A 55,726-nucleotide genomic window follows, 5' to 3' on the forward strand; every position below is an offset into this window, starting at 1 on the left:
ACTACTACAACCATGACCGCATCAAGCTGAGGCTCAATGGCCTGAGCCCTGTCGAGTACAGGACCCAGGCGGCAGCATAGAACTGTCCAACTTTTTGGGGGCAGTCCAAACCGCAGGCCGGGCATCAGGCCAGCGCCCGATCCACCAACACCTGCAAGCGCCCCTGCGAGCACTGCTCGACCCTCGCCTCGACCCCATACACCTCGGCCAGCATCGCCGGTTTCAGCACATCCGCAGGCGCCCCACAGGCGACCACCCGGCCCTCGCGCAACACCACCAGGCAATCGGCCTGGCTGGCCGCCAGGTTGATGTCATGCAGCACCGCCACCGCCAGCAGCCGATGCGCCACTACCCGCTCACGCACCGCGCCCATCACCCGCAACTGGTAGTGCAGGTCCAGCGCACTGGTCGGCTCATCCAGCAGCAGTACCTGCGGATTGCGCGCCAGCAACTGCGCCAGCGCCACCAACTGCCGCTGGCCACCCGACAGGCTGTCGAGCGAGCGCTCGGCCAGGCCCTCGATGCCCAACTGCCGCAGCGCCTCAAAGGCATGGCCGAGCAGGTCGTCACTGCCGCCGACACGCAACGCCGCAACGATGCTTTCCAGCACGCCCAAGGCAAGCCCCGGCGGCAGCTGTTGCGGCATGTAGGCCAGGCGCCGGGCGCGCTCGGCAAAGCCCAGCCGCGTCACATCCTGGCCATCCAGGCGCAGTGTGCCCTGCATTCGCTCCAGCCCGGCCAAGGCCCGCAGCAGTGTGGACTTGCCCGCGCCGTTGGGGCCGACCAGCGCCACCAGGCTACCCGCCGGCAACGCAGGCAGCGTCACCCCATGCAGAATCTGCCGTGCGCCGTAGGCAACGCAAAGATGATCGATCGACAGGCTCACAGGCTTCTCCCCCGTCGAAACACCAGCACCACGAACACCGGCACACCCACCAGGGCCGTGACGATGCCCACCGGCACGATCACGCCAGGGAGCAGCAGCTTGCTGGCGAGCGACGACAACGACAGCATCAGTGCGCCCACCAGCGCACTGGCCGGCAACAGAAACCGCTGGTCCTCACCCACCAGCAAACGCGCGATGTGCGGCCCGACCAGGCCGACGAAGCCAATGGTGCCGACAAACGCCACCGCAGTGGCCGACAGCAGGCTGATGCGCAGCAACGAGGCCAGGCGCAGGCGCCGGGTGTCCACACCAAAGCTGCGCGCGCGGTCCTCGCCCATACGCAGCAAGGTCATCGCTGGCGCGGCGCGCAGCGAAAACGGCAGCAGCACCGCCAGCACCAGAGCCAACAGGCCAAGCTTGAGCCAGTCGGCCCGCGCCAGGCTGCCCAAGGTCCAGAACACCAGTTGCTGCAACACGTCTTCGGTGGCCAGCAATTGCAGCAGCGACACCAGCGCGTTGCAACTGAACACCAAGGCGATGCCAAACAGCACCAGGCTCTGCACACCGGCACCGCGCAAGCGCGACATCATCTGCAGCAGCACCACCGACAGGCAGGCGAAGGCAAACGCCATCACTGTCACCTGGGCGCTCGGCGCCAGCCAGGCAACCCCGAGCGGGTAGGCAATCGCCAGCGAAGCGCCCAGCGCAGCAGACGACGACACCCCCAGGGTGAAGGGGCTGGCCAGCGGGTTGTCGAGGATCGCCTGCATCTCGGCACCGGCCAGCGACAGCGCCGCCCCCACCAGTACCGCCATCAACGCGTACGGCAGGCGCACGTTCCAGATGATCACCCGCTCGGTGGCACTGAGCGTGGTCGGCTCGAAAATGCCCTGTAGCAAACGCCCCAGGCTCATGCCCGAGGCGCCACTGGCCAGGTCGCCCAGCACCGACACCAGCAGCACCAGCGCCAGCCCCGCTACCAGCAACCCGCGCCGCCACAGCAGCCGGCGATAGTGCCAGGCGGCCAGTGCGGCGCCATCCTGAGCCAGTGCAGTCACTTGGCGTCGACCCAGTACTGGCCGTCCAGGCCGACCTTGAGCAGCTGGTTGATCTCGGCCAGGGTCGCCTGCGGGTCGAGGCCCTCGAAGCGCTCGGGGTGTACCCAGCGGGCCATGGCTTCGATGGCGAGGATGTTGAACGGCGAATTGTAGAAGTCATGCCACAGGCCATGCGCCTGGCCCGCCTGGATTGGCCGCAGTGGCGCGAATTCCGGCCGTGCGGTGATCTTGGCCAGGCTCTGGCGCGCGGTATCGAGCGACACCCCAGCCCCCATTAGCACGCCGGGTGCGCGGTTGCCGGTGGCGATATACACATCAGGGTCGGCCTGCAGCACGTATTCGACGCTCACATCGCCGAGCGCGCCCGGCACCACATCGGCACCAATATTATGCCCGCCCACGGCCTCGACCACGCTGCCCAGGCCGCTCTTGCCGGTGGTGTGCCCAGGCGCCTGCCAGACCCCGGCCAACAGTTCGAGGAAGACCTTGGGCCGCGCGTTGTCCGGCAGGCCGGCCACGCCCTCGGCCACCCGTTTCAGGTGGCGGTCATACAGGCTGAGGTATTGCTGGGCCCGGGCCTCGCGACCGAGCAGCGTGCCCAGCGCTTGCATGCTGACCCGGGTATTGCGGATGGGGTGTACACGAAAGTCGATGAACAGCACCGGTACGCCGGCTTTGGCCAGCAGGTCTGCCACCGGGCTGTGCTGGGTCGGACCCTCGCCGGCAATGCTGAAGATCGCCAGGTCGGGCTTGAGCGCGAGAATCTGTTCAGCGCTGACGCTTTGCTCGGTGGCCTGGCCGATCAGCGGCAACTGGGTGATCTGCGGGTACTTTTGCGCATACACCGCATAGGTGTGGGGGTCGAGCAGGCGCATGTCGTTCTGCCAACCCACCACGCGTTGGAAGGGGTTGTCGCGGTCGAGCAGTGCCAGGGCGAAGAACAACCGGCCCTCGCCGAGCACGATGCGCTGCGGCGCATGGTCGAGCTCGACTTTGCGCCCCAGCACATCGGTGGCTTGCACGGCACTGGCGGTCTGGACGAAGGCCATCGACAACAGAAAAGGCAGCAAGCGCTGCCAGAGGCGGGGAAGTACGCACATGGGGGCATCCTCTTCAAGAGAATCAGTCGCATCAGAAGCGGGGCATTCTAGCCAGCCGCCTGGTGCTACCCATGTGCGGGAATGTATCGGGTTGTAGGTCGCTCGTTACAAACGCCTTGTCGGCGCAGCAACTACCAGGTCAGGCAGATCTTGCCGAAATGCTTGTTGCTCTCCTGGTAGCGGAAGGCATCGACGATCTGCTCCAGCTCGAAGTGTTTGTCCACCACCGGCCGCAAGCCATTGGCATCGATCGCCCGCACCATTGCCTGCTGCTGAGCCCGGCTGCCGACCAGCACGCCCTGCAAGCGGATCTGCCGCACCAGCGCCTGCACCAGCGGCAACTGCCCTGCCACCCCGGTAAGGATACCGATCAACGACACATGCCCGCCGATACGCGCGGCAATCATCGATTGCTCCAGGGTCGCCGGGCCGCCGACTTCGATCACATGGTCGACACCGCGATTGCCGGTAAGCTCACGCACCTTCTCGCCCCAGGCCGGGGTGCTCTTGTAGTTGATCAGGTGGTCGGCGCCCAGGGCCTTGAGGCGCTCGAGCTTGGCATCGCTGGACGACGTGGCGATCACCGTCGCACCCGCCAGCTTGGCGAACTGCAAGGCGAATATCGACACCCCGCCGGTACCCTGCACCAGCACGGTATCGCCGGGTTTGAGGTGGTCGTCGCTCATCAAGGCACGCCAGGCGGTAAGGCCTGCGGTGGTCAGCGTGGCCGCTTCGGCGTGGCTGTAACCCTTGGGCGCCAGGGTAAAGGACGTGGCACGCGCGGTGACCTGCGCACGGGCGTAGCCATCCAGGCCATCACCGGGCACCCGGGCAAACCCTTCGACATTGGCCTGGCCGTCGAGCCAGTCGGGGAAGAAGGTGCTGACAACGTTGTCACCCACCTGGAATTCGCTGACGCCGGCCCCCACCGCCGTCACTTCACCGGCACCGTCGGCCATGGGAATGCGCCGCTCGCTCGGCCCCCACATGCCGCTGACCACGGCGAAGTCGTGGTAGTTGAGGGAACTGGCGTGCAAACGCACGGTGATTTCGCCGGCCTGTGGCGCAAGCGCCTCGCAGGTGCCGACCTGGACGTTGGCGTAGCCGCCGCCAGGTTGGACGTAGATGGCCTTGCTGCTCATGGCTGGGTCTCCATCAAGGGAAAAATTTCGGTTCAGCATAGCCAGTGCAGGCAGCTTGCCAACACCAACGATCAGCCGAGCATCACCCGCAACGCCCGGCAATCCGCCGCATGCCAATCGGTCAATTGCGGCCACGGGTTGTCCGGCAGGTTGACCAGTATGGTCCGCGCCCCGGCCGCGCGCCCGCAATCCAGGTCGAAGCGGTAGTCACCGACCATCACCAGCTCGCGGGGCGCCACGCCCCACGCCCCGGCAATTTTCAAAAGGCCGTCCGGGCTAGGCTTGGGCGCGGCCTCGTCACGGCCAAGAATATGCTCCACCGCGAAGCAGTCAGCCAGGCCGATGGCCTCTAGCGTGACATGCGCAAGCTCGCGGGCATTGCGGGTCAGGATCGCCAGCCGGCAGCCGCGCTCGGCCAGCTCGCGCACCAGTTCCACCGCGCCCGTCGCTGCCGTCGAGGCCAGCGCCAGGTCGCGTTCATGCTCCAGCAGCCAGGCGTGCTTGGCCGCCGCTTGCGCCGCCGGCAACGCCGCCAGGTGGGTCAGGATGTCGTGCTCGGCCGGTATCTCCAGCGCTTCGCGGATTGCCGCAAAATCGTGCACCGCCACGGTCAGGGTGCCGTCCATGTCGAACACCCAGTTACGCACTTCGCTCAGGTTCATGCCCAGTCCTTGCGATGACGAATGAGGCCTTCCTGGCACGACGATGCCACCAGCTGCCCGGCCTGGTTGAAGATACTGCCCCGGCAGAAGCCGCGGGCATTGCCGGCCCAAGGGCTGTCGGTGGCGTACAGCAACCACTCGTCTGCACGCAGGTTGCCATGGAACCACAGCGAATGATCGAGGCTGGCGATCTGCATGTCGCGCTGCCACACCGATTTGCCATGGGGCAGCAGCGCGGTGGTCAGCAGGCCGAAGTCAGAGGCATAGGCCAGCAGGTACTTGTGCAGCGCTGGCACGTCCGGCAGGTTGCCGTCGGCACGGAACCAGGCGTACTTCACCGGGTCACCCGGCTTGGGGTTGAACGGGTCGCGTTCTGTGACCGGGCGGATTTCGATCGGCTTGGCGCACAACACCTTGTCGCGGATGCGTTCGGGCAGGTGCTCGGCCATGGCACTGGCCAGTTCGACTTCGCTGGGCAGGTTTTCCGGGCCGACCACATCCGGCATCTGCGCCTGGTGCTCAAAGCCCTCTTCGTCGTACTGGAACGACGCGCTGCAGGTGAAGATGGTGTGGCCCTTCTGAATCGCGGTCACCCGCCGGGTGCTGAAGCTGCCACCGTCACGTACCCGGTCTACCGAATAGACCACCGGCAGGCTGGCATCGCCAGGGCGCAGGAAGTAGCCGTGCAACGAATGCACGTGGCGCGCGTCCTCGACCGTCTGGCTGGCCGCCGACAATGACTGGCCCAGCACCTGCCCGCCGTACAGCTGGCGGAAGCCCAGGTCCTGGCTGCGTCCACGGAACAGGTTCTCCTCGATGGACTCGAGGCTCAACAGGTCGACCAGGTCGTCCAACACATGACTCATCCGGGGTTCTCCTAGCAAGGCATCACGGCTCTACAGCACTTTCATGAAGGCAAATGATACAGGGTTTGTCATTCGCACCGCGCATGGCCATCCATTCAGCCACGCAGGGTCTGCTCCCAGTGTGCACGGTCGATGCGGTACAGCACATGCGGGCGCAACGGGTGGCCGGCCGGCAGGCGCGGGTGTTCGAAACTGCCGCTCGGGTCTTGCAGCATGCCAACGGCCTGCATGACCTTTTGCGAGGGCAAGTTGCTCTCGCTAGTGAACGACACCACCTCATCCAGGCGCAATTGGGCAAAGGCACAACGCAGGCACGTCCAGGCGGCCTCGCTGGCAAAGCCCAGGCCCCAGTGGCGCCGCGCCAGGCGCCAGCCGATTTCCACTGCAGGCGCAAAGTCGGCATCGAAGCTGACGTGCAACAGCCCGGTCATGCCGATGAACGCGCCGCTGTCCTTGCGCTCCAGCGCCCACAGGCCGAACCCGTACTCATTGAAGTGGCCACGGATACGCCCGATCAGCGCAGCCGCCTCAAGGCGCGTCAGCGGTGCCGGGAAGTAGCGCATCACCTGAGGGTCGGCGCACAGCGCGGCGAACTCGCGCAGGTCGTCGTCATGCCATTGGCGCAGCACCAGCCGTGCGCTTTCCAGTTGGGGGATGGGGGTCATGGGGTGTGCTCCGGTTTTGCTATCTTGCAGTTTACAGCGTAGGCGCGGGCGAAGGTTTAACCCAGTGAGATCGAGCGCCGCCCGCGCGGCGCTTCGCGGGGCAAGCCCGCTCCCACAGGCAATAGCACCGACCGCCCAAGAACTGGCAAGATCAGCACTGGCCCCGATTGCGAACTCACCATGCCGTTGCCGCTGATCTACCACGATGACTACAGCCCGGCGTTCCCCGCCGACCACCGCTTCCCGATGGACAAGTTTCGCCTGCTGCGCGACCACCTGGTCGACAGCGGCCTGACCCGCGACCAGGACCTGTTGCGCCCGCAGATCTGCCCCAACGACATCCTCGCCCTGGCCCACGACCGCGGTTACATCGAGCGCTACATGAACGGCGACCTGTCCCGCGAGGACCAGCGCCGCCTCGGCCTGCCCTGGAGCGAGGCGCTGGCCCGGCGCACCGTGCGCGCCGTGGGCGGCTCGCTGCTGTGCGCCGAATTAGCCCTAGAGCACGGCATCGCCTGCCACCTGGCCGGCGGCACCCACCACGCCCATTACGATCACCCCGCCGGCTTCTGCATCTTCAACGACCTGGCCGTGATCAGCCGCTACCTGCTGGAGGCCGGGCGGGTGCACCGGGTGCTGATCTTCGACTGCGACGTGCATCAGGGCGACGGCACCGCGCGCATCCTCCAGGACACACCCGACGCGATCACCGTGTCCCTGCACTGTGAACAGAACTTCCCGGCCCGCAAGGCGCAGAGCGACTGGGACATCCCCCTGCCCCGCGGCATGGGCGACGCCGCCTACCTCAAGGTCGTGGACGATGCCCTCAACTACCTGCTGCCGCTGTACCAACCCGACCTGGTGCTGTACGACGCCGGCGTGGATGTACACAAGGACGACGCCCTGGGCTACCTGCAACTGACCGACGAAGGCCTGGCGGCCCGCGACGAAAGGGTCATGCGCCATTGCCTGGGCCGCGATATCCCGGTGGTGGGGGTGATCGGCGGTGGCTACAGCAAGGACCGCGCAGCCTTGGCGCGGCGCCATGGCATCCTCCATCACAGCGCGGCGAAGGTCATCAGTTGTTCACAATGACTGTGGAACCGCCTGTGGATAAGCTGCGCGAAAGCTGCTGCAGCCCTTTGCCTGCGTGCCCTGCAAAGATCTGATCATTTTTTGACCAGTGCTTCCGCAGGGCCGGCTGCGCTAGAATGCGCACTCTTTTCCACAGCCTGCCGCCGCCCATGCCCGATCTACGCCCTTCATCCCCTCCCCTTGTCGCCGTCATCGGTGGCGGCCCCGCCGGCCTGATGGCCGCCGAAGCGCTGGCCCAAGCGGGCTTGGCGGTCGAGGTGTTCGATGCCATGCCCTCGGTAGGCCGCAAGTTCCTGCTGGCCGGTGTCGGCGGCATGAACATCACCCATTCCGAGCCCTACCCCGCTTTCGTCGCGCGCTACGCCGAACGCCAGGGCGAGATCGACGCCCTGCTGCGCAGCTTCGATGCCCAAGCCCTGCGCCAGTGGATTCACGGCCTGGGTATCGAAACCTTCGTCGGCACCTCGGGCAGGGTATTCCCTCGCGACATGAAAGCCGCCCCGCTGCTGCGCGCCTGGCTCAAGCGCCTGCGCGACAGCGGCGTAGTTATCCACACCCGCCATCGCTGGCTGGGCTGGCATGACGATGGCAGCCTGCGGATCGCTTATCCACAGGGTGAACGACGGGTGACAGCGGCAGCCGTGGTGCTTGCGCTGGGTGGGGGCAGTTGGGCGCGCCTGGGTTCAGACGGTGCGTGGCAACCACTGCTGGCTGAGCGGGCTGTGGATATCTCGCCCTTGCAGCCGAGCAACTGTGGGTTTGAAGTCGAAGGCTGGAGCACCTTGCTCAAGGACAAGTTTGCCGGCGCACCGCTGAAGAACATTGCCCTCAGCGTGCCGGGCAGCCTGCCGCGCAAGGGCGAGTTCATTCTCACTGCGCAAGGGGTCGAAGGCAGCCTGGTGTACGCCTGGTCGGCGCCGGTGCGCGAGGCCATCAACCGTGAGGGCCGCGGGGTGCTGCTGCTGGATCTGTTGCCAGACCGGCCTGTGGATAAAATTGCTGAAGCGTTGGCCAGGCCGCGTGGTTCACGCTCGATGGCCAAGCACCTGCACAGCCAGCTGGGTATCGACGGGGTCAAGGCAGGCTTGTTGCGGGAGTTGACGGATCAGGCGACCTTCGCCGATCCGCAAGCGCTGGCTCGGGCGATCAAGGCGTTGCCGATTACCTTGGTGCGCGCCAGGCCGCTGGATGAAGCGATCAGCAGTGCCGGTGGGGTGCGCTTCGAGGGGCTGGATGCGGGGTTGATGGTCAAGGCGCTGCCGGGGGTGTTCTGTGCCGGCGAAATGCTGGACTGGGAGGCGCCGACGGGGGGTTATCTGCTGACGGCGTGCTTTGCCAGTGGGTTGCGGGCCGGGCGGGCAGCGGCGGATTGGGTGGCGGGCTTGTTCCACGAATAGAGGCACGCAGTGCCTGGCACCGGCTTCGCCGGTGTTCGCGGGGCAAGCCCGCGCCCACAGAGCCGCCGCTAGCTCAAGGCTTACGCTTACGCGGTCCGCCATTGAAGCTAGGCACCTTACGCACCGCTTTAACAGCTGGCGCCGGGCTAGCCGCCTCGGCACTGTCCATCCAGCGCCCCAGGCCACGCTTGGCGCTGTTCTCTTTCGGCTTCTTGGCCTTCTTCGGCTTCTTGATCACCTGCCCACTGGCATCGGTCATCGGCACCCGGTGTTCAGGGATGAAGTCCGGCTCTTCGTGCCGCGGCAAAGTCTGGCGAATCAGCGTTTCGATCGACGCCAGCATCTGCACTTCGTCGGCACACACCAGCGAAATGGCCTCACCTTTGTTGCCAGCACGCCCCGTGCGGCCGATACGGTGCACGTAATCCTCGGCGACAATCGGCAGGTCGAGGTTGACCACCAGCGGCAGGTCGTCGATGTCCAGCCCGCGTGCGGCCACATCGGTTGCCACCAATACCTGGATCTCACGCGCCTTGAAGGTATCCAGGGCACGCTGGCGCGTCGCTTGCGGGCGGTCGCCATGGATGCCATCGGCGTTGATACCTTCGCTGAGCAAGCGCTCTACCAACTGGTCGACACCGTTGCGGGTCTTGGCGAACACCAGCACCTGGCTCCAGCGCTGCTTGCGCAGCAAGTGGCAGAACAGGTCGGCCTTGCGCTTCTTGTCCACAGGCACCAGCCACTGCTTGACGGTGGAGGCGGCGGCGTTGCGCGGGCTGACTTCGATGCTCAGCGGGTCGTTCAGGGCCAGGCCGGCGAGCACCCGGATCTGGTCCGAGAAGGTCGCGGAAAACAGCAACGTCTGGCGCTTGCGCGGCAGCGCGGCGTACACCGACTGCAGCTCTTCGGCAAAGCCCAGGTCGAGCATGCGGTCGGCTTCGTCGAGCACCAGGGTCTGCACCTGGTTGAACTTCACGGCGTTCTGGCGGAACAGGTCGAGCAAGCGACCTGGGGTTGCCACCAGCAGGTCGACGCCACGGCGCAGGCGCATCATCTGCGGGTTGATACTGACGCCGCCATACACCGCATAGGTGCTCAGCGGCAGGTTCTCGGCATATTCGCGCACGTTGTTGTGTACCTGCTCGGCCAGCTCGCGGGTGGGTACCAGCACCAGCGCGCGGATCGAGTTGCTGGCAACCTTCTCACCTTCCAGCGCCAGGCGCTGCAGCACCGGCAGGGCGAAGCCTGCGGTCTTGCCGGTGCCGGTCTGGGCTGCGGCCATCAGGTCGCGGCCGGCCAGCACGGCAGGGATGGCCTGGGCCTGGACCGGGGTCGGGGTGGTGTAGTCCAGCTGCTGCAGGGTACGCAGCAAGGGTTCGATCAGGCCGAGTTTGGCGAAATTCATGGCAATACCGTCAGGGGGTTCAGCGAAGGCGGCAAGTTTACCGCAACACCCCCGCTTACTTGCAGATTTCGCCCTTCAGCGGTTGCGCAGGTTGTGGTGCCTTGCGCCACTGCGGCAGGCCAATCAGCACCACTGCGCCAATGATGACTGCCATGGCCACGCATTCCTCGGCGCCGATCTGCTCACCGGCGAAGACGATACCCAACAGCACCGCCACCGCCGGGTTGACGTAGGCATAGCTGGTCGCGGCTGCCGGGCGTACATGCTTGAGCAGGTACATGTAGGCACTGAACGCGAGGATCGAGCCGAAGAACACCAGGTAGGCCAGCGCGCCCCAACCGGCGGCGGTCGGCATCTGGGTCATGCGCTCGCCCGACACCACGCTGCCCAGCAGCAACACTGCCCCGCCCACCAGCATTTCGGCGGCACTGGCCATCGGCCCCTGGGGCAACGGCAAGCTCTTGCTCCACACCGAACCGAATGCCCACGACGCCGCCGCAAACAGAATCAGTGCTGCGCCAATCGGGCTTGCCTGCAAGTTGGAGCCGAGGTTGAGCAGGCCGATACCGACCAGCCCAAGGCCGATGCCCGCCCACTCGAGCCGCGAATTACGGTGACCGAACAGCAAGCCGAACACCAGGGTGAACAGCGGCACCGTCGCCACCGCCAGCGCCGCCACGCCTGAGGCGACACCGGCGTGCTCGGCCACGGTCACACCGCCATTGCCGCAGCTGAGCAGCAGAAAGCCGATTGCCCCCGACGCCCGCCATTGCGGCCAGGTCGGCGCCGGCACACCCCGCCAGCGCAGGAAGCCGTACAGCAAGCCCCCGGCGATCAGAAAGCGCACCCCCGCCATGAGCATCGGTGGCCAGGACTCGACGCCAATGCGGATGAACAGATAGGTGGACCCCCAGACCAGATACAGGGCCATAAAGGCGCCGATAAGCAGCAGCGGGAAGCGACGGGAGGCAGGCATGGCAAGGTTACTCAAAATCCGTTTACGGGTGGCTTAGTTTAGAAAGGCCACCGAGCGATAATAAGTTACAAAACCAGAATAAATGAGCGGCACACTTGGTGGGGGGAGCGAGTTTGACGGTAGGTTTTCAGCGCCTGTGAGATCGAGCGCCGCCCGCGCGGCGCTCGATCTTATGGGCGCTGAAGATGTAATGGCGACCCCCTCAATGACGCAACAACAACCGCCCCTCAATAGGCACATACCGGCTCGCAGCGCGGATCAGTGACATCGCAGTAAGCCCGGGCACGCCATACACCACCGCTTCAGCACCGTGACGCTGGATGACCCGCTCCAGCAACAGGTCGAAGTCACCATCACCCGAGGCCAGCACCACCTGGTCCACGCGGCTGGCCGCATCGATCACATCCAGGGTGATGCCCACATCCCAGTCACCTTTGGCCGAGCCATCGCTGCGCTGGATGAACGGTTTCAGGCGTACCTCGAAACCCAGGTTGCGCAAAATTTGCTGAAACTGCTGCTGCTTGCTGTCACCGCGGTCGATGGCATAGGCCACGGCCTCGACGATCTGCCCTTCACGGCTGACCTCGGCCCACAGCGCGGCGTAGTTGAAATGACAACCGTGCGCCTGGCGCACGGTGTAGTAGAGGTTCTGCACGTCGGCGAACAACGCGATCTTTTTCACCTGGAACCCCTTCATCTGATGGAATTCGGGGCTGCCCTGCAGCCCCAAAATGCCAGCAGTATGCCAGACCCGTCAGACGTAGGAATCGTCGTCGGAGAAGAAGCCCCCATCATCACTGCCATAATCGGTATCGGCGTAACCGCCCTGGTCATTGCTCCAGCCGCCGTTGTCGGCCACTTGCTGCTGCCCGCCCTGGTCATTCCAGCCACCGCTGTCGCTGGCAGGGGTCGGTTCTTCCTTGATCACCTCGGCCACTTCCTCAGGCTGCGAGTTGTGGTTGAACAGGCTGCTGATACCTTGCGCCAGCAACACCCCGCCTGCCACACCGGCAGCAGTCTGCATCGCGCCGCCCAGGAAGCTGCTGGCGCCACCCCGCGCCGGGGCGGCGCCGAAGCCTTGCTGCTGTTGCTGCGCAGGCTGCGGGTTAAAGCCCGGCGCAGACGGTTCACGCCAGCCACCGCCGGCAGGAACAGGCGCCGAAGGCCGCTGCGGTTGCACCGCCGGTGGCGCACTGCGCCCGCCCGAACCAAAGATGCTCGACAGGAAACCACCGCCGCTGTTGCTCGGGGCGTTGCTACCCGCACGGCTGGCTTCGGCTTGAGCGCGGGCCTGCTTGAGCTCCGCTTCCAGTTGCTTGTTCTGCTCGTCCAGGCGCTTGAGCGCAGCTTCCTGAACCAGGATCGCCTGGGCCATGTAATACGGCGCCGCCGGCTGCTGACGCAGGTGTTCCTCGATGCACGCCTGGGCCTGGGCATCGCGGGGCTGGCTTGGGTCTTCAGCTTGCTTGATACGGCCGAACAGGCTATCGATCAGGGTTTGTTCTTCAGTGTTCATGAGGCAACCTCGTGGGGAAGCGGGACAACGGACAGCGTCAAAGATGGGGGGTGCAGGCATGGGATTCAATCACCACGGCGGTGAAACTTTTTTCAGCAAGTGACAGCTGCGCGCCCGCTTTGGGCTAAAGTTAGGCCCCTGCTTTTACTGCCATGCGATGTTGACCGATGAATCCGCTGAGCGTTCTGCGCGACTCCCTGTACTTCTTCCGCCGCCACCTGCCAAACATTCTCCAGCTGTGCCTGCCGCTGGTGGTGCTTGAAGCCTTGCTCACCCAGCTGCTGTACCGGCAGCTGGGCGACCAGGCGTCGCCGGCTTACGGCATGCTGGTCAGCCTGCTGTTCTACCCGTTGTACAGCGCGGCGCTGATCCTTTACCTCGACACCCGCAGCAACGGCCAGGACATCGCCAAGCGCGACCTGTTCGCCCGCGCCCTGCAACTGTGGCCGCAACTGGCCCTGCTGATTCTGATCAGCTCGCTGCTGATCATGGCGGGCCTGGCGCTGTTCATCTTCCCGGGCGTGTGGATCATGATCAACCTGGTGTTCGCCGAATACCTGCTGGTGCTGCGTGGCCTGCCGGTGGTGCAGGCGATGCGCGAAAGCGCGCGGATGACCACCGGCCACTTCATGCGCATCATGATCTGCGTGCTGGGCGTGCTGGCACCGATCTGGCTGATCGACGGGCTGTTGCTGATGGCCTTCCCGGAGCCAGCCCCCGGCATGGAACTGGCCATGGACAGCCTGAGCGGCTTCTTGCAGCTGTTCAGTACTGTGGTGCTGTACCGCCTGTTCACGTTACTGGAAGCGGATAGCGGCGCCTGACGCCAGTGACCTTGCACAAGGCGTGCGCCGTGGAAGACCTGCACGCTGCCAGCATGGTCCCGTATCAGTGAACGTGGCGGCTCGCGACCTTAAGACACGGAGCCGCCATGATCACTTCCACAGCCGATTGCCGTTGGGCAGCAAGCGATAGCCATTGGGCAGAAAGTGCCGAGATATTCCTCGGCACTCTGCAGGCCCTCGATCCGGCAACCACTCTCGAAAGCCTTCCGCGCGAGAAGCCCAAATCCGTCTACCTCAGCCTGTTCAAAGACGCTGATCAGCAGGTGATCAGCGGCCAAAGTGATTGGCTGATTGCAGGCCATCAGAAGCCTGCCAGCGTGTTTCGTTTTCTGTTTCACTCGAAAGAACCCGATCGCCTGCATTTCATGATCACCGGCAGCGGAGCGGACCACGAGAAGAAGATGGGGGTCAGCCGCAACGGCTACCTTGGGCTATACCAGTACGCCAGCGTGTCCGCCCCCTTCAAGTTCGAACCCCTGTACTGGAGCGACGACAGCTTGATATGCCGTTGGCGTGATCATCAAGGGCATACGGTGCGGCTCGACCACGACCAGACCGTGGCCGATCCTTTCTTTTCTTACTTGCGAGTCTTGGAGGGCAAAGAAACCATCTTCCTCCTCACGCGGGTTTGCAACGGACGCCCTGTGCAGGCACCGAGTAATTCCGCCTGAAACCCATCAGGTACCCCGAGGCTTGGCCCGCGCCGTGGCTTCGGCCACCAGTGGGTCATCCGGCCAGTAGTGCTTGGGGTAGCGGCCCTTGAGGTCCTTCTTCACCTCGGCATAGGTCGTGCGCCAGAAGTTGGCCAGGTCCTGGGTCACCTGCACCGGCCGGCGTGCCGGTGACAGCAGGTGCAGCTTGACCTGCTGACGTCCCTGGGCAATGCGTGGGGTGTCTGCCAGGCCGAACAGCTCCTGCAAACGCACGGCGAGAATGGGCGGGTATTCACTGTAGTCCAGGCGGATGTTCGAGCCAGACGGCACGGCCAGATGCGCCGGCGCCCACTCATCCAGACGCTGCGGCAACGGCCATGGCAGCAGGTTGCGCAGGATCGACGACAGGTCCAGCGCGGCAAAATGGCTCAAGCGCGAGACCTTGCCCAGGTAGGGTTGCAGCCAATCTTCCAGGCTGGCCAGCAGCGCTTCGTCGCCCAGATCAGGCCACTCGCTCTGCCCGTTCTTCTCCAGGTCCAGCTGGCGCAGCAAGGCCACCCGCGCCTGCCACTGGCGCAACTCTGGCGTCCAGGTCAGCAGGTTCAGGCCTTTGCGCCGTACCAGGCCGAGCAGCGCCTTGGCGCGGGCTTCATCGTCCAGGCCAGGCAACGGTTCGCGGCTGAGCACCAGCTCGCCGACCTTGGTCTGGCGTTCAGCACGCAGCACCTGTTCGCGTTCGTCCCAGTCGAGCAGGTCGACACGCTCGACCTGCTCGGCCAGCACACCGTCGAGCAGCGCCGGGTCGAACTCGGCGGCCAGGTAGATGCGTTCCTCACGCTGGCCCTGACGGCTGCCCAGGTCGGCAATCACCAGCCACGGGCACTTCATCAAGGCATCGACCTCGGCGAACAATGCCGCGCGGCCATTGGCCAGGCGGTACTCGGCGCCGCCTTCGCGTCGCTGCTGGGCGACCCGGTCGGGGTAGGCCAGCGCCAGCAACGCGCCCAACCAGCGTGGATGGTCGGGGTCGGCGACGCCCGCACCCACCTTGCCGCGCAGCAGCCCACGGTACTGGCGGGCCAGCTGCCGCGCACGCTGCACACCGCCCTGACCGCCTCGGGATGCTTTGCTTTCACCACTGACCAGCGCCAGCCGGCAGTGCAGGTCGGCGCCGCCGCCACGCTGGATATCACGCTCGCCCAGCAAGGCCGCAACATCACAGGCCATGGTGGCCAGCCCCAGGTCCTGGCCGCGCAGCAGCAAGTGAGCGATGCGCGGATGGGCCGGCAATTCGGCCATCGCCTGGCCGTGCTCGCTCAAGTTGTCGCGGCTGCCGGCCTTGAACGCGTTGAGCCGTGCCAGCAGGTCCTGGGCCTGGGAGAACGCCGCCGCTGGCGGCTGGTCCAGCCAGCGCAACTGATCGGGGGTGACGCCCCAGCGGGCCAGTTGCAAGGCCAGCCCCGCAAGGTCGGCCTGGAGTATTTCTGCGCTGCCATGGGCGGCCAGCTGGTCATGCTGGGCCTCGGACCACAGCCGGAAGCACACCCCCGGTACCAGGCGCCCGGCACGGCCGGCGCGTTGGGTGGCACTGGCGCGGGAGATGCGCTGGGTATCGAGCCGCGTCATGCCGCTGCCGGGGTCGAAGCGCGGTACTCGCGCCAGGCCTGCGTCCACCACCACGCGCACGCCGTCGATGGTCAGGCTGGTTTCCGCGATGTTGGTGGCCAACACCACCTTGCGCATACCGCTGGGCGCGGGGTCGATGGCCGCGCGCTGCGCGTTCAGGTCGAGTTCGCCATGCAGCGGGCACAGCAGGATACCCGGGCGGTCAGCCAATGCTTCCTGAAGGTGCTGATGCACCCGGCGAATCTCCGCCTGGCCAGGCAGAAACACCAGTACGCTGCCTGGCTGCTCCGCCAGGGCCTGCAGGACACACTCGACGACCCGTGGCTCGACGAATTCACCAGGCTGGTAGGGCCGCCCCCAGCGGATATCCACCGGGTGCATGCGCCCTTCACTGCTGACCACCGGCGCGTCGTCGAGTAGCCGCGACAGGCGCTCGCCTTCCAGGGTCGCCGACATCAGCAAGATCTTCAGCGGCTCGTCACGCAGCAACTCGCGGCCATTGAGGCTCAGCGCCAGCGCCAGGTCGGCGTCCAGGCTGCGTTCGTGAAACTCATCGAAAATCAGCAACCCCACGCCCTCCAGCCCTGGGTCGGCCTGCAGCCGGCGGGTGAGGATACCCTCGGTGACCACTTCGATACGGGTCTGGGGCCCGACCTTGCTGTCCAGACGGATGCGGTAGCCGACGGTTTCCCCGACCTTTTCCCCCAGCTCGCTGGCCAGCCTTTCGGCGGCCGCGCGAGCCGCCAGGCGGCGCGGTTCGAGCATCACGATGGTCTGCCCGGCCAGCCATGGCGCGTCCAGCAACGCCAGCGGCACGCGGGTGGTCTTGCCGGCGCCGGGCGGCGCTTCGAGCACGGCTTCGTCGCGGTTTTCCAATGCCTGGCGCAAGGCGGGCAACACGGTATCGATCGGTAATGAAATCATGGTGGTCCTCGAACAGTCGGGCGAGTATAACGGCGAACCCAGCCTGCTCTATCATGGTCTTAGCTTCAGGTGCTGGCGCTTCGCTTGCCCCTGCTGAATACCTTTTCGGAGATTTACATGCGTATCCCATCCCGTGTCATCGGCGGCGCCCTCATCGTCACCTTGCTGACCCAGCTGACGGCCTGCGGCACGCTGTTCTACCCAGACCGTCGCGGGCAGATCGACGGCAAGATCGACCCCGTGGTCGCCGCCATGGACGCCATCGGCATCCTGTTCTACGTGATCCCCGGGCTGATCGCCTTCGGCATCGACTTCGCCACCGGCGCCATCTACTACCCCGGCGGCCGCACCGCCCAGGTCGCCCCGGAAAAACTGCGCGATGCGGTAAGCCCCGATGGCAAGGTCGACAACCTCAAGCTGCAGGCCATCCTCGAAAGCGAGCTGGGCCAGCGCCTGCCGCTGAACGACCCGCGCCTGATCCAGCAGCGTGGCAGCGTCGAGCAACTGGCGGCCTACCAGCGGGTACCGGCTGCCTGAACCACACAAGGACATCGCCCACAGCATGATCACCCCGGCTGAACACCAGCGCCTGCTGCGCCTGGCCACCCGCGCCTCACTGGCGGTGGCCAGCATCCTGGTGCTGAGCAAGGCACTGGCCTGGTGGCTGAGCGGCTCGGTCAGCTTGCTGGCCGGGCTGACCGATTCGGCACTGGACGCCGTGGCCTCGTTTCTCAACCTGCTCGCCGTGCATTACGCCTTGCGCCCAGCCGATGACGACCACCGGTTCGGCCACGGCAAGGCCGAGGCCCTGGCCGGCATGGCGCAGGCGCTGTTTATCGGGGTCAGCGCGGTGTTGATCGGGGTGCAGGCGGTCGAACGCCTGCAAACGCCACAACCGTTGGGCGACACCACGGTCGGCATCGCGGTGATGCTGCTTTCGCTGGTGCTGACCATTGCCCTGCTGGCGTTGCAGCACAAGGTCATTCGCCTGACCGGCTCTACGGCGGTGCGCGCCGACTCACTGCACTACCGCTCCGACCTGCTGCTCAATGGCAGCATCTTGCTTGCCCTGTTGCTGACGCAGTTTGGCTGGTCGCAACTGGACGCCCTGTTCGGCCTGGCCATTGCTTTCTACATTCTCTGGAGCGCCCTGCAGATCGCGCGGGAAAGCACCGCCATCCTGATGGACAAGGCGCTGCCCGGCGAGGTTGGCGAGCAGATGGCCGCCCTGGTGCTGGCCATCCCCGGGGTGAAAGGGGTGCATGACCTGCGCACGCGGGTATCGGGCAACCAGTGGTTCGTGCAGTTGCACCTGGAGTTGCCTGGGGAGCTGGCGCTGCATGAGGCGCACGGCTTGTGCGTGGCGGCATCGAAGGTGATCCGCCAGCGTTATCCACAGGCGGATGTGATGGTGCACGCGGACCCGGTGTAGGCGCGTCAGCCTCAGTTGATGCTGTAACCACGCCCACTGAAACAGGCCCCCAGCGCACGCCGGTAGGTGTCTGTGACATTGCCCGGTGGCGCATAAACCGCCGTGGCCGGATCAAACCCAGACTGGCTCACCGCCCAACGATGGCATTGGTAGCGGTCCTGCTCCTGCTGCTCCTGCCCCTGGCCATTCATCGGATAGGCCACCACGTCGTAACCGTTGCCAGCCGGCACAGGCGCCGGCGCCACCCCCGGCGGGTTGACCACCACGTACTCGCGGCTGTCCGCCAGGTACTGGTAATAGGTATCGGCAACCAGGAAGAACAACGCCCCGCCCAACCATACCTCGCGGGCATACGACGGCAAGTATTCCACCCTTACCCCATAGGGCGGCGCCACGACGATGTAACTGCCGCCATGCGGCCGGTACCAGTAGCCGCCCGAGTAGAAGTAGTCCTGCCCGCGGTAGGGCACCTTCCAGTAGCGGTCAGGGAAGCGGTCGATGCTTTGCCCTGGCCGATACTGCGGCCCCGGCCCCCAGCCATTGCCATGCCCGTCCGGGCGCCCCTGCCAGTCACCGCCCGGCCGCTGCCCAGGCCCACCGGCCTGCCAGTGACGGTTATCGCCATTGCGCCGAGGGATGTCCTGGTAATAGCCCTCGCGCGGCGGCTGCGTCTGGCGCACTTCGTCGCGCGAGTTGAGCGGGGAGCGGCCCGCAGGGGCGCCAGTGGGGTCGCCGCCATGCCCACCGTGCGCCTCATCCGGGCCTTGGGCCAAGGCGCCCAGACTGATGCTCAACGCAACCAAACCAACACCTGCCAACTGCCAGATGCGCGACTTCATGGTGTTCCTCTCGGTAAAAAATGACTGCAGCCGCTGCCAGTCTACCGCGCCGGCCACAGCGGCAAGTTAAAATCGCGGACATGAAAAAAGGGAGGCCGTGGGGCCTCCCTTTGGGAATTGTCGTCCGTGCTCGGCACTTGTGGCGCCGGCTCACCTCACATCGTCTTCTGGACGGTGTGTAGCCCGGGGGCCTGGCGGATCCTGTTGGATGGCTGGCCGCGACCGCCCGCCTAGGGCGCGTCGCCGTGGACTGTTGTCCGGGCAGTGATTCTGTTGATAAAGATACCGAACCGGAGGTGACAGAGGATTGCGAAGATTGCTCAGATAAATAGCACTTGCGCAATTTTTCATCGCGGATTGATAATTCACCGCAATCGGAACAGAAAAGGCATATTCCATGAGCAAACTTGACCGCTACGACCTGAGCATCCTTGCCGAATTGCAGCGCGATGCGCGCATTTCCAACCAGGAGCTGGCCGAACGCATCGGCTTGTCACCTTCGCCGTGCTCGCGTCGGGTCAAGCAGCTGGAGGACGACGGCTACATTTCGCGTCAGGTTGCCCTGCTCGACCGCAAGAAGCTCGGCCTGAGCCTGACCGCCTATGTGCTGATCGGCATGGACCGCCACACCCCGGAGCGCTTCGAAACCTTCGAGGCCGCCATCCGCAACTTGCCGCAGGTGCTCGAATGCAGCCTGGTCACCGGTATGGACGCCGACTACCAGCTCAAAGTGGTGGTGCCAGACATGGACCATTACCAGAAATTGCTACTAGGCAGCCTGACCCGCATCGAAGGCGTCACCAGCGTGCGTTCGAGCTTCGTGCTCAACCAGGTGCTGGCCAGTACCGAACTGCCCTTGACGCACCTGCGTTGAATACCCGGGCGCCCGGCGTATGATCGAGCGCTCAGACTGCCTGGAGAACACAGATGGATCCCGCCGTATTCGAAGAATGGATGATGATTATCCTGGTCACCGTGCTGATCGGTTTCATGGGTTTCATCGTCTGGGACCTGGCGAAAAAGTCCAAGGCCGGGCGGTTTGGCACGATGATCCTGTTCTTCGTGCTGGGGCTGGGGGTGCTGGCCTTCATCATCAAGAGCGTGGTGGTGGCATTCCTGGAAGGCGTGTAGGCGCGCGGCGCTTTACCTTGCGTAGCGAATGGGCCGCAAAGCGGCCCCCTGCACCTACCTCGACAGCTTCGCTGCAACTTCCCGCCAGCACCCCTGCTCCAGCCCATCCAGCGCCCAGTCACCAATGCGCACCCGCACCAGGCGCAATGTCGGTAACCCTACCGCCGCCGTCATCCGCCGCACCTGGCGGTTACGCCCCTCGCGAATCACCAGCTCCAGCCAACTGGTCGGCACGCTCTTGCGAAAGCGCACCGGCGGGTTGCGTGGCCACAGCTCGGGCTCATCCAGGCGCCGTGCTTCAGCCGGCAATGTCGGCCCATCATTGAGTGCCACGCCTTCGCGCAGGCGTTGCAGTTGCTCGTCGCTCGCCTCGCCTTCCACCTGCACCCAATAGGTCTTGGCCAGTTTGTGCTTGGGGTCGGCGATGCGCGCCTGCAGGCCACCATCGTTGGTCAGCAGCAACAAGCCTTCGCTGTCACGGTCCAGCCGCCCGGCCGGGTACACTCCGGGGATGTCGATGAAGTCCTTGAGGGTCGCACGCCCTTCGCCATCGCTGAACTGGGTCAGCACGTCGAACGGCTTGTTGAACAGGATCAGGCGTGGCTCGGCCGGCGGCGCCTTGGGCTGGCGACGCTGGTCAGCAGGCCGCGCCTGGGGGCGGCGCGGCTTGGAACGGGGTGGCAGGGGCATGGATCCTCAGCGGAACGGCGGCTCATCGAAGCTACGCAGTTTACGCGAGTGCAGCGAATTGAGCTCGGTACGCAGCAGATCCAGTGCGGCGATGCCGATCTTCAAGTGCTGGCTGACCGCGCGGTTGTAAAACGCGTTGGCCGACCCCGGCAGCTTGATCTCACTGTGCAGAGGTTTGTCGGACACACACAGCAAGGTGCCGTACGGCACACGCAGCCGGTAGCCTTGGGCGGCAATGGTGCCACTCTCCATGTCCACGGCCACCGCACGTGACAGGTTGATCAATGGCCGCTCCTGGGCCCAGCGCAGTTCCCAGTTACGGTCGTCGTAGGTCAGCACGGTGCCGGTGCGCAGGCGTTTCTTCAGCTCTTCGCCACGCTCACCGGTCACCTGTGCAGCCGCTTCCTGCAAGGCCAGTTGCACCTCGGCCAAGGCCGGGATGGGAATGTTCGGCGGCACCACGCGGTCGAGGATACCGTCGCGCCGCATGTAGGCGTGCGCCAGCACATAGTCACCGATGGTCTGCGACTGCCGCAGGCCGCCGCAGTGGCCGATCATCAGCCAGCAGTGCGGGCGCAGCACGGCCAGGTGGTCGGTGATGTTCTTGGCATTGGAAGGGCCGACGCCGATGTTGACCAGGGTGACCCCGTCGCCGTCGCCCGCAATCAGGTGATAGGCCGGCATCTGGTAACGGTGCCAGACCACGCTGGCCACCAGGGCCTGGGTCTCGCCATGGTCCATGCCCTTTTCGATCACCACATTGCCCGGCAACACCATGCGCACGAAGCGCGGGTCTTCACGCAACTGCTCCAGGCCATGGCTGATGAACTGGTCGACATAACGGTGGTAGTTGGTCAGCAAGATCCACGGCTGCACGTGGCGCCAGTCGCTGCCGGTGTAATGCACCAGCCGGCGCAGCGAGAAGTCCACGCGCGCGGCATCGAACAAGGCCAACGGCAGGGTTTCGGTGCTGTCCCAGTCGTACAGGCCATCGGCGATATTGTCGGTGGCTGCCGACAGGTCGGTGCTGGGGAACACCCGCGCCAGCTGCGCCGCGGTGATACCGCTGCCGGCCAGTTCGTCGCCCTGGTCGACCACGTAGGGGTACGGGATGTTCTGCTCGCTGACGCCGACTTCAACCGTCACGGTGTAGTCGTGCATGAGGGGGCGCAACTGCTCCAGCAAATAGCCGCGGAAGGCGGCCGGCTGGGTGACGGTAACGCTATAGGTACCGGCTACCTGCACCTTGGCGTAAGCACGCGTGGTGGCCGCGACTTCACCTTGGCTGTAGTAGGTCAGGCGCAGCGCCGGGTAACGGAACAGCCCGCGTTCCTCGGCGTCTGGTTCGGTTCGGTCCTTGAGGTATTGCTTGAGGGCCTGGCTGAGGGCACCGGTGGCCTGAGCATGCAGGGCCGCCAGACGGTCGACGGCCTGTTCTGGGGTATCAACGACTACAAAAGCGTGGCTCACACTGTGCTTCCTGTCTGGACATGCATGTGGACCATCTTGCCTGCCTTCGAGGGTAAATACACCCCCATTGATCAGTGTTGCCAGGCTGGCGTAGCCCTGGCCACCAGCGCGTGCACATCCACACCCCGCGGCAACGCCCCATAGGCCCGGCCGCCACCGGCCAGGCGGCTACCGATGAAGGCATCGCTGACCACCGCATTGCCCGCTTCCAGCAGCAGTTTGGCCTGCAGTGCCAGGGCAATGTCCTCGGTCAACTGACGGGCGCGATACTGGATGTCGGCGGTGTCGGCGAACGCCCCCTTGAGGTTGCCGATGTGCGCGGCCAGCCGAGGGTCGCCATGGCCGTCCCCCAGTTCTGCGAACAGCGCATCGAGCACCCCGGGTTCCTTGGACAAGGCCCGCAGCACATCCAGGCACTGCACATTGCCCGAGCCTTCCCAGGTCGAGTTGACCGGCGCCTCACGGTACAACCGTGGCAGGATGCTGTCTTCGACATACCCGGCGCCGCCCAGGCATTCGGCGGCTTCATTGATCATGGCCGGCGCACGCTTGCAGATCCAGTACTTGCCCACCGCCGTGACCAGCCGGGCAAAATGCGCCTGCTGCGGGTCATCGAGCTGTTCCAGCGCCTGCCCCATGCGCAGGCTCAGGGCCAGCGCCGCCTCGCTTTCCAGCGCCAGGTCGGCCAGCACGTTCTGCATCAGCGGCTGCTCGTTCAGCACCCGGCCGCCGACCTTGCGATACGCGCAATGATGGGCCGCCTGGGTCAAGGCCTGGCGCATCAAGGCACTGGAGCCGACCATGCAGTCGAAACGGGTCATGGCGACCATTTCGATGATGGTCGGTACCCCGCGCCCTTCTTCGCCGACCATCCACGCCAGGGCGCCACGAAACTCCACTTCGCTGGAGGCATTGGAGCTGTTGCCCAGCTTGTTTTTCAACCGCTGGATATAGAACTGGTTGCGGTTGTCATCCGGGCGATGGCGTGGCAACAGGAAGCAGCTCAGGCCTTTTTCGGTCTGGGCCAGGGTCAGGAAGGCGTCGCACATGGGCGCCGAGCAAAACCACTTGTGGCCGACCAGTTCATAGGCCTGGCCCGGCCCAGGCGCACCCACAGGATAAGCGCGCGTGGTGTTGGCCCGCACATCGGTGCCGCCCTGTTTCTCGGTCATGGCCATGCCAAGGGTGACCCCCGCCTTGTGCCGATCCCCGACATTGCGCGGGTCGTATTCACGCGCCAGGACTTTGGGCAGCCAGTACTCGGCCAGCTCAGGCTGCAGCCTGAGCGCCGGCACCGCGGCAAACGTCATCGTCAGCGGGCAGCCGGTACCGGCTTCGGCCTGGGTGTGCAGGTAGGTCATCGAAGCCCGCGCCACATGGGCACCGGGGCGCGGCTCGGCCCAGGGCAATGAGGGCAGGCCATGTTCGACCGCGGTGCGCATCAGTTCGTGATAGGCCGGGTGAAACTCGACCAGGTCGATACGATGGCCATAGCGGTCGTGGCTGCTGAACTCCGGCTTGTGCGCGTTGGCCAGGAAGCCCGCGCGCATCAGCGGGCCGCCGGCCAAGGCACCGTAGGCATCGACCCGCGACTCGGCCCAGCCGGCGCCAAAGCGCCGCGACCATTCCTGCAATGGCAGGTCGAGGCGGTAGAGGTTGGCGCCATCAAGCGACGGCGGCTGGTTGGTGACTTCGTGGGTTTCAGCGTACTGGTGCAGGTTCATCGGGAGCTCCTGGAGCCGGGCATGCTTGAAAGGACCAGTGAAGCACTCCCTGGGGGTCAGTCAAAGTGACAAAAATGACTAATCGGGATGGCAATTGGTTCTGGCCTTACAGGGGCTCGCCATGTTTCAAAGCGAACGCCGCGTACCCTGCGTATGTACTGATGGCACCTGCACCTGACAAATAGCCACACTCAAACTCAGCTCAAAGCGGCTCCCCAACCCCCGTGTCGAGTCATGCGACAACGTCGCCCCCAACAACTCCCCCATCTGCCGGCAAATCGACAAGCCAATCCCCAGCCCGCCATAACGCCGGGTCATGGAACCATCGAGCTGATAAAAACGCTGATAAAGGGCCGCCTGGTCAAGATCATCAAAGCCGATACCACTGTCGCTGACCGTGAAGGTGAGCGCCAGGTTGTCCGGCCCCAGGTGTCGACCGCGCACTTGCAGCATGACCCCGCCCTGATGGGTGAACTTCAGGCCGTTGTCGAGCAGGCAACCCAGGCAGCGGCTGAGTTTTTGCGCATCACCCAACAGCGCATCCGGCAGCTCGGCGGGGATGTCCAGGCTCAGGTACAACCCTTTGCCCAGCGCCTGGCCGGCATGCGCGGCACGCAGGCCCTGCAGCAGGTTGCGCAAACTGAACGGCGCAGGCTGCGCACGCAGGCGACCACCTTGCAATTCGGAAAGGGTGAGGATGTCGTCGACCATGTCCATCATGCCCTGCGCCGAACCTGCCGCCGTGCGATGGTACTGGGCCATCTCGGCGTCCATCGGCAGCGTGTGCATCAGCTCCAGCGAACCGATCACACCATTCATCGGTGTGCGCAGCTCATGGGTCACGCTGGCCAGGAACTCGTCCTTCATGCGGTTGCTCCGGGCCAGTTCAAGGTTCAGTTGCTCCAGCGTTCGCCCGGTTTCACGCAAGGTTTGCGCCTGCTGCTCGCGCAGGCTGTTGATACGGTCGGCCAGCGCCAGCGACAGCAGTGCCACTTCCAGGGCCGAACCCAACTGGCTGGCATACATGGTGATGAACAGGTTCGGCAGGTAACCCAGCACCATCAAGGTGTTGACCAGCCCGCCCAGCAAAAACGCCGACCAGGCGATGATGAACCAGCGCGCCACCCGCAAGCCGCGCGACCAGGCATACACACCGGCAGTAAAGATGCTGACCGTAAACAGCAGCGCCAGCACCGTGGCCATGCGCAGGGCGATGCCATACGGCATGCTCACGGCCAGCACCATCACCACCGCGCCACCGAGCATCAACAGTTGCAGCAACCGGTCGAAGCCTCGGCTGATCGTGCCCAGTTGCAGAAAATGCCGCGCAAACTGGCAGCCAAACAAGCCGGCGGCGCCAATGAACAGCGGTGTCGAAGCATTCGCCCACCAGGGGCTGTCCGGCCAGAAGTAGGCGACCCCCGCACCGTTCACCGAAACCTGGTAAAGGCCGAACGACGCAATATAGAGGATGTAATAGAGGTAGCTGACATCCCGCACGCTGAGGTAGATGAACAGGTTGTACACCAGCATCACCAGCAGCACGCCGTAGATCATGCCCAACACGTACAGGCGAGTCGGCTGGTCCTCCATATAGGCTTCGGCGGACCATAACGCCAGCGGTGCCTGCACCGACCCCTGGCTGTGCAGGCGCAGGTAGACGGTAAGCGCCTGGCCAGGGCGCAGCGGCAACTCGAACAGGTAGTTGTTCTGCCGGATCTGCCGGCTGGCGTAGGGCAAGGCGTCGCCCGTGCGCTGGGCCAGGCGGTAAGCGCCGGCACTGTCGGGCAGGTACAGCTCAAGGTGGTCCAGGGGTGGGTAGGCCAGTTCCAGCAGCCATTCACGGGGCGAGGCAGTGGCCGATGCCAGGTAGTGCAAGTCGATCTTCAGCCAGAACACCGATGTGGAGTAACCGGCGTTCAACACCGGCTCGTGGTGCGCGCGAAACCGCTTGGCGAACGCAGGCGCACTGACCTCGGCGATGCTGGCGCTGCCATCATGGTCCTCGAAGACCTGCATGGCCTGGCCCAACGGAAGGTGGCGGGTGGCATCGTCGAATTCGACCGCCCCGGCCAGCACAGGCAACAAGCCCAGAAGCACAATCAGCAAATAGCGCATACAGCCCCAGCATGGCCTGTCCGGTCGCGTCGCGGTTGCCTCCCATCCGTTTGAGACGACGTAATCCGGCAGAACCCGTTTGTCGAGTTATCCGAGCACTCTAGCATAGCTTTCCCACCTGGCAATCGACCACCTGCAATCACGATAAAACAGCTCTAAATCAATACTTTCAGAAGATTCCCACAAATAAATCTGACCACTCGATCAACAAAACCCGTTTGTAGGACGATCCCCACAAATAGGTTTGGTGGTAAGCTCGCCGCCCATGAATACCTACAGCTCCCGCCCCGTTGTCCTCTGTCTCTCCGGCCACGACCCCAGTGGCGGCGCCGGCTTGCAGGCAGATATCGAAGCCTTGATCGCCCAAGGCTGTCACGCCGCACCTGCGGTGACCGCCCTGACCGTCCAGGATACCGTCAACGTTTCCGACTTCCGCGTACTCGACCGCGAGTGGGTGCTGGCCCAGGCCAACGCCGTGCTGGCCGACTCCACGGTGGCCGCCGTCAAGCTGGGCATGCTCGGTTCGATCGACATGGTCGACACCGTCGCCGAACTGCTGGCTGCCCACCCGCACCTGCCGTTGGTCTGCGACCCGGTGCTGCGTGCCGGCGGCGGTGGCCGCCTGGGCAAGGACGAGGTCGGCTATGCCGTGCGCGAGCGCCTGCTGCCGCTGGCGACCATCGCCACGCCCAACCTGCCGGAAGCGCGCATTCTGGCCGAACTGCCGGAAGGCACGGCTGACGAGTGTGCCGAGAAACTGTTGCCGTTCTGTAGACACCTGCTGATTACCGGCGGTCACGGCGACGAAGACGAAATCCACAACCGCCTGTACAGCCGCGACGGCCAGTCCCATACCTGGACCTGCCAGCGCCTGCCTGGCAGCTATCATGGCTCGGGCTGCACCCTGGCCAGTGCCCTGGCTGGCCGACTGGCCCTCGGCGAACAGCTGCAAAGCGCTGTACGCAGCGCCCTGGACTACACCTGGCGGACCCTGCGTGACGCCGAGCAACTGGGCCGCGGCCAGTTCGTACCACGCCGTCTGCCCCTGGACTTCTGCTCCTGATACGAGGCTTTCAGATGAAGCTACGCGGTCTGTATGCAATCACCGACAGCCAGCTGCTCGCCGGCCGTTTCCTGTCTCATGTCGAAGCGGCGCTGGAGGGCGGCGTGTGCCTGCTGCAGTACCGCGACAAGAGTGACGACGCGGCCCGCCGCTTGCGTGAAGCCGAAGCATTGATGCGCCTGTGCGAGCGCTACGATACCCAACTGATCATCAACGATGATGCCGAACTGGCCGCCCGCCTGGGCGTGGGTGTACACCTGGGCCAGACCGACGGCCCACTCACCCCGGCCCGCGCCCTGCTCGGTCGCAACGCCATCATCGGCTCGACCTGCCACGCCCAGCTCGACCTGGCCCGGCAGGCCGCCAGCGAAGGCGCCAGCTACGTGGCCTTCGGGCGGTTTTTCAACTCCGTGACCAAGCCGGGCGCGCCGGCCGCCAGCCTCGACCTGCTGGAGCAGGCCCGCGCCCAGGTCAAGCTGCCGATCGCCGTGATCGGCGGCGTCACCCTCGACAACGCTGCCCCGTTGGTCGCCCATGGCGCCGACCTGCTGGCAGTGATCCACGGCTTGTTTGGTACCGATAGCGCGCCGGAAGTCACCCGCCGCGCCCGTGCCTTCAATGCCCTGTTCGCTTCCTGATTTCGAGAGAAGATCCCATGTCCCGTTCCGAATCCCTGTTCGCCCAAGCCCAGAAGCACATCCCGGGCGGCGTCAACTCGCCGGTCCGCGCGTTCAAGAGCGTTGGCGGCACGCCCCTGTTCTTCAAGCATGCCGAAGGCGCTTATGTCGTTGACGAAGATGACAAGCGCTACGTCGACTACGTCGGCTCCTGGGGCCCGATGATCCTCGGCCACGGCCACCCTGAAGTACTCGACGCGGTGCGTAACCAGCTGCAGCACGGCCTGTCCTATGGCGCACCGACGGCCATGGAGACCGAGATGGCCGACCTGGTCTGCTCGCTCGTGCCATCGATGGAGATGGTGCGCATGGTCAGCTCCGGCACCGAAGCCACCATGAGCGCCATCCGCCTGGCCCGTGGCTACACCGGCCGCGACGCCATCATCAAGTTCGAAGGCTGCTACCACGGCCACTCCGACAGCCTGCTGGTCAAGGCAGGCTCGGGCCTGCTGACCCAAGGCGTGCCAAGCTCGGCGGGCGTACCGGCGGACTTCGCCAAACACACCCTGACCCTGCCGTTCAACGACATTGCCGCGGTCGAGAAGACCCTGGCCGACGTCGGCCAGAGCGTGGCCTGCATCATCGTCGAGCCGGTCGCCGGCAACATGAACTGCGTACCGCCCGCGCCAGGCTTCCTCGAAGGCCTGCGTGAGCAGTGCGACAAGCACGGTGTGGTGTTGATCTTCGACGAGGTGATGACCGGCTTCCGCGTCTCGCTGGGCGGCGCCCAAGGCCACTATGGCATCACCCCTGACCTGTCGACCTTCGGCAAGATCGTCGGCGGCGGCATGCCCGTCGGCTGCTTCGGCGGCAAGCGCGAGATCATGGGCTGCATCGCCCCGCTCGGCCCGGTCTACCAGGCCGGCACCCTGTCGGGCAACCCGCTGGCCATGGCCGCCGGCCTGACCACGCTGAAGCTGATCAGCCGCCCTGGGTTCCACGCCGAGCTGACCGACTTCACCAGCCGCATGCTCGACGGCCTGCAGCAACGCGCCGATGCCGCTGGCGTGCCGTTCGTCACCACGCAGGCGGGTGCCATGTTCGGCCTGTACTTCAGTGGCGCCGACGACATCGTCACCTTCGACGACGTGATGGCCAGCGATGCAGACCGCTTCAAGCGCTTCTTCCACCTGATGCTCGAAGGTGGCGTGTACCTGGCGCCGAGTGCGTTCGAGGCCGGCTTCACCTCCATCGCCCACGGTGACAAAGAGCTGCAGATCACCCTGGATGCGGCTGAGCGAGCGTTCGCGAAACTCAAGTAAGTGGCATTGCCTGCACCCACCAGGCGGCGGGTGCAGGCGCAAAAAAGCCCGAGACAATCAGCCAACTCCCCCACCCATGCAGAAATTCGAGTAAAACTTTGTAAGGTTGGCGTTGCTTATCCCATAATGTGCCACCAGAGACATTGGCCGCAGCTTTGCAGAGGTAAGTCGATCCCCATGAACCGCACCGGCCGCGCCCTGACCCTGGGCTGCCTGTTGCTTCTTCAGTCCCTGCTGGCCCTGGCGGAGGGCGGTAACTCGTTGCTGATTCCAGCGACGGGCCGCTGCACCCTGAATGTTCAGCCAGAAGACCTCGCCAATGCCCTAAAGGCTTGCGAGCAGACGGCGACGACGGGGGATGCCCAGGCGCAGTTCGAACTGGGCGAGTACTACTACACCCAGACGCCAAAAGACCTGAACAAGGCGCTGAACTGGTTCCAGAAGGCCTCGCTGCAAGGCCACGCCCAGGCGCAATATCGCCTTGGCGCCATGTTCTACCGGGGCGAAGGGGTCAAGGCCAACAACGTGCAGGCCTACATTCTGCTGAAAATGGCGGCAGTCAACGGTGCCGAGGATGCGCTGGATATGGCCGACGAAGTCACCGAACAGATGCCCCGCGACGAACTGGAGCATGCCACCCAGGTGCTCGGCCAGATCTTCCGCAAGTACCTGCTCGAACTGCAGAACGCCGAAGGCCGCACGCCGTTCTCGCCACTGCCCTGAACCGCCCTACTTCTCCGGCATCGGCATGGGGAACGGCATCACGTTGCCGCCGCCCTTGGCTTCGCTGATCTTCGCCGTGCCCAGGCGCTCGACCTCATCGATGCGCACGATCGAATGCATCGGCACAAAGCTGCGGATCACACCTTCGAACTGGCTCTTGAGTTTTTCCTCGCTGGGGTCGACCACCACCTGAGTGCGCTCGCCGAAGACGAACTCTTCGATTTCCAGAAAGCCCCACAGGTCGCTCTGGAAGATCTGCTTGGCATACATCTCGAAGACCTGCCCCTGGTTGAGGAAGATCACTTTATAGATGGCGGGTTCGCGTTTGCTCATGTTTGGCGGGATAACCCATGTGTAAGAAAAGGCGCGCATCATAGCAGTGCCGGCCGCTTCGCAGGCAAGCCCACGATGGGCCGGCACAGGCCGCAAGACCCTTGATCGTTTCAGTGCTTTCGCCACTGCCATTCAAGGGTTATTCTTGAGCTCACATCCATTGCCGTCGGGCGGCTAAAAACGACCTTGAACGCACCCATAGAACCCCATCGTTTCATCCTCGAACCTTTCGAGGCCCACCGTTTCGCCAACTTGTGCGGCCAGTTCGACGAGCACCTGCGCCTGATCGAACAACGCTTGGCCATCGAGATCCGCAACCGCGGCAATCAGTTCGAACTGATCGGCGAGCCCAAGACCACTTCCGCTGCTGAACAGCTGCTGCGCCGCCTCTATCGCGAGGCCAAGGCCACTGACCTGTCGCCGGAAACCGTCCATCTGTACCTGCAGGAGTCGACCGTCGAGAACATCGACAACCCGGCGGTCAACGAGGTCAGCGTCTCGTTGCGCACGCGCAAGGGCAATATTCGCCCGCGCGGCGTCAACCAGCAGCGCTACGTCAAGGAAATCCTGGCCAACGACATCAACTTCGGCGTTGGCCCGGCCGGTACTGGCAAGACTTACCTGGCCGTGGCCTGCGCCGTGGATGCCCTGGAGCGCGAACAGGTGCGCCGCATCCTGCTGGTGCGCCCGGCGGTCGAGGCGGGCGAGAAGCTCGGCTTCCTGCCCGGCGACCTGGCACAGAAGATCGACCCGTACCTGCGCCCGCTGTATGACGCGCTCTACGAAATGCTGGGCTTCGAGCACGTGGCCAAGCTGATCGAGCGCCAGGTGATCGAGATCGCCCCGCTGGCCTACATGCGTGGCCGCACCCTGAACAACAGCTTCATCATCCTCGACGAGAGCCAGAACACCACGCTTGAGCAGATGAAGATGTTCCTTACCCGCATCGGCTTCGGCTCGACTGCGGTGATCACCGGTGACATCACCCAGGTCGACCTGCCGCGTGGCACCAAGTCGGGCCTGGCGCATGTGATCGACGTGCTCAGGGACGTTCCGGGTATCAGCTTTACCCATTTCCAACCCAAAGATGTGGTTCGTCACCCACTGGTGCAACGCATCGTCGAGGCCTACGACCGCTTCGAAGGCCGTCAGGCCCAGCTAGAGGCACCCGGCAAAGATGCTTGAACTCGACCTGCAACGGGCCACGGACGCCGCCGCCCCTGATGATGCCGCCTTCCGTCGCTGGTGCGAGCTGGCCCTTCGCCAGCGCACAGCCGACTCGGAAATGACCATTCGCCTGGTCGATGAAACCGAAGGCCGCGAGCTGAACCACACCTACCGGCACAAGGACTACGCGACCAACGTGTTGTCGTTTCCCGCCGACGTGCCCGATGACCTGCTCGATATCCCATTGCTGGGCGACCTGGTGATCTGCGTGGCGGTGGTCGAGCGCGAAGCCGCCGAACAGGGCAAGGCCCTGGAGGCGCATTGGGCGCACTTGGTAATACACGGCTGCCTGCATCTGCTCGGTTACGACCACATCGACGATGAAGAAGCCGAGGAAATGGAAGCCCTGGAACGAGAATTGCTGGCAGAACTGGGCCACCCGGACCCCTATGCCGACGACGAAACCGATTCAATCACACACTGACACTGCAAGGATCACGAGTAACCGCCATGAGCGAAGATCGATCGAGCAACGGGCAAAAGTCCTGGTTGGGTAAACTGACCCAGGCTTTTGCCCATGAGCCGAAAAACCGCCAGGAGCTCCTTGAGCTGCTGCGCGAAGCCCATCAGAACAAGCTGCTCGACAGCGAAGCGCTGACCATCGTCGAAGGCGCCATCCAGGTCGCTGACCTGCAAGTGCGCGACATCATGGTGCCGCGCTCGCAAATGATCAGCATCAAGGCCAGCCAGTCGCCTCGCGAGTTCCTGCCGGCGGTGATCGACGCCGCGCACTCGCGCTACCCGGTGATCGGCGAAAGCCACGACGATGTGCTGGGCATCCTGCTCGCCAAGGACCTGCTGCCGCTGATCCTCAAGGAGAACGGCGACAGTTTCAACATCAAGGACCTGCTGCGCCCGGCTACCTTCGTGCCCGAGTCCAAGCGCCTGAACGTGCTGCTGCGCGAGTTCCGTGCCAACCATAACCACATGGCCGTGGTCATCGACGAATACGGCGGTGTGGCGGGCCTGGTGACCATCGAAGACGTACTGGAACAGATCGTCGGCGACATCGAAGACGAGCATGACGTCGAGGAAGACAGCTACATCAAGCCGCTGCCCAGCGGCGACTTCCTGGTCAAGGCACTGACGCCGATCGAGAACTTCAACGAGTTCTTCGACAGCAGCTTCTCCGATGACGAATTCGACACCGTTGGCGGCCTGGTGATGAGCGCATTCGGGCACCTGCCCAAGCGCAACGAAACCACCGAGATCGGCGCCTACAAGTTCCGCATTCTCAATGCCGACAGCCGGCGGGTACACTTGCTGCGCCTGACACCGATCACCCGCTAAGGACAATCATGCGTTGGATCACCCGCCCCGGCTGGCCCGGTAACCTGCTGGCCATGGCGGCCGGCGCTTCCACCCTCCTGGCCCTGGCGCCATTCGACATCTGGCCGCTGGCCCTTTTGTCCATCGCCCTGCTCTACCTTGGCCTGCGCGAGCTCAGCCCGCGCCAGGCCATGGGCCGTGGCTGGTGCTTCGGTTTCGGCCTGTACGGCGCCGGCACCTGGTGGATCTACGTCAGCATGACCACCTACGGCGGCGCCTCGCCGCTGCTGGCGATCCTGCTGCTGTTGGCGTTCTTCGCCGCCCTGGCCTGGTTCTTCGCCCTGCCCGCGTGGCTGTGGGCGCGCTGGCTGCGGCGCAATGAGGCGCCACTGGCTGATGCCTTGTGCTTCGCGGCCCTGTGGCTGCTGCAGGAGGCCTTCCGCGGCTGGTTCCTCACCGGCTTCCCTTGGCTTTATGCCGGCTACAGCCAGCTCGACGGCCCGCTGGCGGGCCTTGCCCCGCTGGGGGGTGTATGGCTGATCTCGTTCACCCTGGCGCTTAGCGCCGCGTTGCTGTGCAACTTGCCCCGCCTGCGTGCCCGGCCCTCGTTCCTGGCCGTCGCCGGCGTGCTGCTGCTGGCCCCCTGGCTACTGGGCATGGCACTCAAGGGCCACGCCTGGACCAAGCCTGCCGGCGAGCCGCTGAAGGTGGCCGCCATCCAAGGCAACGTCGCGCAGGACCTGAAGTGGGACCCGGCCCACATCGACGCCCAGCTGGCGCTGTACCGTGACATGAGCTTCACCTCAAAGCCGGTAGACCTGCTGATCTGGCCCGAAACTGCGGTACCGGTGCTCAAGGACCAGGCCCAGGGCTACATCGACGTGATGGGGCGCTTTGCCGCCGAGCGCCATTCGGCGCTGATCACCGGCGTGCCGGTGCGTGAGGTGGTGCACCACCAGCGCCGCTACTACAACGGCATTACCGTAACCGGCGAAGGTGACGGCACCTACCTCAAGCAGAAGCTGGTGCCCTTCGGCGAGTACGTGCCCTTGCAGGACATGCTGCGCGGCGTGATCGAGTTCTTCAACCTGCCCATGTCGGACTTCGCCCGGGGCCCGGAAGACCAGCCGTTGCTGCAGGCCAAGGGTTATCAGGTCGCACCGTACATCTGCTATGAAGTGGTCTACCCCGAGTTTGCCGCCAGCCTGGCAGCGCGCAGCGACCTGCTGCTGACGATCAGCAACGACACCTGGTTCGGCACCTCGATCGGCCCGCTGCAGCACCTGCAGATGGCACAGATGCGCGCACTGGAAGCCGGCCGCTGGATGATCCGCGCCACCAACAACGGTGTGACCGCGCTGATCGACCCGTTTGGGCGCATTACCACACAGATCCCGCAGTTCCAGCCGGCGGTGCTGTATGGCGAGGTGGTGCCGATGCAGCAGCTGACGCCTTATCTGCAGTGGCGTTCGTGGCCGCTGGCGATTGTCTGTGTGCTGTTGCTCGGGTGGGCGTTGCTGGCAGGGCGGATTGCCAAGACTGTTTGACTGCGCCCTCCTTAATGACCGGCGCAGTCTTGTAGGAGCGGCCTTGCGTCGCGAAAGGGCTGCGTAGCGGCCCCAGGTTCTGTGGCGCAAAGAAGATCGCTGGGGCTGCTGCGCACCCCTTCCGCGACGCAAGGCCGCTCCTACAAAGACCAAGCACCTCCGAGATCAGTAGAACAACCGATACCCCACCAACCCCACCGCTTCATTAAGCAACTGCCCGCTCTGCCACATCGCCCGGCTTTCCGGCAGCAACCCGGCAAACGGGCGGGCATGCTCGCGCCCGAGGAAGCCCATCGGCGCCGGCACCACGTCGAACCCTGCCTGCTCGAAGCTCCAGCGCGAACGCTGCATATGCCAGGCCTGCGTCACCACGACCACCCGGCGAATACCCAGCGGCTGCAGCATGTCCGCCGTGAACCGGGCATTTTCCCAGGTGGTGCGGCTGGCCTGCTCTTGCCATTTCACCTCAACCGCAAAATCCTCACGCAAGCGATCGGCCATCAACCGCGCTTCACTGGGCGGCGTGCCATAGTGCAAGCCACCACTGGTCAGCACCGGCAAACCCGAGGCCTTGGCCAACCGTGCGGCAAAGCGCATGCGCTCAAGGGCCGTTGCAGTGGGCTGGTCATCGCCACCCCAGGCCGGGTCACCGCGCTCGCGCCCTGCGCCCAGCACGACAATGGCATCCGCCCTGCCCGCAAGGCCCGCCCATTCGCTGACCGCCAGCGGCGGCTCGGTCTCCAGCAGGCGCGCCGATTCCTGCACGGCAAGCGGCAAGCTCATCAGCCACAAACTGCCAAGGCCCACGGCGAAGCACAGCCCGGCCAGCCGTGGGCGCCGCTTGCGCAGCCACCACGCCGCCAACAGCAGCAGCAAGAGGACGCCAGGCGGCATCAGCCATTGTTTGATGAAGAATCGGATCGGCATCGGCCACACCTCCATGGAAGGTGTGCAGCCTAAGAGGATCGACGCCGGGCAACAAGTGTGCGGCCGGCGACGATCGTGAGAAGTGTATTGAAGAACCGGCGCGCGATGGCCTGCGGCTGGCGTCCTGAACGGCTAACGATGTGGCAGCGTCCTGGATCTCGCCGTGCTGGCGGGGCGTTTCTTGTCCTTGAGCCAGATGATCTTGGCCGATGTCGGCTCCGCTTGCGGGTAACTGCCGGCACAGGCATTTTGGCGCTCCGGGAGGGTGTCCAGGTACGCCTTGATCACTTCGAACTCTGCGTGGCTAAGGCCACGCAACTCCAGCTCGGCTGGCATCTCGTCGCGCAATCTTACCGATGTCCTGGCAACTTCCAGCGCCAGGCCAAGGCGGTCGATCAGGCGTTCGTAAAGCTCCGGTTTGATTGCGGGTAGCTGCGTCTCTCCCATCCGTTCACCTCATTGAAGGTCAGAATATCTCCCCCCACACCTGAGCTTAGCGTCACTCTAAAAAGCAGCCGTTTGCCGCGACCAGCGGCCATTAGCAATCAAGGTTTCCCACGATGCGCGGCGCTGCTGTATGCTACGGCGTTCACTCTAAACGACACCGGAGTACCGGTTGCAGCGAGGTTCCGCTGCCTGGAACAAGGTCTCTTCTCTCTCAGCCAAAAGTAGCCATGCACGAACAATACACGCCCCGTGATATCGAAGCCGCCGCCCAGAACTTCTGGGACGAGCAACAATCGTTCGCTGTTACCGAACAGCCAGGCAAAGACACTTACTATTGCCTATCGATGTTCCCGTACCCGAGCGGCAAGCTACACATGGGCCACGTGCGCAACTACACCATCGGTGACGTGATTGCCCGCTACCAGCGCATGCTGGGCAAAAACGTCCTGCAGCCGATGGGCTGGGACGCCTTCGGCATGCCCGCGGAAAACGCGGCGATGAAAAACAACGTCGCCCCGGCCAAGTGGACCTACGAAAACATCGACTACATGAAGACCCAGCTCAAGAGCCTGGGCCTGGCCATCGACTGGGCACGTGAAGTCACCACCTGCAAGCCGGACTACTACCGCTGGGAACAGTGGCTGTTCACCCGCCTGTTCGAAAAGGGCGTCATCTACCGCAAGAACGGTACCGTCAACTGGGACCCGGCCGACCAGACCGTGCTCGCCAACGAGCAGGTCATCGACGGCCGCGGCTGGCGTTCGGGCGCGCTGATCGAAAAGCGCGAAATCCCGATGTACTACTTCCGCATCACCGACTATGCAGACGAGCTGCTGGAAAGCCTCGACGAGTTGCCGGGCTGGCCTGAACAGGTCAAGACCATGCAGCGCAACTGGATCGGCAAGTCGCGCGGCATGGAAGTGCAGTTCCCGTTCGACCAGGCCAGCATCGGCCACGAAGGCACCCTCAAGGTCTTCACCACCCGCCCCGACACACTGATGGGCGCCACCTACGTCGCAGTCGCCGCCGAACACCCGCTGGCCACCCAGGCCGCCCAGGGCAACCCGGCGCTGCAGGCGTTCATCGACGCGTGCAAGAGCGGTAGCGTCGCCGAGGCCGACATGGCCACCCAGGAGAAGAAGGGCATGCCCACTTCCCTGTTCGTCGACCACCCGCTGACCGGCGAGAAGCTGCCGGTGTGGGTCGCCAACTACGTATTGATGCATTACGGCGATGGCGCGGTGATGGCCGTGCCGGCCCACGACGAGCGCGACTTCGAGTTCGCCCACAAGTACAACCTGCCGGTCAAGGCCGTGGTGCGCACCAGCGCTGGCGATGACGTCGGCAACGAGTGGCTGGCCGCCTATGGCGAGCATGGCCAGCTGATCAACTCCGGCGAGTTCGACGGCCTGGACTTCGCCGGCGCCTTCGACGCCATCGAGGCCGCCCTGATCCGCAAGGACCTCGGCAAGTCGCGTACCCAGTTCCGCCTGCGCGACTGGGGCATCAGCCGTCAGCGCTACTGGGGCTGCCCGATCCCGATCATCCACTGCCCGTCCTGCGGCGACGTGCCGGTACCGGAAGACCAGCTGCCGGTCACCCTGCCGGAGAACGTGGTACCGGACGGCGCCGGCTCGCCACTGGCGCGCCTGCCAGAATTCTACGAATGCACCTGCCCGAAATGCGGCACTGCGGCCAAGCGCGAAACCGACACCATGGACACCTTCGTCGAGTCGTCCTGGTACTTCGCCCGCTACGCCTCGCCAAACTACGATCAGGGCCTGGTCGACCCGAAAGCGGCCAACCACTGGCTGCCGGTCGACCAGTACATCGGCGGCATCGAGCACGCGATCCTGCACCTGCTGTACGCGCGCTTCTTCCACAAGCTGATGCGTGACGAAGGCCTGGTCACGTCGAACGAGCCGTTCAAGAACCTGCTGACCCAAGGCATGGTGGTCGCCGAGACTTACTACCGCGTCGCCAGCAACGGTGGCAAGGACTGGTTCAACCCGGCCGACGTCGAAATCGAGCGTGACGCCAAGGCCAAGATCATTGGTGCGCGCCTGAAGACCGACGGCCTGCCGGTGGAAATCGGCGGCACCGAGAAGATGTCGAAGTCGAAGAACAACGGCGTCGACCCGCAATCAATGATCGAAGCCTACGGCGCCGACACTTGCCGCCTGTTCATGATGTTCGCCTCGCCACCTGACATGAGCCTGGAGTGGTCCGACTCCGGCGTCGAAGGTGCAAGCCGCTTCCTGCGCCGTGTCTGGCGCCTGGCCCAGGGCCACGTCAACCAGGGCCTGCCGGGCACGCTGGATGTCGCCGCGCTGGACGACGCGCAAAAAACCATCCGTCGCGCCATCCATGCCGCCATCAAGCAGGCCAGCACCGACGTGGGCCAGTACCACAAGTTCAACACCGCCATCGCCCAGGTGATGACCGTGATGAACGTGCTGGAAAAGGCCCCGCAAGCCACCGAACAGGACCGCGCCCTGCTGCAGGAAGGCCTGGAAGCCGTGACGCTGCTGCTGGCACCGATCACCCCGCACATCTCCCACGAGCTGTGGAAGGCGCTGGGCCACGACCAGGCGGTCATCGATGCTGGCTGGCCAGCGGTCGACGAGAGCGCGCTGGTGCAGGACAGCATCGTCCTGGTGGTACAGGTCAACGGCAAGCTGCGTGGCCAGGTCGAAATGCCGGCCGCCGCCAGCCGCGAGGAAATCGAAGCCGCCGCCCGCAGCAACGAGAATGTCCTGCGCTTCATCGATGGCCTGACCATCCGCAAGGTCATCGTGGTGCCGGGCAAGCTGGTCAACATCGTCGCCAATTGATGGCACGCCCGCCCGCAGCCACTGCGGGCGGGCGGTACAGGCCCAAGAGGGAGCAACAACATGATCAAACGCAATCTGCTGGTAATCGGCCTGGCCGTTTTGCTCAGCGCCTGCGGTTTCCAGCTGCGCGGCACTGGCTCTACCGAGCTGAGTGTCAAGGAGATGGACGTCAGTGCACGTAATGCCTATGGCGAAACCGTGACCGAACTGCGCCAGGTGCTGGAGCGCAGCGGCGTCAACGTGCACGCCGGCGCACCGTACCGCCTGGTCCTGACCAACGAGCAGGAAAACCAGCGCGCCGCGACCTACAGCGGTGGCAGCCGCTCGGCCGAGTACGAGCTGACCACGGTGCTGAACTACAGCATCCAGGGCCTGAACAACCTGGAACTGCTCAGCGACAAGCTGGAAGTGCGCAAGATCTACGTGCGTGACGCCTCCAACATCACCGGTTCCGAGCAGGAAGCCAATCGGGCACGTGAAGAAATGCGCCGCGACCTGGTCAACGCCATGGTTGTACGCCTGCAAATGCTGACCCCGGCCCAACTGGACGAGCTGCAGGTCAAAGCCGACGAACGCGCCAAGGCCGAAGCCGACGCGCTGGAAGCGGCCCGCAGCCAGCAGGCTGAAACGCCGCAGCAGTCGCCACTGGAAGTTCCGGGCAACTGAGCCCGCGCGGGGCACCCCGGTGCCCCGCCTGTTTCCAATGAAACTCGCCCCCGCCCAACTCAACAAGCACCTGCAAGGCGCCCTGGCACCGGTCTACGTGGTCAGTGGCGACGACCCGTTGCTGTGCCAGGAAGCCGCCGACGCCATCCGTGGCGCCGCACGCCAGCAGGGTTTCGACGAACGCCAGGTGTTCAGCGCCGACGCCAATTTCGACTGGGGCACCCTGCTTCAGGCCGGTGCCAGCCTTTCCCTGTTCGCCCAGCGCCGCCTGCTGGAGCTGCGCCTGCCCTCTGGCAAACCCGGGGACAAGGGCGCCGCCGCGTTGATGGAATACTGCGCCAACCCGGCCGAGGACACGCTGCTGCTGATCAGCCTGCCCAAGCTCGACGGCAGCGCGCAGAAGACCAAATGGGGCAAGGCCCTGATCGAAGGCGCCCACTGCCAGTTCATCCAGGTCTGGCCGGTAGATGCCCACCAGCTACCCCAGTGGATCAACCAGCGGCTGTCACAGGCGGGCCTTTCGGCGCAGCGTGATGCGGTCGACCTGATTGCCGCACGCGTCGAAGGCAACCTGCTGGCCGCCGCCCAGGAAATCGAAAAGCTCAAGCTGCTGGCCGAGGGTAACCAGATCACCGTGGAGACCGTGCAGTCGGCAGTCGCCGACAGCGCCCGCTTCGATGTCTTCGGGCTGGTCGATGCCATTCTCAATGGCGAAGCCGCGCATGCCCTGCGCATGCTCGAAGGGCTGCGCGGTGAAGGCGTGGAGCCACCGGTGATTCTGTGGGCACTGGCCCGCGAGCTGCGGCAACTGGCCGGGCTGGCTCAGCAGTTCAGCCAGGGCGTACCGCTGGACAAAGCCTTCAGCCAAGCACGACCACCGGTGTGGGATAAACGCCGCCCGCTGGTCAGCAAAGCACTGCAGCGCCTTTCCGCGCAGCGTTGGGCCCAGCTGTTGCAGGATGCCCAACGTATCGATGCGCAGATCAAGGGGCAGGCCGAGGGGTCGCCTTGGACCGGGCTGGCGCGGCTTTCGTTGTTGATGGCGGGGCAGCGATTGGCGCTTCCTTCGCAATAGCCGGGCGCGCTGCGCGCGCCTTTCGCGACGCAAGGCCGCTCCTACGAGCGTCGCGTACTGCCACCCATAAACACAATCAATTGGCCCGTAGTAGCCCTGGGGCCTACAGTGCGCCCCGAAAGCCACCCATCGGGAACCTGCACCATGAGCAAAAAGCCGAAAAAGCACGGCCCCAACAAGGCCAAGTCGATCGTCGCCCAGCCCTTGTTCCGCTGCCGCCAGGAACAACCAGACAAGGGCAAAGGCAGCTACCGCCGCGAAGCCTTCCAATCGAGAGATTGGGAGGCTTCTTACTTTTTGGCCGCATGAAAGCATCGAAAGCGCAGGCATGGTATGGTCGGCACCTGACCTGAAATTCTGGATCTGTGCATGCTCTTCAGTCTTCTCCCCCGTTGGAAATCCCGCCAGCTGATCGCGGCCTCCAGCTTCATCCTGCTCGTCGCCTGCGCGGAAAAACCCACCGCCGCCGATGCCTTGCCGCTGGCCCCTGCCCAGCCCGCTCCAGTGGTGAACCTGCCCGGTGCAACGCCCGACGCCAGCACTGAGATCCAACCCCTGCAAACCTTCGCGCAATGGCAGGCTGGCTTCCGCCAACAAGCGCTGCAGGCCGGTATTTCGCCGAACACCTTCGACCGTGCATTCATCGGTGTTACCCCCGACCTGGACGTGATCAAGGCCGACCGCAGCCAGCCTGAGTTCAGCCGGCCGGTGTGGGAGTACCTTGAAGGCGCCCTGTCGCCACTGCGTGTGCGCAACGGCAAGAAACTGCTGGAGCAGAATGCAGAGCTGCTGACCCGCCTCGAACAGCGCTATGGCGTGGATCGCCAGGTGCTGGTTTCGGTCTGGGGCATGGAAAGCAACTTCGGCCAGTTCCAGGGCAGCAAGTCGGTCATTCGCTCGCTGGCGACCCTGGCCTACGAAGGCCGCCGCCCGCAGTTCGCCCAGGATCAACTGATTGCCGCCCTGCAGATCCTGCAGAACGGTGACATCCAGCCGGAGGCCATGCGCGGTTCGTGGGCCGGTGCAATGGGCCAGACCCAGTTCATTCCGACTACCTACAACACCCATGCGGTGGATTTCGACGGCGATGGCCGCCGGGACATCTGGAACAGCACCCCGGACGCCCTGGCCTCGACCGCGCACTACCTGCAAAGCTCCGGCTGGAAGCGTGGCCAACCCTGGGGCTTTGAAGTGCAGGTGCCGGCAGGTTTCGACTTCTGGCTGGCCGATGGTTCGCTGCGCAAGCCGGTGAGCGAGTGGCTGCAACTGGGCGTGACACTGCCAGCCGGCACCCAACTGCCCGCCAACAGCAATCAGCTGTCCGCCGCCCTGCTGCTGCCTGCGGGCGCTCGCGGTCCGGCGTTCCTGGTACTGGACAACTTCCGCGCGATCCTCAAGTACAACAACTCATCGTCCTATGCCCTGGCAGTGAGCCTGTTGGGTGATCGGTTCTCAGGCTGGGGGTTCATTGCCGGCAGCTGGCCGAAAGAGGACCTGCCCCTGAGCCGCAGCGAACGCATGGAGCTGCAGCACCTGCTCAATGCCAGCGGGCATGACGCGGGCAATGCCGACGGCATCATTGGCGCCAATACCCGCAAGGCCATTCGCACCGCCCAGCAGGGGTTGGGTTGGCCGGCGGATGGGTATCCGACGCACAAGCTGCTTGAGAGCTTGCGTCAGCGTTGAGGCAGTTGGGGCTGCGGCGCAGCCCCATCAAGCCCTGAACAGATCCTGCTGCAACACCAGGCTCATCTTCTCGCTGTCCAGCACCACCTCGGCTCCCAGCGGCAAGCACACATTCGGGTCACAGTGCCCACTGCGCCACCCGGCCAGCACCGGCACACCCAGCGGCCCGAAAATGTCCTGCAGCAACGGCGTCATAGCCGCCACGGTAATACCGGCGAAATCCCCCACCAGCACCCCCTTCACCCCCGCAAGCTTGCCCGCCAGGCGTAACTGGGTCAGCAAACGGTCGACGCGAAACAGCGGCTCGTTGACGTCTTCGATGAACAAGATGCAGCCCTGGGTATCGATCTGGGCCACAGTGCCCAGGGTCGCACCCAGCATCGACAGGTTGCCGCCCAACAAACGCCCGCTGGCAACACCCGGCACCACGCAGCTCAGGGCAAAGTCTGCCGGATGAGCGATCGCATCCCCCGCCCCTACCCGCCCCATCAACTGGGCCACCAGCGACGACTCGGTCGGTTGCTGCTTGGCGCCTAGCAGGTCGGCATTGAGCATCGCCCCATGGAAGGTAATCAACCCGGTCTTGCGGTAGATGGCCGTGTGCAGCGCGGTGATGTCGCTGTAGCCGATCAGCGGCTTGGGATTACGCCGAATGAGCTCAAAATCGAGCCTATCGAGCAAACGCATGCTGCCGTAACCCCCGCGCATGCACACAATCGCATCGATGGCTGGATCGGCGAAGGCATCGTGAAGGTCCTGCAGCCTTTGCTGATCAGTACCTGCAAGGTAACCCTGGGCCTCTTCCACACCCGGGTAGATACGGCAACGGTAGCCACGCCCGGCAAACCATTGGCTGGCCTTTTGCGCATCCAGCCGTGCCGGACCGGCCGGGGCGACGATGGCAAAGCAGGCATTGCCTGGCAGTGCAACAGGCAGGCGTGACTCGGTGCGTTCAGTGCAGTACATCGTGCAACTCCTTGCAGGTATAGGGCCGCCCAAATCTAAATACGCAAGGCTTTCCAACACAGTAGGAAAAAAGCCTAAACAAAAATGCCGATGCCGCCTTTCGGCGCGCATCGGCATGTGTGGCTCAGACCAGGCTCAGAGCTTGATCTTGGCTTCGTGAGCCTGCTGGTCGGCATGGTACGAAGAACGCACCAGCGGGCCGGAGGCGACGTTCTTGAAGCCCATCTTGTAGCCTTCCTCGGCGAACCAGGCGAAGGTGTCGGGGTGCACGAAACGCTGCACCGGCAAGTGGCTGCGCGAGGGCTGCAGGTACTGGCCGAGGGTCAGCATGTCGATCTCATGCTCGCGCATGCGCTGCATCACTTCGATGACTTCTTCGTCGGTCTCGCCCAGGCCAAGCATCAGGCCCGATTTGGTCGGCACGTGCGGCACCATCTGCTTGAACTTCTGCAGCAGGTCCAGCGACCAGTCGTAGTCCGAACCGGGACGCGCTGCCTTGTATAGGCGCGGTACGGTTTCCAGGTTGTGGTTGAACACATCCGGCGGCTCTTGCGCGGTGATCTGCAGGGCGACATCCATACGGCCACGGTAGTCCGGGACCAACGTTTCCAGCTGCACGCCCGGCGACAAGGCGCGGATCTCGCGAATGCAGTCGGCGAAGTGTTGGGCACCACCGTCACGCAGGTCGTCGCGGTCCACCGAGGTGATCACCACGTACTTCAGGCGCAGGTCGGCGATGGCGACCGCGAGGTTTTTCGGCTCATCGACGTCCAGTGCCTTCGGTCGGCCGTGGCCAACGTCGCAGAATGGGCAACGACGGGTGCAGATGTCACCCATGATCATGAAGGTCGCGGTACCGCCAGAGAAGCACTCGCCCAGGTTCGGGCAGGAGGCCTCTTCGCAGACGCTGTGCAGCTTGTGCTTGCGCAGCAGTTGCTTGATGCGGTCTACCTCGGGCGAAACCGGGATGCGCACACGGATCCAGTCAGGCTTCTTCGGCAGCTCATCGGTGGGGATGATCTTCACCGGGATGCGCGCCACCTTGTCGGCGCCACGCAGTTTGACCCCAGCTTCCACCTTCTTCGGCGCAGTGCGCGGGGTGGCATCCAGGGTAGGTATCAGGTTCGGCACGGCTTCTTGCACAGTTGTCATATTCAGTCGATTCCGCCCGTGAGGGTCGTCTGCTCAGCGTAGTCGAGGTGCTTGACCAGCTGTCCGCGCAGCCTTGTCCTGACCTCGTTGAGTTCGATCGGGCCTGCCTGATCGCGTAGCTGGGTCATGGCCAGCCCCGCATAGCCGCAGGGGTTGATTCGGCGGAATGGCGCAAGGTCCATGTCCACGTTCAGGGCAAGGCCGTGGAAAGAACGGCCGTTGCGGATTCGCAGGCCGAGGGAGGCGATCTTCGCTCCATCGACATAGACACCCGGGGCGTCGGGCTTGGCCGCGGCCTGGACATCGTAACTGGCAAGCAGGTCGATCAGCGCCTGCTCGATGCGGCTGACCAGCTCACGTACACCAAACCCCAGCCGCCGTACATCCAGCAGCAGGTAAGCCACCAACTGCCCGGGGCCGTGATAGGTCACCTGGCCACCGCGGTCGGTCTGTACCACCGGGATATCGCCCGGGATCAGCAGGTGCTCGGCCTTGCCAGCCTGGCCCTGGGTAAAGACCGAAGGGTGTTCGACCAGCCAGATTTCGTCCTGGCTGTCGGGCCCACGCTGCTCGGTAAAGCGACGCATGGCTTCCAGCACCGGTTCATAGGGCTGCAGGCCGAGATCGCGAAAACCGAGACAGGCGGACATCAGAGCACCATTTTCACGATGCCGGTAGCACGCAGGGCGCTATTGATATCGTGCAACTGATCCTCGCTGGTGGCAACGATGTGCAGTTGCACCGTGGTGTACTTGCCTTCCTTGCTCTGGCGCTCGGCCAAGGTCTGCATGTCGACCTCAGCATATTTCTTCAAGATCTCGATGACCGTGTCCTTGAAATTGACCACGGTGTCACCGATCACCTTGATCGGGTAATCGGCGCAGGGGAATTCGATCTTGTGCGACTTGACGTCAGGTTCGCTCATGGCGGAAACGGCCTCGTAAGCCGTGGCAACAACAACGCTCCCGCATGAACAGCGGGAGCGTGGCAGGTCACGTTATCAGTTGAACAACCCGTAGAAGAATAGACGGATGCTATCCCACATACGGCGGAAGAAACCACCTTCCTCGACGCCATCGAGGGCGATCAGGTCGGCGCTGTGAACCACGTTCTCGTCCAGTTTGACTTCCACTTTGCCGATCACGTCACCTTTGGCGATCGGCGCGGTGAGCTGCGGGTTCATGGTCATCGAAGCTTGCAAGCGCTTCAATTGGCCTTTAGGCATAGTCATGGTCAGGTCGTTGGCCAGGCCCGCCTTGACTTGGCTGGTGGCGCCCTTCCAGACCGGGGCCTGGGTCAGCTCGGTGCCCTTCTGGTAGAAGGTCTGGGTTTCGAAGAAGCGGAAGCCGTAGGTCAGCAGCTTCTGGGTTTCGGCGGCACGGGACTGCTCGCTGTTGGTGCCGAACACCACGGCGATCAGGCGCTGGCCGTCACGTACGGCCGAAGCCACCATGCAGTAACCGGCTTCGTCGGTGTGGCCGGTCTTCAGGCCATCGACGGTCTTGTCGCGCCACAGCAGCAGGTTGCGGTTGGGCTGCTTGATGTTGTTCCAGAAGAACTCTTTCTGCGAGTAGATCGCATAGTGGGCAGGGTCGACGTCGATGATCGCACGCGCCAGCAGGGCCATGTCATGCGCCGAGGAGTAGTGCTCCGTGTTCGGCAGGCCGGTCGGGTTCATGAAGTGGCTGTTGGACATGCCGAGGTCGGCGGCTGTCTTGTTCATCATGTCGGCGAAGGCGTCTTCGCTGCCGGCGATGTGCTCGGCCAGGGCGACCGAAGCATCGTTACCCGACTGGATGATGATGCCGTGCAGCAGGTCGCTGACCGTGACCTGGCTGCCGACCTTGATGAACATGCGCGAACCGCCGGTACGCCAGGCGTTTTCGCTGACGGTAACCGGATCGTTTTCACCGATCTGGCCACGGCGAATGTCCAGGGTGGCGATGTAGGCGGTCATCAGCTTGGTCAGGCTGGCCGGTGGCAGGCGTTCGTCACCGTTGTTCTCGACCAGCACGTTGCCGCTGGACGCGTCCATGAGTACGTAGGACTTGGCTGCCAGTTGCGGTGGTGCCGGCATCATTTGCTCTGCCGCGAAAGCAGCAGGCGTGATCATCAGCAGTACGGGCAGGCAAAGTCGTTTGGCAAGGTTGGTGATGTTCATCCGTCTCTCGAAAATCGCTAATGGTCTGAGATGTTCCCTGGGCCACGTCGTGTACCCAGCGCCAGTCAGTCTAGTTTTAAGGCCTTGGGCCGTGCCCACGAAGTGCGGCTTTATGTCGCTGCGGGCAAAAACGGCCATTGTACATGCGCGCGCCCGGCAATTCATGACAAAACCGACAGTTTGGTGTAGCCCGCTTCGCGGGTAAACCGCTTGGGTTTACCCGCGAAGAAGCCGACTCGGTCAGTCAGCTGTGACCAGCTTGGCCTGCCCCAAGTTCGCCAGGCGAATGCTGTCTTGCGCCTGCTGGATCTCACCTTGGCTGCCGATCGGCCCCAGACGCACGCGGTGCAGCGTCTGCTGGTTACGCACGATGGAGCTGATGAACACCGGTGCGCTGACCATGGTGCTCAGCTTAGAACGCAGCAACTCGGCGGCGTCCGGGTTGGCGAAGGCGCCCACCTGCAGGAAGCTGCCGCCGTTGCCCGCCGGCACATTGTTGCCGCCGACTTGCACGGGCACGACAGGCGCCGCGTGCTGCTGCGGTGGCGGGGTCCACTGCTCGACGCGGCCGGTGCTGGCCGGGATCGACTGGGTCTGCGCGACCTGAGGCTCCTTCAGCACCAACGGTGGCTGTTGGCCACGCTGGGCCCACCATTGTTGCGGGTCGATGCCTTCGACGCGCACATGCGCGGTGCCGATTTCGGCGTAGCCGAGCTTTTTCGCCGCTGCGTACGACAAGTCGATGATGCGGTCGGAATAGAACGGGCCACGGTCGTTGACCCGCAGGACCACGCTGCGGCCGTTGGCCAGGTTGGTCACCCGCACATAGGCCGGCAGCGGCAAGGTCTTGTGCGCGGCGCTCATGCCGTACAGGTCATAGAGCTCGCCGTTGGCGGTGTTCTGCCCGTGGAACTTGGTGCCATACCACGACGCGGTACCCTCGGCGCGGTAGTTGCGCGATTCCTGCATCGGGTAGTAGGTCTTGCCCAGCACCGTGTACGGGTTGGCCTTGTAGTTGCCGGTGTGCACCGTCGGCGTGGCGTCGGGGATCTTGTTCACATCCACGTCCCACCACGGCGCACCGTCCTTGTGGGCACGGTTGATGTCCAGCCCGGGCTGCGTGCGCACGGTGTTACCGCTGCTTTGCGGGGTCGGGCGGCTGGAAGAACAGCTGGCCAGGGCCACGCCGACGGCGAGGCAGGTCAGCAGCTTGAAAGCGTTGGTAGAGATCATTGCGCGCATTACTTGACGCCCCGTGCTTGGACCAGCTGTTCCGAAAGCTGATGCACCGCCATGGCATACATCACGCTGCGGTTGTAGCGAGTGATCGCGTAGAAGTTCTTCAGGCCCATCCAGTACTCGGGGCCGTTTTCGCCCTCCAGGCGGAAGGCGGTAACCGGCAGATCATCGCGCAGCGCATCATGACTTGACCAGCCCAGCGCCCGCAACTCCCCGACCGTCTTCACCGGCTCGATACCGGTGGTCAGGCCTTCGTCGGCACGCTCGCCCTGCACCATGGCACGACTGACCACGCCCTCGCCGGCCACCCAGCCATGGCGCTTGAAGTAGCTGGCGACACTGCCGATGGCATCGTCCGGGTTGTTCCAGATATTGATGTGACCATCGCCGTCGAAGTCCACGGCATAGTTGCGGAAACTGCTCGGCATGAACTGCGGCAGGCCCATGGCACCGGCGTAGGAACCCTTGAGCGTGAGCGGGTCAAGCTGCTCTTCGCGGGCCAGCAGCAGGAACTCGCGCAACTCCTTGCGGAAGAATTCGGCCCGCGGCGGGTAGTCGAAGCCCAGCGTCGACAGGGCGTCGATCACCCGGTAATTGCCGGTATTGCGGCCAAAGAAGGTCTCTACGCCGATGATCGAGACGATGACTTGCGCCGGCACCCCGTATTCCTGCTCGGCACGGGCCAGCACCGCTTCGTGCTGGCGCCAGAAGTCCACACCGCGGGCGATGCGCGCGTCGGTGATGAACATCGGCCGGTAGTCCTTCCACGGTTTGACCCGTTCGGCCGGCCGCGAGATGGCATCGAGGATCGACTGCTTACGCTGCACTTCGCGGAACACGCCGGTCAACTGCTCACTGGCAAAGCCATAGTCACGGGCCATTTCGCCAACGAACTCGGCCACCTGGGGCGAGCCATCGTAGTCGCCCGCATGGGCCAGCTGGACAGCGCCGAACAGGCCCACCGCACCGATCCACGGCGTACAACGGGCAGCCCAGTTACGCACTGCTTGCATTAAATTCTTCACCTTATTCAAACCTGTGCGATCCATTTGCGGTGCGTATGGATCGACATCAGAACGCCAAACGCTGACAGCAGCGTCACCAACGAAGTTCCGCCATAGCTGATGAAGGGCAGCGGCACGCCCACCACGGGCAGAAGGCCGCTGACCATACCGATATTGACGAACACGTATACAAAGAAAGTCATCGTCAGGCTGCCCGCCAGCAGCTTGCCGAACAGGGTCTGCGCCTGGGCCGTGATCATCAGCCCGCGGCCGATCAGCAGCAGGTAGACGATCAGCAGCAGGCAGATGCCGACCAGGCCGAACTCCTCACCCAGCACCGCAATGATGAAGTCGGTGTGGCTCTCGGGCAAAAAGTCCAAGTGCGACTGGGTGCCCAGCAGCCAGCCCTTGCCAAAGACGCCGCCCGAGCCGATCGCGGCCTTGGACTGGATGATGTTCCAGCCGGTGCCCAGCGGGTCGCTTTCCGGGTCGAGGAAGGTCAGCACGCGCTGCTTCTGGTAGTCGTGCATGACGAAGAACCACATGGCCACCGCCACTGGCACCGCGGCGGCCACCACGCTGACGATCCAGCGCCAGCGCAGCCCCCCCATGAACAGCACGAAGGCACCGGAGGCGAGAATCAGCAGCGCCGTGCCCAGGTCAGGCTGGCGAACGATCAGAATGAACGGCACGCCGATCAGCACCAGGCTGATCGCCACATGCTTGAGGTGCGGCGGCAAGGTGCGCTTGGACAGGTACCAGGCGATGGTCGCCGGCATGATGATCTTCATGAACTCCGAGGGCTGGAAGCGGATCACCCCCGGGATGTTGATCCAGCGCGTCGCGCCCATTGCGTTGTGGCCCATGACGTCCACGACCACCAGCAACAGCACCCCCGTCAGGTACGCCAACGGCACCCAGCGCGCCATGAAACGCGGCTCCAGCTGGGCGATGACGAACATCGACACCAGGCCGATGCCGAACGAGGTGGCCTGCTTGAGCAGCAGGTCCCAGTTCTTGCCACTGGCCGAATAGAGCACGAACAGGCTGCCGGCCGCGAGGGCCAGCAAAATGACCAGTAACGGTCCGTCGATATGAATGCGCTGCAGAAAACTGGCGCGCCGACGCATCACATCCTCGCTGGAGAGCATGCGATCGAAATTGTTCATCACAGGGCCGATTCCTGAGTAACGGTGGCGGGAGCGAACTCGGTCTTGAGCCGACCGTGCTCGTCGAGCAACCAGGCGTCCATGATCTGGCGCACCACCGGTGCGGCGACGCCAGAGCCTGACTCACCGTTCTCGACCATCACCGAAATCACGATCTTCGGGTCATCGGCCGGTGCAAAGGCGACGAACAGGGCGTGGTCGCGGTGGCGTTCCTGAAGTTTGTTGCGGTCGTATTTTTCGCCTTGCTTGATCGCCACCACCTGGGCGGTACCGCTCTTGCCGGCGATACGGTACTGGGCGCCGACCGCAGCCTTGCGCGCGGTCCCCCGTGCGCCATGCATCACCTGCTCCATGCCATGGGTAACCTTGGCCCAGTCGGACTTGTCCCGCAGGATGATGTTTTCCATGGGGTTGTCGTCCACCGGTGGCTGGCCTTCGATGGTCTTGGCCAGGTGCGGGCGGTTCCACACGCCTTTGTTGGCGATCAACGCGGTGGCCTGGGCAAGCTGCAGCGGCGTGGCCTGCATGTAGCCCTGGCCGATACCGAGAATCAGGGTTTCGCCGGGGAACCAGGCCTGGCGGCGGGTGGCGCGTTTCCATTCACGCGACGGCATGAGCCCGGAGGACTCTTCGAACATGTCGAGGGACACTTTCTGGCCAATGCCGAACTTGTTCATGTAGGTGGACAGGCGGTCGATGCCCATCTTGTGGGCAAGGTCGTAGAAGTAGGTGTCGTTGGAGCGCATGATCGCGGTATCCAGGTCGACCCAGCCATCGCCAGAACGGTTCCAGTTACGGTACTTGTGATCGTAGTTGGGCAGTTGGTAATAGCCTGGGTCGAACACCCGACTGCCGGCATTGACAACGCCACTGTCCAGGCCGGCGATGGCCACCGCCGGCTTGATGGTCGAGCCGGGCGGGTACAGCCCGCGCAACACGCGGTTGAACAGCGGCCGGTCGATCGAATCACGCAGTTCGGCATAGGCCTTGAAGCTGATGCCGGTGACAAACAGGTTGGGGTCGAAGCTCGGCTGGCTGACCATTGCCAGCACCTCACCCGTGCGCGGATCGAGCGCAACTACTGCGCCGCGCCGGCCACCCAGGGCCGCCTCGGCGGCTTCCTGCAGCTTGATGTCCAGGCTCAGGACGATGTCCTTGCCCGGCTTCGGGTCGGTACGCTTGAGCACCCGGAGTACCCGGCCGCGGGCATTGGTCTCGACCTCTTCGTAACCGACCTGGCCGTGCAGGGCATCTTCGTAGAAGCGCTCGATACCGGTCTTGCCGATATGGTGCGTGCCGCTGTAATTCACCGGGTCCAGGGTTTTCAGCTCTTTCTCGTTGATGCGCCCGACATACCCCACCGAGTGCGCGAAGTGCGCACCCTGCGGATAGTGCCGCACCAACTGCGCGACCACTTCCACGCCCGGCAGGCGGAACTGGTTCACTGCCACACGGGCAATCTGCTCTTCGTTGAGCTCGAACAGGATGGGCACCGGCTCGAACGGCCGGCGGCCTTGGCGCATGCGTTTTTCGAAGAGGGCGCGGTCGTCCGCTGTCAGCTCCAGCACTTCGACGATGTTGTCCAGCACCACCTGCCAGTCCCCTGCGCGTTCACGGGTCATGGACAGGCTGAAGCTGGGCCGGTTATCGGCGATGATCACCCCGTTACGGTCGAAGATCAGCCCGCGGGTCGGCGGGATCGGCTGCACATGCACCCGGTTGTTCTCCGACAGCGTCGAGTGGTAGTCGTACTGGATGATCTGCAGGTAATACAGCCGCGCGATCAAGACGCAGATAAGCAGCATGATCGCCACCGCGCCGACCACGACGCGGTTACGCACCAGGCGGGCGTCTTTCTCGTGGTCCTTGAGACGGATCGGCTGCGACATCGGACTGCTTACAGGCTCATTTGTGGTAAGGGTGCCCGGACAACACGGTCCAGGCGCGGTAGATCTGCTCGCCGATGAGTATCCTTACCAACGGGTGCGGCAACGTCAGCGGCGACAGCGACCAGCGTTGCTCGGCGCGCGCGCAGACCTCAGGCGCCAGCCCTTCGGGGCCGCCAACCATCAAATTCACCGTGCGCGCATCCAGGCGCCAGCGGTCCAGCTCGGTCGCCAGTTGCTCGGTGCTCCAAGGCTTGCCATGGACCTCCAGGGTAACGATGCGTTCCCCAGGCTGCACCTTGCTCAGCATGGCCTCGCCCTCCTGACGGATCAGGCGAGCGACGTCGGCATTCTTGCCACGGGTATTCAGCGGGATTTCCACCAGCTCGAGCGACAGCTCCGGGGGCAGGCGCTTGGCATATTCATGCCAACCGTCCTCGACCCACTTGGGCATGCGCGAGCCGACCGCGATCAGGCGCAGACGCACGACGCTTCCTTATTCCCGGTCTTTGAGCTTGTCGGAGTACTCGTGGGCGTGCTCCGGGTTGTGGTGCTTGCCATCGGCAGCACGGCTCAGCTCAGCACCCTTCCACAGGCGCTCCAGGTCGTAGAACTGGCGGGCAGCGGCAGTCATCATGTGCACAATGACATCGTTCAGGTCGAGCAGCACCCAGTCGCTGTCGCCCTTGCCTTCTTCGCCCAGCGGCTGAACGCCCTTACTCTTGACCGCTTCGCGGACCTTTTCCAGCATCGCACTGATCTGGCGGTTGGAGGTACCGGTGGCAATGATCATGTAATCGGTCAGGCTGTGTTTTTCGCTGACGTCGATGACCTGGATGTCCTGGGCCTTGACGTCTTCCAGCGCGGTAATGGTCAGCTGGACCAGTGCTTCGCCGTGAATTTTCTGCTTGTTCATATAAAACTCGTTCAACTTGTTGGATGAGGTGCCGGAGCACCGTCAGTTAGGCACACGATACAGTTCGTGCGCCTCGATGTAGGCCAGTACGGCGTCCGGCACCAGGAACCTCACCGACTTGCCGCTGGCCAGCAACTGTCGGATCTGTGTAGCCGACACCGCAAGCGGGGTCTGCCAGACGAACGAAATATTTCCCGCCGGGCCGGACATGGCGGTGGGATCGCTCTCGGAGCGCGCAGCCAGCAGGTTGCGCAGCTCGTCAGGGGGTTCTACGTCGGCATCCGGGCGTTGCAGCACCAGGATGTGACAGTGTTGCAGCAGTTCTTCCCAGCGGTGCCAGCCTGGCAAGCCACAAAAGGCATCCCAGCCCAGCACCAGGAACAACTGGTCGTGCATGCCCAGTTCGGCGCGGATCGACTCCAGTGTGTCGATGGTGTACGACGGCTTGTCGCGCGCGAGCTCGCGGGCGTCGACACTCAGGCGCTCGACACCCTGCACGGCACTTTGCACCATCGCCAGGCGATCCTGCGCGGCCACTTGCGGCGTGTCGCGGTGCGGCGGCCGGGCGTTGGGCAGCAGGCGCAACTCGTCCAACGCCATGAGCTCGGCCACTTCCAGCGCGCTGCGCAAGTGGCCGATGTGCACGGGGTCGAAGGTGCCGCCTAGAATGCCGATGCGCCGGACTGCCTGGGCCTTGCTCAACTCAGCAGGACTCCTGGCCGCGCAGCTGGCCGTCGCCGATCACCACGTACTTCTCGCAGGTCAGCCCTTCCAGGCCGACCGGGCCGCGGGCATGCAGCTTGTCGGTGGAAATACCGATCTCCGCACCCAGGCCGTACTCGAAACCGTCGGCAAAGCAGGTCGGGGTATTGAGCATCACCGACGCCGAGTCGACCTCGGCCATGAACTGGCGGGCCTGGCCCTGGTGCTCGGTGATGATCGAATCGGTGTGGTGCGAACCATAGTGGTTGATGTGCTCGATGGCCTGGTCCAGGTCATCGACCACACGAATCGACAGGATCGCATCCAGGTACTCGGTGTGCCAGTCGTCTTCGCCGGCCGGCTTGGCGTCGATGAACGCACGCGTGCGCTCGCAGCCACGCAGTTCGACACCCTTTTCCTGGAAACGGCGGGCCATTTCCGGCAGGAACCGTTCGGCTACGCGCTGGTCGACCAGCAGGGTTTCCATGGCGCCACAGATGCCGTAGCGGTAGGTCTTGGCGTTGAAGGCGACGCGCCAGGCCTTGTCCAGGTCGGCGTGCTCGCTGACGTAGACATGGCAGATGCCGTCCAGGTGCTTGATCACCGGCACCCGCGCATCGCGGCTGATACGCTCGATCAGGCCACGGCCGCCGCGCGGCACGATGACATCGACGAACTCGGGCATGCTGATCAGCGCGCCCACGGCTTCGCGGTCGGTGGTCTCGACCACCTGCACCACTGCCGCCGGCAGGCCGGCCTCGGCCAGGCCACGCTGAATGCAGGTGGCGATGGCACGGTTGGAGTGGATTGCTTCGGAGCCGCCACGCAGGATGGTCGCGTTGCCGGATTTAAGGCACAGGCTGGCAGCGTCGATGGTCACGTTCGGGCGTGATTCGTAGATGATCCCGATCACCCCCAGCGGAGCGCGCATCTTGCCGACCTGAATACCCGATGGGCGGTAGCTCATGTCGCGGATGGCACCGACCGGGTCCGGCAGGCTGGCCACCTGGCGCAGGCCGGTGATCATGCCGTCGATACGCGCCGGGGTCAGCGCCAGGCGGTCGAGCAGCGCTGGCTCCAGGCCATTGCCGCGGCCGGCGGCCAGGTCCAGCTCGTTGGCGGCGGTCAGCTCGGCGCGTGCGGCGTCCAAAGCGTCGGCGGCCGCTTGCAAGGCGCGGTTCTTCTGCGCGGTGCTGGCGCGGCCGATCACCCGGGAAGCCTGGCGAGCAGCGCGACCCAAACGGGTCATGTAGTCAAGAACGGACTCAGTCATGGGTTCGGTGTCTTGGCGAAGGGGAAATCGGCTGATTATAACTGGCGCGCAGGTATACGCCCAGCGGCGGCTGGCGGATGGTAGAAAATGGCTGTTCACGACTTGGGTTTTTCGGTGCCTGTGAGGTCGAGCGCCACCCCTCCCAAGGCAAACATCACCCTGGCGCGAAACATATCGATACCAATGAATCAGGGCACTGGTTCAGCCTCGATTAAGCCATTCATTGCTATTATCCCCGCCTTTCCACCGACGAACTGCCAGCATGCCAGCCCTGCCCGACAGCTTTTTCGACCGTGACGCCCAAATTCTGGCCAAGGCCCTGCTGGGCAAGGTCATCCGCCATCGCCAAGGCGACCTGTGGCTGGCGGCACGCATCATCGAGACCGAGGCGTACTACCTTACCGACAAAGGCAGCCATGCTTCGCTCGGCTACACCGAAAAACGCAAGGCGCTGTTCCTCGACGGCGGGCACATCTATATGTACTACGCCCGCGGTGGCGACTCACTGAACTTCAGCGCCCAAGGCCCGGGCAACGCCGTGCTGATCAAATCCGCCTACCCTTGGCAGGATGCGACCTCAGGCCCCAACAGCCTGGCACAGATGCAGTTGAACAACCCCGATGCCAGCGGCAACCTGCGCCCGGCCGAGCGCCTTTGCGCCGGCCAGACCCTGCTGTGCCGCGCACTGGGCTTGAAAGTGCCGCACTGGGACGCCCAACGGTTCGACCCCGAGCGGTTCTACGTCGACGATTGCGGCATCGCCGTACCGCGAGTGATCCAGGCCGCCCGCCTGGGCATCCCACACGGGCGCGACGAACACCTGCCGTACCGCTTCGTCGACGCCGAATACGCCCGCGTCTGTACGCGGAACCCGTTGCGTCGTGGCCAAGTCGAAGGCCAAGACTTCTTCATACTCGAACAAGGAAGCTGACACATGGGCCAATGGCTCGACAGCCTGACCGGCTGGCTAAGCGCCAACCCACAGTGGCTTGGCCTGGCGATTTTCCTGGTGGCCTGCATCGAATGCCTGGCCATTGCCGGCATCATCGTGCCTGGCACGGTGCTGCTGTTCGCGGTCGCCGTGCTGGCCGGCAGCGGTACCTTCAGCCTGGGCGAAACCCTGCTGCTGGGTTTTCTCGGCGGTTTGCTGGGCGATGCGCTGTCATACACCGTGGGCAAGTATTTCCATCAGAACATCCGGCGTCTGCCGCTGCTGCGCCATCACCCGGAATGGATCGGCAGCGCCGAGGCCTACTTCCAGCGCTATGGCATCGCCAGCCTGCTGGTGGGGCGCTTCATCGG

General features: G+C 64.3%; 57 protein-coding genes (1 of these 57 cut by a window edge). 24 read left to right on the forward strand and 33 right to left on the reverse strand.

Features of this window, described 5'->3' with window-relative positions:
* A partial coding sequence (locus tag HU770_RS24725; protein ID WP_186666127.1) for an IS3 family transposase occupies window positions 1–80 on the forward strand: 80 nt, incomplete at its 5' end.
* Between the two features lie 44 nt (window positions 81–124).
* On the opposite strand, the gene HU770_RS24730 is transcribed toward HU770_RS24725, so the two are convergent.
* The 7 genes from HU770_RS24730 to HU770_RS24760 form a co-directional block, all read right to left on the reverse strand.
* On the reverse strand, window positions 125–886 hold the full coding sequence (locus HU770_RS24730) for an ATP-binding cassette domain-containing protein (protein WP_186666101.1): 762 nt from the start codon (window positions 884–886) through the stop codon (window positions 125–127).
* Window positions 883–1,944, reverse strand: coding sequence for an iron ABC transporter permease (locus HU770_RS24735; RefSeq protein ID WP_346014128.1), 1,062 nt, complete (start codon window positions 1,942–1,944; stop codon window positions 883–885). Before HU770_RS24735 ends, HU770_RS24730 begins: the two co-directional genes overlap by 4 nt.
* Window positions 1,941–2,993, reverse strand: a complete 1,053-nt coding sequence (locus tag HU770_RS24740; protein WP_238347553.1) for an ABC transporter substrate-binding protein — start codon at window positions 2,991–2,993, stop codon at window positions 1,941–1,943. Before HU770_RS24740 ends, HU770_RS24735 begins: the two co-directional genes overlap by 4 nt.
* A gap of 182 nt (window positions 2,994–3,175) precedes the next feature.
* Entirely contained in the window at window positions 3,176–4,186 is a 1,011-nt protein-coding gene (locus HU770_RS24745; RefSeq protein ID WP_033701674.1) for an NAD(P)-dependent alcohol dehydrogenase, read from the reverse strand.
* 71 nt (window positions 4,187–4,257) lie between these two features.
* Complete coding sequence (locus HU770_RS24750) at window positions 4,258–4,848, reverse strand: HAD family hydrolase (protein WP_033701675.1); 591 nt, start codon at window positions 4,846–4,848, stop codon at window positions 4,258–4,260.
* A complete protein-coding gene (gene tesB, locus HU770_RS24755; RefSeq protein ID WP_033701677.1) occupies window positions 4,845–5,714 on the reverse strand; it encodes an acyl-CoA thioesterase II in 870 nt (289 codons plus the stop codon). Before tesB ends, HU770_RS24750 begins: the two co-directional genes overlap by 4 nt.
* A gap of 95 nt (window positions 5,715–5,809) precedes the next feature.
* Window positions 5,810–6,379, reverse strand: a complete 570-nt coding sequence (locus HU770_RS24760) for a GNAT family N-acetyltransferase (RefSeq protein ID WP_033701678.1) — start codon at window positions 6,377–6,379, stop codon at window positions 5,810–5,812.
* 180 nt (window positions 6,380–6,559) lie between these two features.
* Between HU770_RS24760 and HU770_RS24765 the strand changes: the two genes are divergently transcribed.
* Window positions 6,560–7,474 carry a histone deacetylase gene (locus HU770_RS24765; protein ID WP_033701679.1) on the forward strand — a complete coding sequence of 305 codons (915 nt, stop codon included), beginning with the start codon at window positions 6,560–6,562 and terminating at the stop codon, window positions 7,472–7,474.
* 149 nt (window positions 7,475–7,623) lie between these two features.
* Complete coding sequence (locus tag HU770_RS24770) at window positions 7,624–8,871, forward strand: TIGR03862 family flavoprotein (protein WP_186666130.1); 1,248 nt, start codon at window positions 7,624–7,626, stop codon at window positions 8,869–8,871.
* Window positions 8,872–8,944: 73 nt separating this feature from the next.
* On the opposite strand, the gene HU770_RS24775 is transcribed toward HU770_RS24770, so the two are convergent.
* The 4 genes from HU770_RS24775 to HU770_RS24790 form a co-directional block, all read right to left on the reverse strand.
* Entirely contained in the window at window positions 8,945–10,276 is a 1,332-nt protein-coding gene (locus HU770_RS24775) for a DEAD/DEAH box helicase (RefSeq protein WP_033701681.1), read from the reverse strand.
* Between the two features lie 55 nt (window positions 10,277–10,331).
* Complete coding sequence (yedA, locus tag HU770_RS24780; RefSeq protein WP_186666105.1) at window positions 10,332–11,252, reverse strand: drug/metabolite exporter YedA; 921 nt, start codon at window positions 11,250–11,252, stop codon at window positions 10,332–10,334.
* A gap of 202 nt (window positions 11,253–11,454) precedes the next feature.
* Entirely contained in the window at window positions 11,455–11,949 is a 495-nt protein-coding gene (locus HU770_RS24785) for an NYN domain-containing protein (RefSeq protein ID WP_156311438.1), read from the reverse strand.
* Window positions 11,950–12,006: 57 nt separating this feature from the next.
* On the reverse strand, window positions 12,007–12,768 hold the full coding sequence (locus HU770_RS24790; RefSeq protein ID WP_186652642.1) for a DUF2076 domain-containing protein: 762 nt from the start codon (window positions 12,766–12,768) through the stop codon (window positions 12,007–12,009).
* Between the two features lie 167 nt (window positions 12,769–12,935).
* Between HU770_RS24790 and HU770_RS24795 the strand changes: the two genes are divergently transcribed.
* Window positions 12,936–13,592 carry a YciC family protein gene (locus HU770_RS24795; protein WP_047582415.1) on the forward strand — a complete coding sequence of 219 codons (657 nt, stop codon included), beginning with the start codon at window positions 12,936–12,938 and terminating at the stop codon, window positions 13,590–13,592.
* A 107-nt stretch (window positions 13,593–13,699) separates the two neighbouring features.
* Window positions 13,700–14,284: a hypothetical protein gene (locus HU770_RS24800; RefSeq protein WP_095063851.1), complete on the forward strand. Its 585-nt coding sequence runs from the start codon at window positions 13,700–13,702 to the stop codon at window positions 14,282–14,284.
* 6 nt (window positions 14,285–14,290) lie between these two features.
* Here HU770_RS24800 and hrpB read toward each other — a convergent pair whose 3' ends face one another.
* Window positions 14,291–16,816, reverse strand: a complete 2,526-nt coding sequence (gene hrpB / locus HU770_RS24805) for an ATP-dependent helicase HrpB (RefSeq protein WP_186666107.1) — start codon at window positions 16,814–16,816, stop codon at window positions 14,291–14,293.
* 117 nt (window positions 16,817–16,933) lie between these two features.
* Between hrpB and HU770_RS24810 the strand changes: the two genes are divergently transcribed.
* Window positions 16,934–17,353 (forward strand): polyribonucleotide nucleotidyltransferase, encoded by a 420-nt coding sequence (locus HU770_RS24810; protein WP_186652648.1) that lies wholly within the window; start codon window positions 16,934–16,936, stop codon window positions 17,351–17,353.
* Window positions 17,354–17,378: 25 nt separating this feature from the next.
* Complete coding sequence (locus HU770_RS24815) at window positions 17,379–18,248, forward strand: cation diffusion facilitator family transporter (protein WP_186652650.1); 870 nt, start codon at window positions 17,379–17,381, stop codon at window positions 18,246–18,248.
* A gap of 11 nt (window positions 18,249–18,259) precedes the next feature.
* Here HU770_RS24815 and HU770_RS24820 read toward each other — a convergent pair whose 3' ends face one another.
* Window positions 18,260–19,087, reverse strand: a complete 828-nt coding sequence (locus HU770_RS24820) for a DUF6515 family protein (protein WP_186666109.1) — start codon at window positions 19,085–19,087, stop codon at window positions 18,260–18,262.
* Between the two features lie 397 nt (window positions 19,088–19,484).
* Between HU770_RS24820 and HU770_RS24825 the strand changes: the two genes are divergently transcribed.
* The gene (locus HU770_RS24825) at window positions 19,485–19,961 is read left to right on the forward strand and encodes an Lrp/AsnC family transcriptional regulator (RefSeq protein ID WP_003249795.1); all 477 of its coding nucleotides are present in this window, start codon (window positions 19,485–19,487) and stop codon (window positions 19,959–19,961) included.
* Between the two features lie 53 nt (window positions 19,962–20,014).
* The gene (locus HU770_RS24830; protein WP_033701689.1) at window positions 20,015–20,218 is read left to right on the forward strand and encodes a DUF2788 domain-containing protein; all 204 of its coding nucleotides are present in this window, start codon (window positions 20,015–20,017) and stop codon (window positions 20,216–20,218) included.
* A gap of 54 nt (window positions 20,219–20,272) precedes the next feature.
* On the opposite strand, the gene HU770_RS24835 is transcribed toward HU770_RS24830, so the two are convergent.
* From HU770_RS24835 to HU770_RS24850, 4 genes are all read right to left on the reverse strand, one after another.
* Complete coding sequence (locus tag HU770_RS24835) at window positions 20,273–20,908, reverse strand: pseudouridine synthase (protein ID WP_047582401.1); 636 nt, start codon at window positions 20,906–20,908, stop codon at window positions 20,273–20,275.
* Between the two features lie 6 nt (window positions 20,909–20,914).
* On the reverse strand, window positions 20,915–22,378 hold the full coding sequence (amn, locus tag HU770_RS24840) for an AMP nucleosidase (RefSeq protein WP_033701693.1): 1,464 nt from the start codon (window positions 22,376–22,378) through the stop codon (window positions 20,915–20,917).
* 71 nt (window positions 22,379–22,449) lie between these two features.
* Complete coding sequence (locus HU770_RS24845; protein WP_186652652.1) at window positions 22,450–24,102, reverse strand: acyl-CoA dehydrogenase family protein; 1,653 nt, start codon at window positions 24,100–24,102, stop codon at window positions 22,450–22,452.
* Window positions 24,103–24,228: 126 nt separating this feature from the next.
* The gene (locus HU770_RS24850) at window positions 24,229–26,220 is read right to left on the reverse strand and encodes a 7TM diverse intracellular signaling domain-containing protein (RefSeq protein ID WP_186666111.1); all 1,992 of its coding nucleotides are present in this window, start codon (window positions 26,218–26,220) and stop codon (window positions 24,229–24,231) included.
* 265 nt (window positions 26,221–26,485) lie between these two features.
* Here HU770_RS24850 and HU770_RS24855 point away from each other — a divergent pair, with 265 nt between their 5' ends.
* The 4 genes from HU770_RS24855 to HU770_RS24870 all read left to right on the forward strand — a co-directional run bounded on the left by HU770_RS24855 (window position 26,486) and on the right by HU770_RS24870 (window position 29,945).
* Window positions 26,486–27,283 (forward strand): hydroxymethylpyrimidine/phosphomethylpyrimidine kinase, encoded by a 798-nt coding sequence (locus HU770_RS24855; RefSeq protein ID WP_186666113.1) that lies wholly within the window; start codon window positions 26,486–26,488, stop codon window positions 27,281–27,283.
* 14 nt (window positions 27,284–27,297) lie between these two features.
* Window positions 27,298–27,921, forward strand: coding sequence for a thiamine phosphate synthase (thiE, locus tag HU770_RS24860; RefSeq protein ID WP_186652656.1), 624 nt, complete (start codon window positions 27,298–27,300; stop codon window positions 27,919–27,921).
* Window positions 27,922–27,938: 17 nt separating this feature from the next.
* Window positions 27,939–29,222: a glutamate-1-semialdehyde 2,1-aminomutase gene (gene hemL, locus HU770_RS24865; RefSeq protein WP_186652658.1), complete on the forward strand. Its 1,284-nt coding sequence runs from the start codon at window positions 27,939–27,941 to the stop codon at window positions 29,220–29,222.
* Window positions 29,223–29,399: 177 nt separating this feature from the next.
* Complete coding sequence (locus HU770_RS24870) at window positions 29,400–29,945, forward strand: tetratricopeptide repeat protein (protein WP_186666115.1); 546 nt, start codon at window positions 29,400–29,402, stop codon at window positions 29,943–29,945.
* 6 nt (window positions 29,946–29,951) lie between these two features.
* Here the strand turns inward: HU770_RS24870 and HU770_RS24875 are convergent, their stop codons facing one another.
* A complete protein-coding gene (locus HU770_RS24875) occupies window positions 29,952–30,278 on the reverse strand; it encodes a DUF1820 family protein (RefSeq protein ID WP_033702578.1) in 327 nt (108 codons plus the stop codon).
* 186 nt (window positions 30,279–30,464) lie between these two features.
* Here HU770_RS24875 and HU770_RS24880 point away from each other — a divergent pair, with 186 nt between their 5' ends.
* From HU770_RS24880 to lnt, 4 genes are read left to right on the forward strand one after another with little or no spacing between them, the layout of a single operon-like run.
* Window positions 30,465–31,463, forward strand: coding sequence for a PhoH family protein (locus tag HU770_RS24880; RefSeq protein WP_033701701.1), 999 nt, complete (start codon window positions 30,465–30,467; stop codon window positions 31,461–31,463).
* Window positions 31,456–31,929 (forward strand): rRNA maturation RNase YbeY, encoded by a 474-nt coding sequence (ybeY, locus tag HU770_RS24885; RefSeq protein ID WP_047582393.1) that lies wholly within the window; start codon window positions 31,456–31,458, stop codon window positions 31,927–31,929. Before HU770_RS24880 ends, ybeY begins: the two co-directional genes overlap by 8 nt.
* Window positions 31,930–31,955: 26 nt before the next feature.
* Complete coding sequence (locus HU770_RS24890) at window positions 31,956–32,795, forward strand: HlyC/CorC family transporter (protein ID WP_033701704.1); 840 nt, start codon at window positions 31,956–31,958, stop codon at window positions 32,793–32,795.
* Between the two features lie 8 nt (window positions 32,796–32,803).
* Window positions 32,804–34,321 (forward strand): apolipoprotein N-acyltransferase, encoded by a 1,518-nt coding sequence (gene lnt, locus HU770_RS24895; protein ID WP_186652660.1) that lies wholly within the window; start codon window positions 32,804–32,806, stop codon window positions 34,319–34,321.
* 165 nt (window positions 34,322–34,486) lie between these two features.
* Here lnt and HU770_RS24900 read toward each other — a convergent pair whose 3' ends face one another.
* Window positions 34,487–35,248: a YdcF family protein gene (locus HU770_RS24900; protein WP_186652662.1), complete on the reverse strand. Its 762-nt coding sequence runs from the start codon at window positions 35,246–35,248 to the stop codon at window positions 34,487–34,489.
* Window positions 35,249–35,380: 132 nt separating this feature from the next.
* Complete coding sequence (locus HU770_RS24905; protein ID WP_047582388.1) at window positions 35,381–35,695, reverse strand: hypothetical protein; 315 nt, start codon at window positions 35,693–35,695, stop codon at window positions 35,381–35,383.
* Window positions 35,696–35,922: 227 nt separating this feature from the next.
* On the opposite strand from HU770_RS24905, the gene leuS reads away from it, so the two are divergent.
* The 5 genes from leuS to HU770_RS24930 all read left to right on the forward strand — a co-directional run bounded on the left by leuS (window position 35,923) and on the right by HU770_RS24930 (window position 41,956).
* Window positions 35,923–38,529 (forward strand): leucine--tRNA ligase, encoded by a 2,607-nt coding sequence (gene leuS / locus HU770_RS24910; protein WP_033701708.1) that lies wholly within the window; start codon window positions 35,923–35,925, stop codon window positions 38,527–38,529.
* A 60-nt stretch (window positions 38,530–38,589) separates the two neighbouring features.
* On the forward strand, window positions 38,590–39,195 hold the full coding sequence (gene lptE, locus HU770_RS24915) for an LPS assembly lipoprotein LptE (RefSeq protein ID WP_033701709.1): 606 nt from the start codon (window positions 38,590–38,592) through the stop codon (window positions 39,193–39,195).
* Between the two features lie 37 nt (window positions 39,196–39,232).
* A complete protein-coding gene (gene holA / locus HU770_RS24920; RefSeq protein WP_186666117.1) occupies window positions 39,233–40,270 on the forward strand; it encodes a DNA polymerase III subunit delta in 1,038 nt (345 codons plus the stop codon).
* A 144-nt stretch (window positions 40,271–40,414) separates the two neighbouring features.
* Complete coding sequence (gene arfA, locus HU770_RS24925; protein ID WP_016501800.1) at window positions 40,415–40,579, forward strand: alternative ribosome rescue factor ArfA; 165 nt, start codon at window positions 40,415–40,417, stop codon at window positions 40,577–40,579.
* Window positions 40,580–40,639: 60 nt separating this feature from the next.
* Entirely contained in the window at window positions 40,640–41,956 is a 1,317-nt protein-coding gene (locus tag HU770_RS24930; protein ID WP_186666119.1) for a lytic murein transglycosylase, read from the forward strand.
* Between the two features lie 27 nt (window positions 41,957–41,983).
* On the opposite strand, the gene HU770_RS24935 is transcribed toward HU770_RS24930, so the two are convergent.
* The 13 genes from HU770_RS24935 to HU770_RS24995 all read right to left on the reverse strand — a co-directional run bounded on the left by HU770_RS24935 (window position 41,984) and on the right by HU770_RS24995 (window position 54,424).
* Window positions 41,984–42,922 carry an LD-carboxypeptidase gene (locus HU770_RS24935; protein ID WP_186666121.1) on the reverse strand — a complete coding sequence of 313 codons (939 nt, stop codon included), beginning with the start codon at window positions 42,920–42,922 and terminating at the stop codon, window positions 41,984–41,986.
* Between the two features lie 135 nt (window positions 42,923–43,057).
* Window positions 43,058–44,074: a lipoyl synthase gene (lipA, locus tag HU770_RS24940; protein WP_033701714.1), complete on the reverse strand. Its 1,017-nt coding sequence runs from the start codon at window positions 44,072–44,074 to the stop codon at window positions 43,058–43,060.
* 2 nt (window positions 44,075–44,076) lie between these two features.
* Complete coding sequence (gene lipB, locus HU770_RS24945) at window positions 44,077–44,724, reverse strand: lipoyl(octanoyl) transferase LipB (protein WP_033701715.1); 648 nt, start codon at window positions 44,722–44,724, stop codon at window positions 44,077–44,079.
* Window positions 44,724–44,999, reverse strand: coding sequence for a DUF493 domain-containing protein (locus HU770_RS24950; RefSeq protein ID WP_033701716.1), 276 nt, complete (start codon window positions 44,997–44,999; stop codon window positions 44,724–44,726). The genes lipB and HU770_RS24950 overlap by 1 nt, the downstream gene beginning before the upstream one ends.
* A 75-nt stretch (window positions 45,000–45,074) precedes the next feature.
* The gene (locus HU770_RS24955) at window positions 45,075–46,235 is read right to left on the reverse strand and encodes a D-alanyl-D-alanine carboxypeptidase family protein (protein ID WP_033701717.1); all 1,161 of its coding nucleotides are present in this window, start codon (window positions 46,233–46,235) and stop codon (window positions 45,075–45,077) included.
* A gap of 240 nt (window positions 46,236–46,475) precedes the next feature.
* Entirely contained in the window at window positions 46,476–47,477 is a 1,002-nt protein-coding gene (locus tag HU770_RS24960; RefSeq protein WP_186652668.1) for a septal ring lytic transglycosylase RlpA family protein, read from the reverse strand.
* Window positions 47,477–48,487 (reverse strand): lytic murein transglycosylase B, encoded by a 1,011-nt coding sequence (gene mltB, locus HU770_RS24965; RefSeq protein WP_033701719.1) that lies wholly within the window; start codon window positions 48,485–48,487, stop codon window positions 47,477–47,479. Before mltB ends, HU770_RS24960 begins: the two co-directional genes overlap by 1 nt.
* 17 nt (window positions 48,488–48,504) lie before the next feature.
* Window positions 48,505–49,608 carry a rod shape-determining protein RodA gene (gene rodA / locus HU770_RS24970; protein ID WP_050506153.1) on the reverse strand — a complete coding sequence of 368 codons (1,104 nt, stop codon included), beginning with the start codon at window positions 49,606–49,608 and terminating at the stop codon, window positions 48,505–48,507.
* A gap of 38 nt (window positions 49,609–49,646) precedes the next feature.
* Window positions 49,647–51,536 carry a penicillin-binding protein 2 gene (gene mrdA, locus HU770_RS24975; RefSeq protein ID WP_033701721.1) on the reverse strand — a complete coding sequence of 630 codons (1,890 nt, stop codon included), beginning with the start codon at window positions 51,534–51,536 and terminating at the stop codon, window positions 49,647–49,649.
* 16 nt (window positions 51,537–51,552) lie between these two features.
* On the reverse strand, window positions 51,553–52,020 hold the full coding sequence (gene rlmH / locus HU770_RS24980) for a 23S rRNA (pseudouridine(1915)-N(3))-methyltransferase RlmH (RefSeq protein ID WP_023382530.1): 468 nt from the start codon (window positions 52,018–52,020) through the stop codon (window positions 51,553–51,555).
* A 9-nt stretch (window positions 52,021–52,029) separates the two neighbouring features.
* On the reverse strand, window positions 52,030–52,449 hold the full coding sequence (gene rsfS / locus HU770_RS24985) for a ribosome silencing factor (RefSeq protein ID WP_186652677.1): 420 nt from the start codon (window positions 52,447–52,449) through the stop codon (window positions 52,030–52,032).
* A gap of 42 nt (window positions 52,450–52,491) precedes the next feature.
* Complete coding sequence (nadD, locus tag HU770_RS24990; RefSeq protein WP_186666123.1) at window positions 52,492–53,151, reverse strand: nicotinate-nucleotide adenylyltransferase; 660 nt, start codon at window positions 53,149–53,151, stop codon at window positions 52,492–52,494.
* 1 nt (window position 53,152) lies between these two features.
* Window positions 53,153–54,424 carry a glutamate-5-semialdehyde dehydrogenase gene (locus HU770_RS24995; RefSeq protein WP_186652682.1) on the reverse strand — a complete coding sequence of 424 codons (1,272 nt, stop codon included), beginning with the start codon at window positions 54,422–54,424 and terminating at the stop codon, window positions 53,153–53,155.
* 262 nt (window positions 54,425–54,686) lie between these two features.
* Here HU770_RS24995 and HU770_RS25000 point away from each other — a divergent pair, with 262 nt between their 5' ends.
* Complete coding sequence (locus HU770_RS25000) at window positions 54,687–55,355, forward strand: DNA-3-methyladenine glycosylase (RefSeq protein WP_047582379.1); 669 nt, start codon at window positions 54,687–54,689, stop codon at window positions 55,353–55,355.
* 3 nt (window positions 55,356–55,358) lie between these two features.
* Window positions 55,359–55,726, forward strand: partial view of a bifunctional DedA family/phosphatase PAP2 family protein gene (locus tag HU770_RS25005; RefSeq protein WP_095063862.1) — the start only. The gene runs 949 nt beyond the window's last position; only the first 368 of its 1,317 coding nucleotides appear in the window; it begins with the start codon at window positions 55,359–55,361; its stop codon lies beyond the right edge, outside the window.

Source organism: Pseudomonas sp. SWRI68 (assembly GCF_014269165.1).
In the GTDB taxonomy this organism is placed as follows: Bacteria; Pseudomonadota; Gammaproteobacteria; order Pseudomonadales; family Pseudomonadaceae; genus Aquipseudomonas; species Aquipseudomonas capeferrum.

What these genes read in the sequence shown, in the direction of transcription:
- tesB (WP_033701677.1), bottom strand. Translation starts at nt 5,714, where the DNA reads ATGAGTCATGTGTTGGACGACCTGGTCGACCTGTTGAGCCTCGAGTCC.
- rodA (WP_050506153.1), bottom strand. Translation starts at nt 49,608, where the DNA reads ATGCGTCGGCGCGCCAGTTTTCTGCAGCGCATTCATATCGACGGACCG.
- rsfS (WP_186652677.1), bottom strand. Translation starts at nt 52,449, where the DNA reads ATGAACAAGCAGAAAATTCACGGCGAAGCACTGGTCCAGCTGACCATT.
- HU770_RS24825 (WP_003249795.1), top strand. Translation starts at nt 19,485, where the DNA reads ATGAGCAAACTTGACCGCTACGACCTGAGCATCCTTGCCGAATTGCAG.
- HU770_RS25000 (WP_047582379.1), top strand. Translation starts at nt 54,687, where the DNA reads ATGCCAGCCCTGCCCGACAGCTTTTTCGACCGTGACGCCCAAATTCTG.
- HU770_RS24870 (WP_186666115.1), top strand. Translation starts at nt 29,400, where the DNA reads ATGAACCGCACCGGCCGCGCCCTGACCCTGGGCTGCCTGTTGCTTCTT.
- thiE (WP_186652656.1), top strand. Translation starts at nt 27,298, where the DNA reads ATGAAGCTACGCGGTCTGTATGCAATCACCGACAGCCAGCTGCTCGCC.
- HU770_RS24850 (WP_186666111.1), bottom strand. Translation starts at nt 26,220, where the DNA reads ATGCGCTATTTGCTGATTGTGCTTCTGGGCTTGTTGCCTGTGCTGGCC.
- lnt (WP_186652660.1), top strand. Translation starts at nt 32,804, where the DNA reads ATGCGTTGGATCACCCGCCCCGGCTGGCCCGGTAACCTGCTGGCCATG.
- HU770_RS24745 (WP_033701674.1), bottom strand. Translation starts at nt 4,186, where the DNA reads ATGAGCAGCAAGGCCATCTACGTCCAACCTGGCGGCGGCTACGCCAAC.
- HU770_RS24760 (WP_033701678.1), bottom strand. Translation starts at nt 6,379, where the DNA reads ATGACCCCCATCCCCCAACTGGAAAGCGCACGGCTGGTGCTGCGCCAA.
- HU770_RS24795 (WP_047582415.1), top strand. Translation starts at nt 12,936, where the DNA reads ATGAATCCGCTGAGCGTTCTGCGCGACTCCCTGTACTTCTTCCGCCGC.
- HU770_RS24960 (WP_186652668.1), bottom strand. Translation starts at nt 47,477, where the DNA reads ATGCGCGCAATGATCTCTACCAACGCTTTCAAGCTGCTGACCTGCCTC.
- HU770_RS24740 (WP_238347553.1), bottom strand. Translation starts at nt 2,993, where the DNA reads ATGGCCTTCGTCCAGACCGCCAGTGCCGTGCAAGCCACCGATGTGCTG.
- mrdA (WP_033701721.1), bottom strand. Translation starts at nt 51,536, where the DNA reads ATGTCGCAGCCGATCCGTCTCAAGGACCACGAGAAAGACGCCCGCCTG.
- holA (WP_186666117.1), top strand. Translation starts at nt 39,233, where the DNA reads ATGAAACTCGCCCCCGCCCAACTCAACAAGCACCTGCAAGGCGCCCTG.
- lipA (WP_033701714.1), bottom strand. Translation starts at nt 44,074, where the DNA reads ATGACAACTGTGCAAGAAGCCGTGCCGAACCTGATACCTACCCTGGAT.
- lptE (WP_033701709.1), top strand. Translation starts at nt 38,590, where the DNA reads ATGATCAAACGCAATCTGCTGGTAATCGGCCTGGCCGTTTTGCTCAGC.
- HU770_RS24810 (WP_186652648.1), top strand. Translation starts at nt 16,934, where the DNA reads ATGCGTATCCCATCCCGTGTCATCGGCGGCGCCCTCATCGTCACCTTG.
- leuS (WP_033701708.1), top strand. Translation starts at nt 35,923, where the DNA reads ATGCACGAACAATACACGCCCCGTGATATCGAAGCCGCCGCCCAGAAC.
- arfA (WP_016501800.1), top strand. Translation starts at nt 40,415, where the DNA reads ATGAGCAAAAAGCCGAAAAAGCACGGCCCCAACAAGGCCAAGTCGATC.
- HU770_RS24820 (WP_186666109.1), bottom strand. Translation starts at nt 19,087, where the DNA reads ATGAAGTCGCGCATCTGGCAGTTGGCAGGTGTTGGTTTGGTTGCGTTG.
- HU770_RS24830 (WP_033701689.1), top strand. Translation starts at nt 20,015, where the DNA reads ATGGATCCCGCCGTATTCGAAGAATGGATGATGATTATCCTGGTCACC.
- HU770_RS24835 (WP_047582401.1), bottom strand. Translation starts at nt 20,908, where the DNA reads ATGCCCCTGCCACCCCGTTCCAAGCCGCGCCGCCCCCAGGCGCGGCCT.
- HU770_RS24785 (WP_156311438.1), bottom strand. Translation starts at nt 11,949, where the DNA reads ATGAAGGGGTTCCAGGTGAAAAAGATCGCGTTGTTCGCCGACGTGCAG.
- hrpB (WP_186666107.1), bottom strand. Translation starts at nt 16,816, where the DNA reads ATGATTTCATTACCGATCGATACCGTGTTGCCCGCCTTGCGCCAGGCA.
- HU770_RS24790 (WP_186652642.1), bottom strand. Translation starts at nt 12,768, where the DNA reads ATGAACACTGAAGAACAAACCCTGATCGATAGCCTGTTCGGCCGTATC.
- HU770_RS24775 (WP_033701681.1), bottom strand. Translation starts at nt 10,276, where the DNA reads ATGAATTTCGCCAAACTCGGCCTGATCGAACCCTTGCTGCGTACCCTG.
- HU770_RS24955 (WP_033701717.1), bottom strand. Translation starts at nt 46,235, where the DNA reads ATGAACATCACCAACCTTGCCAAACGACTTTGCCTGCCCGTACTGCTG.
- HU770_RS24815 (WP_186652650.1), top strand. Translation starts at nt 17,379, where the DNA reads ATGATCACCCCGGCTGAACACCAGCGCCTGCTGCGCCTGGCCACCCGC.
- HU770_RS24900 (WP_186652662.1), bottom strand. Translation starts at nt 35,248, where the DNA reads ATGCCGATCCGATTCTTCATCAAACAATGGCTGATGCCGCCTGGCGTC.
- HU770_RS24875 (WP_033702578.1), bottom strand. Translation starts at nt 30,278, where the DNA reads ATGAGCAAACGCGAACCCGCCATCTATAAAGTGATCTTCCTCAACCAG.
- HU770_RS24930 (WP_186666119.1), top strand. Translation starts at nt 40,640, where the DNA reads ATGCTCTTCAGTCTTCTCCCCCGTTGGAAATCCCGCCAGCTGATCGCG.
- ybeY (WP_047582393.1), top strand. Translation starts at nt 31,456, where the DNA reads ATGCTTGAACTCGACCTGCAACGGGCCACGGACGCCGCCGCCCCTGAT.
- HU770_RS24935 (WP_186666121.1), bottom strand. Translation starts at nt 42,922, where the DNA reads ATGTACTGCACTGAACGCACCGAGTCACGCCTGCCTGTTGCACTGCCA.
- hemL (WP_186652658.1), top strand. Translation starts at nt 27,939, where the DNA reads ATGTCCCGTTCCGAATCCCTGTTCGCCCAAGCCCAGAAGCACATCCCG.
- HU770_RS24905 (WP_047582388.1), bottom strand. Translation starts at nt 35,695, where the DNA reads ATGGGAGAGACGCAGCTACCCGCAATCAAACCGGAGCTTTACGAACGC.
- yedA (WP_186666105.1), bottom strand. Translation starts at nt 11,252, where the DNA reads ATGCCTGCCTCCCGTCGCTTCCCGCTGCTGCTTATCGGCGCCTTTATG.
- HU770_RS24855 (WP_186666113.1), top strand. Translation starts at nt 26,486, where the DNA reads ATGAATACCTACAGCTCCCGCCCCGTTGTCCTCTGTCTCTCCGGCCAC.
- HU770_RS24770 (WP_186666130.1), top strand. Translation starts at nt 7,624, where the DNA reads ATGCCCGATCTACGCCCTTCATCCCCTCCCCTTGTCGCCGTCATCGGT.
- HU770_RS24765 (WP_033701679.1), top strand. Translation starts at nt 6,560, where the DNA reads ATGCCGTTGCCGCTGATCTACCACGATGACTACAGCCCGGCGTTCCCC.
- HU770_RS24750 (WP_033701675.1), bottom strand. Translation starts at nt 4,848, where the DNA reads ATGAACCTGAGCGAAGTGCGTAACTGGGTGTTCGACATGGACGGCACC.
- HU770_RS24845 (WP_186652652.1), bottom strand. Translation starts at nt 24,102, where the DNA reads ATGAACCTGCACCAGTACGCTGAAACCCACGAAGTCACCAACCAGCCG.
- HU770_RS24950 (WP_033701716.1), bottom strand. Translation starts at nt 44,999, where the DNA reads ATGAGCGAACCTGACGTCAAGTCGCACAAGATCGAATTCCCCTGCGCC.
- HU770_RS24995 (WP_186652682.1), bottom strand. Translation starts at nt 54,424, where the DNA reads ATGACTGAGTCCGTTCTTGACTACATGACCCGTTTGGGTCGCGCTGCT.
- lipB (WP_033701715.1), bottom strand. Translation starts at nt 44,724, where the DNA reads ATGTCCGCCTGTCTCGGTTTTCGCGATCTCGGCCTGCAGCCCTATGAA.
- HU770_RS24800 (WP_095063851.1), top strand. Translation starts at nt 13,700, where the DNA reads ATGATCACTTCCACAGCCGATTGCCGTTGGGCAGCAAGCGATAGCCAT.
- mltB (WP_033701719.1), bottom strand. Translation starts at nt 48,487, where the DNA reads ATGCAAGCAGTGCGTAACTGGGCTGCCCGTTGTACGCCGTGGATCGGT.
- HU770_RS24890 (WP_033701704.1), top strand. Translation starts at nt 31,956, where the DNA reads ATGAGCGAAGATCGATCGAGCAACGGGCAAAAGTCCTGGTTGGGTAAA.